The organism is Streptomyces griseicoloratus (genome assembly GCF_014534645.1).
Classification (GTDB): domain Bacteria; phylum Actinomycetota; class Actinomycetes; order Streptomycetales; family Streptomycetaceae; genus Streptomyces; species Streptomyces griseicoloratus.
Map to the genome: position 1 here is coordinate 1 of NZ_JACVQF010000219.1, position 57,671 is coordinate 57,671.

Below are 57,671 nucleotides of genomic sequence, written 5' to 3' on the forward strand. Positions count from 1 at the left end.
GTAGTGCTCCGGGTTCAGACCGACGATCTCCAGCAGCTCGCGGACGCGCTTCTCGCGTCCGCCCGCCGGGTCGATGCCGTTGATCTCCATCGGCCCGGAGATGATCTTGCCGACCGTCTGCCGCGGGTTCAGCGAGGAGTACGGGTCCTGGAAGATCATCTGGATCTCGGACCGGATGGGCGCCAGCTGCTTGCGGCTGGCGTGGGAGATGTCCTGGCCCTTGTACAGGATCTTCCCGGCCGTCGGCTCCAGCAGACGGGTGATCAGCCGGCCCGTGGTCGACTTGCCGCAGCCCGACTCACCGACCAGCCCGAAGCTCTCGCCGCCGTGCACGGTCAGGTCGATGCCGTCGACGGCCTGGACGTGGCCGACGGTCCGCCGGATGGGAAATCCGCCCTTGACCGGGAAGTACTTGGTCAGGCCCTCCGCCACCAGCAACGGCTCCCCCGACCCGCCGGTCGCGGCCTCGCGCGGGGCGGGGAGGACGAGGTCTTCTTTCATGACTCCTCTTTCATGCGGCAGGTCCTCCTTGTGGGCCTGGTGGGCCCTAGCCCAGTCGGGGCTTGATCTCGTCGATGAAGATGGTCCGCTTCTGCTCCGCCGTCAGGTGGCACGCCGAGGAGCGGTCCGGTGCGAGCAGGGGGCGTTCGGTGGCGCAGCGGTTGCCGCCGACGCGGTCCTGGAAGGTGCAGCGGGGGTGGAAGCGGCAGCCCGTGGGCGGGTTGAGCAGCGAGGGCGGGGTGCCGGGGATCGGCGACAGCTGGGCGCTGAGGTCGGAGTCCAGGCGCGGCATCGAGTTGAGCAGGCCCCAGGTGTACGGGTGCCGGGGCGCCCTGAGCACCTCGTCGACGCTGCCCCGCTCCACCGCGCTGCCCGCGTACATGACCAGGATGTCGTCGGCCATGTCGGCGATGACCCCGAGGTCGTGCGTGATGAAGACGATCGCCGAGCCGAACTCCTGCTGGAGGTCCTTGAGCAGGTCGAGGATCTGCGCCTGGACCGTCACGTCGAGGGCGGTGGTCGGCTCGTCGGCGATCAGCAGGTCGGGGTCGCAGACCAGGGCCATCGCGATCATCGCGCGCTGGCGCATACCGCCGGAGAACTGGTGCGGGTAGTCCTTGGCCCGCTGTTCCGGGTTGGGGATGCCGACCTTGCCGAGCATCTCCACCGCCCGCGCCCAGCCCTCCTTCTTGGAGGCGCCGGTGTGCTTGATGAACGGCTCGGCGATCTGCCGGCCCACCGTGTAGTAGGGGGACAGGGCGGTCAGCGGGTCCTGGAAGATCATGGCGACCTTGTTGCCCCGCAGCTGCTCCATCTCCCGTTCGGTGGCGGTGACGAGTTCCTTGCCGTCGAGCACGATCTCGCCGTCGATCGTGGTGGTGCGCGGGTTGTGCAGGCCCAGGATGGTCAGGTTGGTCACGGACTTGCCGGAGCCGGACTCGCCGACGATGCCCAGGGTCCGGCCGCGCTCGACGTCGAAGGAGAGGCCGTCGACCGCCTTGACGACGCCGTCCTCCGTGGCGAACCGCACGCTCAGATCGCGGACCGACAGAAAGCCCTCCGGCCCGGTGGGGGCCGGCGCGTCCTCGGTCTTGGTCACTGTGGTCACGGTGGTGCCCTCTTCCTAGGAAAGCCGGACGCGCGGGTCGATCCAGGCGTACGCGATGTCGACGAGGATGTTGAGCAGCAGGATCATGAAGGCGCCGACCAGCATGACGCCCATGGTCAGCGGCAGGTCCTTGTTGACCGCGCCGTCCACGGCGAGGCGGCCGATGCCCTGCAGGGAGAAGGTCAGCTCGGTGACGACGGCTCCGCCGAGCAGGCTGCTGAGGTCGATGCCGAGGATGGTGACGATGGGGATGAGGGAGCCGCGCCAGGCGTAGCGGAAGAAGACGTACTTCTGCGACATGCCCTTGGCGCGGGCGGTGCGCACATGGTCCTCGGCGAGCTGCTCGATGAGCGAGGAGCGTGACATACGCGTGTACTGGGCGGTGAAGATGGTGGCCATCACGACCATCGGGATGGACAGTCCGACCAGCCAGCCGATCGGGTCCTCGGTGATGGGGACGTACTTGGGGTCCTCCATCCAGCCCGTGCTGTAGACGAAGATCGCGAGCGCGATCGGGCCGAGGAAGTAGATCTGGAAGGAGCTGAGCACCATGGAGGCGCCGGTGGCCACCTTGTCGACGGACGAGCCGCGCCGGAAGGCGGCCAGCATGCCGGTGCCGAGGCCGACGATCAGGAAGACGAGCGCGGCGCCGACGGTCAGCGACAGGGTCAGCGGGAAGCGGTCCTTGATGGTGGACCAGACGAGATCGCCCGAGTAGAACGACTGCCCGAGGCACGGGGCCGGGCAGTGGCCGGTGGGGAAGTCACGTCCCATGACGATGCCGGACATGAAGTCCCAGAACTGCTGGGCGATGGGCAGGTTGAGGCCGAGCACCTCACGGATCTCCTCCAGCCGGGCGGCCGAGCAGTCCTTGCCACAGGCCAGGGACGCGTAGTCGGAGGGCGCGGCGACGAAGAGGAAGAACGTGGCGGCACCGATCAGGAACAGGGTGACGACGGCACCGACCGTACGCCGGATGATGAACTGAAGCATGGCGGGTGGGCTGCTCTCTGCGGGGTGGTCGGGAGATGTCACGGAACCCTGGGGGTGCGCTCCGCCTGGTGCGCACCCCCGCCAGTCAGCCGTAGAGAGTTACGACTTCAGGAACAGCTGGGTGACGTCGATGTAGCTGGACTCGGTGCTGTAGCGCGCGCCGCCGATGTTCGAGCCGTAGAGCTGGAACTGCTTCGTGTACCACAGCGGGGCCGCCGGGTTGACCTTCTCCAGGATGTAGCGGTGCGCTTCCTTCCAGGTCGCGTCCGCCTCGGAGGGCGTCTGGGTGAGCGCCTTCTTGATCAGTTCCTGGACCTTGGGATCGTTGATGTGCGAGTAGTTCGACGAGCCGTCGGCGACCTGGTCGCCGTCGTAGATCGGCGTGACGACCGTGCCGGGGGACGGCCAGTCCTGGCCCCAGCCCGTGATGTACATGTCGTACGGGTTCTTCAGCTTGCCGATCTGCTCGTAGTGGCTGGCGGCGTCGACCTCCTTGGAGACGACTTCGATGCCGACCTTGCCGAGCGCGTCCTCGACGGCCACCTTGTGCTTCTGGCCGGCCTCGTTGTTGCGGTAGGCGAAGACGAGCTTCTTCTCGGCGGCCGGGACGTCCTTGAGGAGTTCCTTGGCCTTCTCGATGTTGCCGGACGGCATCTTCAGCCTGCCGTACGGGTCGTAGTCCGCCTCGTAGCCCGGCAGGGTCGGGGCGAACAGGTTCGGGGCGACGTCACCGCCGTACGCGCCGCCCTCGCCGGCGATGAGCGACTTGGAGTTGATCGCGTAGGTGACGGCGTCGCGGACCTTCTTGTTCTTCACCCGGTCCAGGTTGAACGTCAGCGTCATGACGTAGGGCTGGTAGCCCTTGATGGTGCGCTTGCTGACGGCCGGGTCGCTGACGACGTCCTGGATCTGCGTGGACTCCACGGCGCCGGTGAGCTGGATGGCGTTCTTGGCATCGCCCTGGTCGGCGATCAGACGCTTGGTCTGGGTCGACTCGGTGACGCCGAAGTCGAAGTTCCAGCCGTCGACGTACTGGTGGCGCACGGCGTCGGTCTTCGGGTCCCAGTTCTCGTTCTTGACGAGCTTGAGGGACTTGCCGACCTTGTACTCCGCGATCTTGTAGGGGCCGAGGGAGACGGGACCCTTGTCGTACTTCTCCTTGGTGTCGGTCTCCTCCGGCACCACGGAGTACCCGGGCATGGCCAGCATCTGCGGCAGGTCGGGGCGCGGGGTGTCGAAGTGGAAGACGACGGTCTTGTCGTCCGGCGTCTCCAGGACGGTGTCGGGCAGGTGCTTGTCGCCGTAGCCGCCGTCGGGCAGCGCGTCGCGGTAGTCCGGGCCGCTCAGCCAGGTCTGGAGGTACGTCGGGCCGTCGAAGATGAACTTCGCGTACTGGCGCTCGACGGTGTGGCGGATGTCGGCGGACGTGATCGGGTTGCCGTTCTGGTCCTTGACGCCGTCCTTGAGGGTGAACGTCCAGGTCTTGCCGCCGTCCGAGGACTTGCCGGAGTCGGTGGCGAGGTCGCCGACGACCGAGACGTTGCCCTTGCCGTCCTCCTGGAAGTTGGTCAGACCGCGGAAGATCAGGTTGGCGACCTGGCCGGCGTCGGAGACGTAGATCTGGCCCGGGTCGAGGTGGGTCAGGCCCTGCTCCTGGTAGACGTTGATGGTGCCGCCGCTCCTGGCGCCGGGCACGTCCTTGGCGGGGCCGGTGGACGCGGCCGCGTCGGCGTACGTGACCGCCTTCGACTGGACGGCGGCCTCCTTCTGGTCCTTCTTGGAGTCCTTCCCGGAGCTCGAGTTGCCCTTGTTCTCCGAGCAACCGGTGAGGACGAGCGAGCCTGCCGCGAAGGCGACCACGATGGCGCGCGCAGTGCGGGAGTTGAGCGTCTTCATGTGGTGATGCACCTGCCTGTCGGGTTTGTTATCCACTGACCACTGCTGTGCACTGCCTGACGCGGCCGGTGAGCCGACGCAGGGGCGGCAGTCCCCCCACCAATGGACCCCTCTTACCGTCCTGACTTGGGATCGAGGGCGTCCCGTACGGCGTCTCCGAGGAGGTTGAAGCACAGGACGAAGACCACCAGTGCCACACCCGGGAAGAACATGAACGCCGGGTCCTGCTCGGCGACCCTGGCTCCGGTGGCGAACATGCGTCCCCAGTCGGGTGTCGGCTCGACGAAGCCGACGCCGGCGAAGGAGAGGAACGCGATGGTGAGAATCGTGCTGGGGAGCAGGTACGTGAACTGCACCAGGATCGGCGAGACCACGTTCGGGAGGATCTCCTTGCGGATGATCCGCCAGGGCGAGGCGCCGGCGACCTTGGCGGCTTCGACGAACTCCCGCTCCCGCAGGGACAGTACGGTGGACCGTACCAGTCGGGCCATGCCCATCCAGCCCAGCAGCCACAGCACGATCAGGATGGCCAGCGCCCGGAAGTACGTGGGCGTCTCGTCGCGCGGGTCCACGAAGAACGCGGTCACCACCGGCATGAAGGCGATGAAGAACAGCTGCTGCGGGAAGGACAGGAAGAAGTCGGTGACCCGGCCGAGGAAGTAGTCGGTCTTGCCGCCGAAGTAGCCTCCGACCAGGCCGATGAGGACACCGGTCAGCATCAGCAGCGTGGTCACGCCCAGCGCCATGTACAGCGAGGTGCGCATGCCGTAGAGCAGCATGGTGAAGACGTCACGCCCGAACTGCGGCTCGACGCCGAACCAGTGCTCGCCGGAGACTCCGCCGAAGTAGCCCAGCGGCAGCCCGAAGTCGTCGAGGACGGGGTTCTCGGCGATGTACTCGGGGTCCTGGCCGTACAGGATGTACGGGTCCTTGCCGTACAGCTTGGCGATCACCGGGGCCAGTGCGGCGATCACGAAGTAGCCGAGCACCACCCAGGCACAGATGACACCGGTCCGGTCGCGCTTGAAGCGCAGCCACATCAACTGCCCCGGAGAACGGCCCTCGTGTTTCCCGCCCTCGGTCTTCTCCTGCGGCTGAGGTGCGCCGTCGACGACGGCGGACGTTCCGCCGCCCTCAATGTCGATTGGACTTGTCACAGTTCGCCCATTTCACAGGTGTGGGTGTGCCGAACCGGCGACCGGCGCAGGGTGTGCGCCATCGCGGAACGGATCAAGAAGAAGCGTTTCGGGGTACCCCGAGGAAGTGCGGGAAACCCGCAGCCGGACGCGCGTAGCCGAATGACCCGGCGTCAGCGGCCGGCCGGCTCCTCAGAGACGATCGCCGTCCGCCGGGGCACAGTCGGCGGTGACGGATCGTGCGACCCACCTGGTGTTCGTGACACCGCGCATGGGGCTCCTCCTCATGACTCCACGTGTTCACCGACAGGAGGGGGCACGACATCTGCCTTCCGACACCCCTGACGGAAGTTCAGACACCCCCTGGTGCTCGTGAGTCGGGCGCTGTCCCCACAGCGCGAGACCCATTGACCCGAGCGCTACGCGGCTAACTATCTGCCATGACCTGAAGGACCGACCACCGTCTTTAAATCTCAATTCAGTCACGGCTGCCAGCTAGATCTTCCAAAATCTGGACAAACTGTTCGGGACGAGAAGGCCGCGAAACGGACGTGTTACATGGCTATCGGGCGCGGATCTCCGTATTCCGTACAGGAAGCGGGCCCGGGGCCCCGGAAAAGCGGTTGAAAAAAGCCCGGGTGCCCCCAAGATGGGGGCACCCGGGCTTCCCTGCGGGCCGGCCATACGCCGGCCGCCGGGACGGATCAGCCGTGCTTGGCGCGGCTCGCGGCGCGGGCGCGCTCGCGGGCGTCCAGGTTCACCTTGCGGATGCGAACGGCCTCCGGGGTGACCTCGACGCACTCGTCGTCGCGGCAGAACTCCAGCGACTGCTCCAGCGAGAGCTTGCGCGGCGGAACGATCGACTCGGCCACATCGGCCGTGGACGACCGCATGTTGGTGAGCTTCTTCTCCTTGGTGATGTTGACGTCCATGTCGTCGGAGCGGGAGTTCTCGCCGACGATCATGCCCTCGTACACCTCGGTGCCGGGCTCCACGAACAGCACGCCGCGCTCCTGGAGGTTCGTCATCGCGAACGCGGTGACGGCACCGGCGCGGTCGGCGACCAGCGAGCCGTTGTTCCGCGTGGTGAGCGTGCCGAACCAGGGCTCGTGGCCCTCGTGGATGGAGTGGGCGATGCCCGTGCCGCGGGTCTGGGTCAGGAACTCCGTACGGAAGCCGATCAGACCGCGGGAGGGGACGACGAACTCCATGCGGACCCAGCCGGAGCCGTGGTTGGACATGTTGTCCATGCGGCCCTTGCGCACGCCCATGAGCTGCGTGACCGCGCCCATGTGCTCCTCGGGCACGTCGATCGTCATGCGCTCGACGGGCTCGTAGACCTTGCCGTCGACGTCCTTGGTGACGACCTGCGGCTTGCCGACGGTCAGCTCGTAGCCCTCGCGGCGCATCTGCTCGACCAGGATGGCCAGCGCCAGCTCGCCGCGGCCCTGCACCTCCCAGGCGTCCGGCCGGTCGGTGTCCAGCACGCGCAGCGAGACGTTGCCGATCAGCTCGCGGTCGAGGCGGTCCTTGACCTGGCGGGCGGTGACCTTGCGGTCCTTGACGGCCGCCTTCGCGTCGGCGCCCTTGCCGGTGCCGCCGCGGCCGACCAGCGGCGAGGTGTTGGTGCCGATGGTCATGGAGATCGCGGGCTCGTCGACCGTGATCAGCGGCAGCGGGACCGGGTTCTCCTGGTCGGCCAGGGTCTCGCCGATCATGATGTCCGGGATGCCGGCGACCGCGCAGATGTCACCGGGGCCGGCCTTCTCGGCGGGCTTGCGGGTGAGCGCCTCGGTCATCATGAGCTCGGAGATCCGCACGTTCGCCGTGGACCCGTCGCGCTTGAGCCAGGCGACCGTCTGGCCCTTCTTCAGCTCGCCCTGGTGGACGCGCAGCAGCGCGATGCGGCCGAGGAAGTTGTCGGCGTCCAGGTTGGTGACGTGGGCCTGGAGCGGGGCGCCCTCCTCGTAGGTGGGGGCGGGGATGTGCTCCAGGATCGTGGAGAAGAACGGCTCCAGGCTGGTGGAGTCGGAGGGGACCGTGCCGTCCTCCGGCTTGGTCAGGGAGGCGATGCCGTCCCGGCCGCAGGCGTAGACGATCGGGAACTCGATCTGCTCCTCGTCGGCGTCCAGGTCGAGGAAGAGGTCGTACGTCTCGTTGACGACCTCGTCGATCCGGGCGTCCGGCCGGTCCGTCTTGTTGATGCACAGGATGATCGGCAGCCGGGCCTGGAGCGCCTTGCGCAGCACGAAGCGGGTCTGCGGCAGCGGGCCCTCGGAGGCGTCCACGAGCAGGACGACACCGTCGACCATCGACAGACCGCGCTCGACCTCGCCGCCGAAGTCGGCGTGACCGGGGGTGTCGATGATGTTGATGGTGATCGGGTCCCCGCCGTCCTTGGGGTGGTACTTCACCGCCGTGTTCTTGGCGAGGATCGTGATGCCCTTCTCACGCTCCAGGTCGTTCGAGTCCATCATGCGGTCGTCGACGGAGTCGAGCTGGTGGGCGGCGAAGGCACCGGCCTGCTTCAGCATTCCGTCGACGATGGTGGTCTTGCCGTGGTCGACGTGGGCGACGATGGCGACGTTACGGATGTCGTGACGTGTGGTGGACACGGCCATATTGCGGCGTACTCCCGGAGTGTGAGGACGGCCCTGCTGCGTACGTCTGTGTTACGCGGGCCCTGCCGGGCGGTACATGCCACGGCCTCACCCCATGGTACGGGGCGGCGGCGGCTGGGGCTTGCCGGGTGCACCGGCGCAGGTCGGGGGGCCGTCGGCGGCCCCGGGACCGGCAGCCGTCACGACGACGGGCTCACCGGTGGCCGTGCGCCCTGCGCCCCCTTCTTCAGGAAGCCCATGTCCTCGTAGACCGGGGTCTCGAAGGCGAAGGCGCCCGCGTTGGCGAGGTTCGTGCGCGCGGCGACCAGCTGGGGGCGCTGGTAGAGGGGGATCGAGCCGGCCTGCGCCCAGATCCGGGAGTCGGCCTTGCGCAGCAGGTCCCGGGCCTCCTCCTCGTCCAGCGTCGTCAGGGCCTGGTCGAAGAGCTGGTCCACCTGGTCGGTGCCGACCCGGGTGTAGTTCTGCGCGATGTTCAGGGAGCCGTCGGCGGCCGGGACCGGCTTGGCGTAGATGGGGCGGGCGTCGGTGGCGGGGAAGGCGGAGGCGGGCCAGGAGTACAGCGCCAGGTCGTACTGGCCGGAGGCGATGTGGTCCTTGAAGTAGCTCGCGTCGGAGACCTTGGTGATCTCGGTGCGGATGCCGACGGCGTCCAGCATGCCGGAGATGCGGTCGGCCACGGTGCGCAGCACCCCGGACCCGGGGCCGGAGGGGAGCACGAAGCGGAGCGTGAGCGCCTTGCCGTCCTTGGCCGGCGGTGCCACCGCCGAGCCCGCCGGGGCCGCGGTGCCCTTGGGGGCGTAGGCGCCGGGTGCGCTGCCGCCCTGTGCCGTGTTCTTGCCGCCGGCGCGCTTCTCGCCGCTCTCCTGGTCGCTGCGGCCCTGCTCGTCGTTCTTGCCGTCGTCGTTCTTGCCGTGGGTGTCCTTGTCGTGGGTGTCCTTGTCGTTCTTCCCCTGGTCGTCCTTGTCGTCCTCGCCGACGATGTACGTGCCGTCGTCGCCGCCCGGGGACTTCTCCCCGTCCTCGCCGTCCTTCCCGCCCTCGCGCTTGTCGCCCTCGGAGCCGGCCGCCTTCTCGCCCTTCTCCGGCTGCTCGACCGGCCCGCCGGGCACCCAGCCGGCGTCCGCGAGGAGGGCCCGGGCCTCCTTGGTGTCCGGGCCACCGAGCGCGCCGCTGCTGTCGGCGTAGACGGGCTGGCCGGCGAGCGCCAGGTGGCTGCCGACCGGCTCGGCGGGCAGGCCCAGCGGCTTCAGCACCAGCTCCGCCAGCTCCCTGCGGTCCAGGGTGCGGGCCACTGCCCTGCGGACCCGCTCGTCGGCGAGCGGACCGTCGGCGCCGTTGAGGGCGAGCTGGGTGTACGCGGGCTCCAGCGACCTGCGGACCTCGAAGCCGCGCAGGGCCTGCTCGCGCCGCTGGGCCCGGGCGACGGCCTTGCGCCGCTTCTCGCGGGCCTGGGCCTCCTTCTCGGCGGCCTCCTCGTCGGAGCCGTTGGCGACCGCCCAGGAGCGCAGGGCGTCGGCGGCGGACTGCCGGTCCTCCGGGCCCATGAGCGGGGCGCCGGAGGACGGGGCGGTGTCACGGGGGCCGGCGGCCAGCGCGACCTCCTCGGCCGTGTCCGGGTCGATCTCGGCCAGGTCGAGCCTGCCCGCCGCCAGCTCGGAGGCCCGTTTGTCGCGCGGTACGGCGCGCAGCACGATCTCGTTCAGCTTGGCGGGCCGGCCCCACCAGCGCGGGTTGCGGGCGAGGACGATCTCGTCCTTCTTCGTGTCCACCTTCTCCACGGCGAACGGGCCGGCGGTGACCTTCAGCCGGCGCCGCGCCCCGTCGTTGAAGGAGTCCGGGGTGCCCATGACGTCCTTGGGGTAGAGCGGTGTGAACAGCGACTTCCAGTCGGCGTAGCGGCGGCTGAAGGTCACCTTGACCTCCAGGTCGCCGGCACCGCGCTCGATCTTCTCGATGCGGTCGTACCCGGCGTTGCGGGCGGTCCAGTAGGCGCTGTCCCTGCCGGACAGGGCCCGCCACTGGGCGGCGAAGTCGGCGGCGCCGATCTCGCGGCCGTCGCTCCAGACGGCCTCCTGGTGGAGCCGGTAGACGACGACCTGCTTGGGCTCGGTGTCGACGACCTCGGCCGATTCCAGGTAGTCGGGGTTGCGCACCGGGCGGCCCCTGGCGTCCATCCGGTACATCGAGGGCAGCACGGCCTGGGCGACCCGGCTGCTGGTGGCGTCGGCGTCGGACTGGAAGGTGTTCAGGGTCTCCGGCACGGAGTCCACGGCCCAGCGCAGGGTGCCGCCGTCGGCGACCCGGGAGCGGGCGGCGGCGGCGATGTCCTGACCGGCGAGCGGCTTGCCGGAGTCGTCCTCGGAGGTGCAGCCGGCCAGCGCGGTGACCGCGAGCGCACCCGCGGTGAGGAAGGCGACCGCGCGCGTGATCGCGCGCGGTCCGACGCCGACGTGGGACATCTCTGCTACCTCCGGAAGGCCGCGAGCGTTATGGTCATATTTGGCGGTATATGGAGTTGATCATTTGTATCCAGATGTATGCGGCCACTGAAGAGGAAAGGGTTCGGCAACGCAGGGCGACACGTCGGCGACGGTTGGTAAGCCCACTCGTGCGGCGCAACGCACCCGGGAGTGCACCCACACGCCTCGGCCAATCGGTGCACGTCCCTTCCCACCGGCAGGTGTGACGCGCAACACTCGCAGGCGCATGAACGTCGCCGTCCAAGGCCGGCCGTGCGGCCGTGTCCGACGGAAGTGAGGTCACGTCATGTCCGTGCACGACGAACTGACAAGGATCCAGCGCCTGCTCGACGACCTGTCCCGGTCGGTGAGCCGGCTGGAACAGCAGGCCGGGTCCGGCGGCCTGGAAGTGCGGCGGGTCCGCACCGACGCCGGCCATCTGCGCGAGAGCGTCGCGCTGCTGCGGGAGGCCGTGGCATCGCCCGAGGCGCCGAAGCGGCCCGACCTGGTCACCATCTCCGACGCGCCGTACGACCTCTCGCTGTGGACGGACTCGGACGACGAGGGCCTCGGCGCCCGCGACCGACGCGCCCCCTGACCCGACCGGAGTCGACTAGTGGCCACTGGTACCGAACCCCCAGCCACCGAGCCCCACCCCCGCGGCGGCGTCCACACCCCGACGCGCGCCGCCATCGCCGCCCCGCACCTGCGGACCGACCGCTGGTGGCTGGCCCCGGCCGCCACCGCGGCCGGCCTGCTGGCCTTCGTCGTCTACTCGACGTGGCGGGCCTTCGCGAACGCCGACTACTACGCGGCCCCGTACGTCTCGCCGTTCTACTCCCCCTGCCTGGCCGAGAACTGCGAGCCGATGCGCGGCGGCCCCAACTGGGAGATCTTCGGACCCTGGTGGGGCATCTCCCCCGCGATCATCATCCTGATCTTCCCGCTGGGCTTCCGCCTGACCTGCTACTACTACCGCAAGGCGTACTACCGGGGCTTCTGGGCCTCGCCGCCGGCCTGCGCGGTGGCCGAGCCGCACAGGAAGTACACCGGCGAGACCCGGTTCCCGCTGGTCCTGCAGAACATCCACCGGTACTTCTTCTACGCCGCGCTGCTGGTGGCGGGCGTCCTGACCTACGACACCGCGCTGGCCTTCCGCGACGAGACCTACGACTGGGGCCACATGGGCCTGGGCACGCTGGTCTTCCTGGCCAACATCGTGCTGATCTGGGCGTACACCCTCTCCTGCCACTCCTGCCGGCACATCGTCGGCGGCAAGCTCCGGCACTTCTCCCGGCATCCCGTGCGGTACCGCATGTGGCAGCTGGTCGGGAAGCTCAACGCCCGGCACATGCTGCTGGCCTGGACGTCCCTGGCGAGCGTGGCCCTCGCCGACTTCTACGTGTACCTGGTCGCGTCCGGCGTCTTCGACGATCCGCGGTTCTTCTGACGAGTCCGACGAGTTCTGGTGAGTGAGGCCTTGTGATGTCCGTGGTCGACCGGCAGGAATGGGACGTCGTCGTGGTGGGCGCGGGCGGCGCCGGGCTGCGCGCCGCCATCGAGGCCCGTGAGCGGGGCGCCCGTACGGCCGTGATCTGCAAGTCGCTGTTCGGCAAGGCGCACACGGTGATGGCCGAGGGCGGCATCGCGGCCGCCATGGGCAACGTCAACGCCGGGGACAACTGGCAGGTCCACTTCCGCGACACCATGCGCGGCGGCAAGTTCCTCAACCAGTGGCGGATGGCCGAGCTGCACGCCCAGGAGGCCCCGCAGCGGGTGTGGGAACTGGAGACCTGGGGCGCGCTGTTCGACCGCACGAAGGACGGCCGGATCTCGCAGCGCAACTTCGGCGGCCACGAGTACCCGCGCCTCGCGCACGTCGGGGACCGTACGGGCCTGGAGCTGATCCGCACCCTGCAGCAGAAGATCGTCTCGCTCCAGCAGGAGGACCACCGCGAGACGGGCGACTACGAGTCCCGGCTCAAGGTGTTCCAGGAGTGCACGGTCACGCGCGTGCTGAAGGACGGCGCACGGGTCTCCGGGGTCTTCGGCTACGAACGCGAGTCCGGACGCTTCTTCGTGCTGCAGGCGCCCGCCGTCGTGATCGCGACGGGCGGCATCGGCAAGTCGTTCAAGGTGACGTCCAACTCGTGGGAGTACACCGGCGACGGGCACGCGCTGGCGCTGCTGGCGGGCGCGCCCCTGCTGAACATGGAGTTCGTGCAGTTCCACCCGACGGGGATGGTCTGGCCGCCGTCGGTGAAGGGCATCCTCGTCACCGAGTCGGTGCGCGGCGACGGCGGGGTGCTGCGCAACAGCGACGGCAAGCGGTTCATGTTCGACTACGTCCCCGACGTCTTCAAGGAGAAGTACGCCGAGACGGAGGAGGAGGCCGACCGCTGGTACGACGACCCGGACCACAACCGGCGTCCCCCCGAACTGCTCCCGAGGGACGAGGTCGCGCGGGCGATCAACGCCGAGGTGAAGGAGGGCCGGGGCTCACCGCACGGCGGCGTCTTCCTCGACGTGTCGACCCGTATGCCCGCCGAGGTCGTCCAGCGGCGGCTGCCGTCGATGTACCACCAGTTCAAGGAGCTGGCCGACGTCGACATCACGGCGGAGCCGATGGAGGTCGGGCCGACCTGTCACTACGTGATGGGCGGCATCGCCGTCGACTCCGACACGGCGGCGGCGCGCGAGGTGCCGGGGCTGTACGCGGCCGGTGAGGTGGCCGGCGGCATGCACGGCTCCAACCGGCTCGGCGGCAACTCGCTGTCCGACCTGCTGGTGTTCGGCCGCCGGGCGGGCTGGCACGCGGCCGAGTACGCGTCGGAGCGGGCCGGGCAGCGGCCCCGGGTGGACGACCTCCAGGTCGACTCCGCCGCCGCCGAGGCGCTGCGGCCCTTCTCCGCCGAGGCGGAGGCCGGGGAGAGCGCGGGCGGTCCGCCGGAGAACCCGTACACCCTCCACCAGGAACTCCAGCAGACGATGAACGACCTGGTCGGCATCATCCGCCGCGAGCCGGAGATGAAGCAGGCCCTGGAGAAGCTGGCGGAGCTGCGGGTACGGGCCCGCCGGGCCGGCGTCGAGGGGCACCGGCAGTTCAATCCGGGCTGGCACCTCGCCCTGGACCTGCGCAACATGCTGCTGGTCAGCGAGTGCGTGGCCCGGGCCGCGCTGGAGCGCACGGAGTCGCGCGGCGGGCACACCCGCGAGGACCACCCGACGATGGACTCCAAGTGGCGCCCGGTCAATCTGCTGTGCACGCTGGCCGACCCGACGGGCGGCCTCGCGGCGACCGATCCGGCGCGTGGCCAGATCGCCCTGGAGCGGCAGACCACCGAGCCCATCCGCCCCGACCTGCTCGCCCTCTTCGAGAAGGAGGAGCTGGTCAAGTACCTCTCCGAGGAGGAGCTGTCCGAATGAGCGGCTACGTGGCCCGCCTCAAGGTGTGGCGGGGCGACGCGGAGGGCGGCGGCCTGGAGGACTTCCGGGTCGAGGTGAACGACGGCGAGGTGGTGCTCGACATCATCCACCGCCTCCAGGCCACCCAGGCCCCCGACCTCGCGGTGCGCTGGAACTGCAAGGCGGGCAAGTGCGGTTCCTGCTCGGCGGAGATCAACGGGCGGCCCCGGCTGATGTGCATGACGCGCATGTCGGTGTTCGACCGGGAGGAGACGATCACCGTCACGCCGCTGCGCGCCTTCCCGGTGATCCGCGACCTGGTGACGGACGTCGGCTTCAACTACACCAAGGCCCGCGAGGTCCCGGCGTTCGTGCCGCCCGCCGGTCTGGGCCCCGGTGAGTACCGGATGATGCAGGAGGACGTGGACCGCTCGCAGGAGTTCCGCAAGTGCATCGAGTGCTTCCTGTGCCAGGACACCTGCCATGTGGTCCGCGACCACGAGGAGAACAAGCAGGCGTTCGCCGGTCCCCGCTTCCTCATGCGCGTCGCCGAACTGGACATGCACCCGCTGGACGCGGCACCGGAGACGGGCCTGGACCGGGGGCGCACCGCCCAGGACGAGCACGGGCTCGGCTACTGCAACATCACCAAGTGCTGCACCGAGGTCTGCCCCGAGGGCATCAAGATCACGGACAATGCGCTGATCCCCCTGAAGGAGCGGGCCGTCGACCGCAAGTACGACCCGCTGGTGTGGCTCGGGTCGAAGATCGGCCGCCGCAGGCCCTAGGGGGCTGTGCGCACCGTCGCACCTGACGGCTCAGCGCACCCAGCCCTCCCGGTACGCCTTCCAGTCCGCCTCCGTCGCCGCGAAGTCGATGTACAGGGCGACGCCGAAGCGGGCGCGGTCCGCGTCCGTGCGGGACAGGCCGAGGCGGACACCGCGGACGGCGGCGGACACGGTCTCGGCGTGGTTCCAGTGGCCGAAGCGGTTCTCGTGGAAGAAGGGCAGGCCCATCAGCAGGTCGGTGGTGGGCGGGGTGACCTCCAGGGCCAGGGAGGTCTGCTGGGCGACGTAGCCGCCGTAGGTGCTCTCCAGGGGCTGCATGGTGTCGTACGACATGACGGCGATCTGGTCGACGCGGCGGGCGACCTGGCCGAAGAACTCCTGCGACCACCACTTGGGGTGGCCGGTCAGCGTGCCCCAGACGGAGTGGAAGGCCGGGAGCGGGTCGATCTGGTGGGCGGCCACCGACAGCTGCGCGTCCCGGGCGCGGGTGAGGCCGCGCAGGTCGTCCAGGAGGGACAGGTAGTCGCGGTCGCCGGAGTGCAGGGGCTCCAGGTCGAGGTGAACGCCGTCGTAGCCCACGTCCAGGACCTGGCCGGCGGAGCGGACGACGGCGGCCCGGGTGGCGGCCCTCTCCAGCCGCATGCCGTCGGGGCCCTCGGTGGCGAGGACGTCGCCGAGGAACGCCTGGACGCGGACGCCGGGCAGTTCCCGGTGCACGGCCTCGGTCAGCCGGCGGGCCCTCGGGTACAGCGACGTCGGCAGGGTGCCGTCGTGCTCCAGCGGGCCGGTGTGGACGTACAGGTCGCGGATGCCGGTGTTCTTCAGGCGGCGGGCGAGGGCGGTGACGTCCGCGTCGTCCTTCCGGCCGTCGACCCAGGCGTGGCCGAGCCAGAACGCGTCGCGGTTCCTGGTGTGGGTGCCGTCGGCGGGGTCGCCGGTGTAGTTGATGCGGAGGGCGGTCTCGGCGGCGAGGAGGGGCAGGAGCAGGGCCAGGACGAGAGCGAGGGCGGTGCGGCGGATCCGGCGGAGCCGGCGGCCCCGGCGACTGGGTACGGGCTTCTCTCCGGCCTCGGTGGTACCGGTCCGGCCTTCGGTCTCGGTGGTACCGGTCCGGCCTTCGGTCTCGGTGGTACCGGTCCGGCCTTCGGTCTCGGTGGTACCGGTCCGGCCTTCGGTCTCGGTGGTACCGGTCCGATCTTCGGGTGCGGGTGGTCCCTCCACCTGGTCCGTGTGCTCCGCGCGTTCCCCGCGTTCCGCGTCTTCCGTCCGCTCCACAGCGTTCCCCTCCCTGTCGCCCGCCCCGGTCGCGGTGCCGCATTCCCGCTCATACGCTCCGAATGTGACGCCATCCTTGATCCGGGGTCGGCCGCGGAGTGCCACGTCGCACATATGCGTGCGGGTGGCGCACGCCCTGCTGGGCGCTGCCGCCGGGGTGGTGTGGCTGGTGTTGTCACTGTTGACGACTCGAACCGATGTTCCGGTTGCGGTCGACACGGGCGAGGTGCCGGTCGCGGCCGCGCCGGCGCCGGGCGAGGGCGACGGCGAGGCGTCGACCGCCGACCTCGTGCTGCCGCTGATCGCCGTGGGTACGGCCGCCGTGCTGGCCGGATACGGCTACCTGCGCCGCACCCGGCGCGCCCGGACCCGTACGACACCGGGCGGGGCTCCCGTACGGCCGGCCGGGCCGCCTCCGGCGGCGCTCGACGAACGGGCCCGGGAGGCCCTCGTCGAGGCGGACGGCTGGGTGCGCACCAGCCGCGAGGAGCTCGCCTTCGCCGAGGCGCTGCACGGCACGGCGGCCGTGGCGCCCTGGGCGCGGGCCCTGCGAGAGGCGGAGGCGGAACTGTCGGCCGCGTTCCGGATACGGCAGCGGTACGACGACGGCGACCCCGAGGACCCGGCCGGCCGGCGGCAAGCGCTGGCGGCGATCATCGACCGGTGCCGGGAGGCGGGCCGCCGGCTGGACGCGGAGGCCGCCGGGTTCGACCGGCTGCGTGGCCTGGAGCGGGACGCCCGGGAGGCGCTGGAGGCCGCGGAGGCCCGGGTCCGGGAGCTGACCGCCCGCGCGGAGGCCGCGCGGGTCACGCTCGGCGGCCTCGGTCGGCGGTACGCGCCGTCCGCGACCGCGCCCGTCACCGGGTACGCCGGGCAGGCCGCGGAAGGTCTGGCGTTCGCCGCGGACCGCCTCGACCGGGCGCGCGGGGCCGCCGACGGCGGCGACCGTGCCCGCGCGGCCGGGCGGTTACGGGCGGCGGAGGGCGCCCTCGCGCGGGTCGGCGTCCTCGTGGAGGGCGTCGAACGGCTCGCCGCCGAGCTGCCGGCCGCGGCGGAGCTGGTGCCGGCCGCCCTCACGGGCGCGGAGGCGCTGCTCGCCGGAGTACGGCGGCGGTCGGCCGAACGGGGCACGGCGAGCTCGGCGGCCGTCGGCGAACTGCGGGTGCGGCTGCGGTACGCGGACGGTGTGCTGGCCGTCGTACGGGAGGAGCTGACCGGCGGGCCGTACGATCCGCTCGACGTCCTGCGGCGGGTCCTGCGGGCGGTCGGGGCGTCGGACGCCGAGCGGGCGGGCGTGCTGTCCGTGGCCGCCCTGCTGGTCGCCCGCAGTGCCACGGCCGCCGCGGCCGACGTGGTCGCGACGCACCTGCGCGCGGTCGGCGCCGAGGCGCGTACGCGGCTCGCGGAGGCGCAGCGGCTGCTCGCCGCGGACCCGCCCGACCCGAGGACCGCGGACGCCCTGGCCCGGCGGGCCCGGGACCTCGCCGAGCAGGACATACGCCGGTACGGCCGTCCGGACGCCGGGGCGGGCGGGGCCGGCTGGGCCGTGCCGGCCGGCGTCCTGCTGGGCGGGGAACCGGACGGCGGACCGCCCCCGAGCTTCGGCGGACCGCATACCCGTGCCCGCCGCTCGGCCGGATAGGACACGTCCACCGGACCGCATCACGGAGTCACGGACCCACCGACGGCGGACCGACAGCACCCCGGCCGGAACCCGGCCCCCACCACCGCCGCATCAGAACAGGCTCAGCAGTGCCTCCGCCGGATCCGTGAGACCGGTGTCCCCGCCCGGCAGGGGCAGCGCTCGCCACCACACCCGTCGTGCCGCGCAGGGGTGCGCCGCATCAGAACAGGCTCAGCAGTGCCTCCGCCGGGTCGGTGAGGGTGGTGTCGCCGCCCGGCAGGGGGAGTTCGAACCACACCGTCTTGCCGCGCGGGGTGCGGCGGGAGCCCCAGACCGCGCTGAGCAGGCCGACGAGTTGCAGGCCGCGTCCGCCCTCGTCGGTGTCGCGGGCGCGGCGGCGGCGCGGCTGGACCAGGCCGGAGTCCCAGACCTCGCAGACCAGGGTGCGGTCCAGCAGGAGGCGGAGCCTGATCTCGCCCTCGCCGTACCGGAGGGCGTTGGTGACCAGTTCGCTGACGAGCAGCTCGGTGGTGTCGACGAGCGGTTCCATGTCCCAGCCGAGCAACTGGGCGCGCGCGTACTCGCGGGCCCGGCCCACGCTGCGCGGCTCGCGCGGCAGGGTCCAGTCGCCGACGGATTCGGCGGGCAGTCCCTGCACCCGGGCCATCAGCAGGGCGATGTCGTCCTCGCCGTGGTGGGAGCCGAGGGTGTTGAGGACGTGGTCGCAGACGTCCTCCAGGGGGCGGCTCGGATCGGTGAGCGCGCCCACGAAAGCCTGGAGGCCCTCGTCGAGGGGGTGGTCGCGGCTCTCGACCAGCCCGTCCGTGTACAGCGCGAGCAGGGCGCCCTCGGGCAGTTCGACCTCCACCTCCTCGAACGGCTCCCCGCCGACGCCGAGCGGCATGCCCGGCGGCACGTCCAGCATCAGGGCCGGCTCGCCCGGTTCGACCAGGACGGGCGGCAGATGGCCGGCGTTGGCGAAGGTGCACCGCCGGGTGACCGAGTCGTAGACGGCGTAGACGCAGGTCGCCAGGTACACCTCGGACAGGTCGGCCTCGCGGGGGCGGCGTGCCGCGCGGGTCGCCTGCTGGACGCCTCCCGGGGCGCCGAGCCCCCGTGCGATCTCGTCGAGCTGGGAGAGCACTTCGGCCGGTTCGAGGTCGAGCTGGGCCAGCGTCCGTACCGCGGTGCGGAGTTCGCCCATCGCCACGGCGGCCCGCAGTCCGCGGCCCATGACGTCGCCGACGACCAGCGCGGTGCGGTGTCCGGGCAGTTCGATGACGTCGAACCAGTCGCCGCCGACCTCGCTCGGCCGGCCGGTGGCCGCGTTGCCGGGCAGATAGCGGCAGGCGATGTCGAGGCCGGACGCCTCCGGGTCGCCGGGCGGCAGCAGGGACCGCTGCAGTATCAGCGCGCGTTCGTGCTCGCGCCGGTACAGCCGGGCGTTGTCGATGCAGACGGCGGCCCGCGCGGCCAGTTCCACCGCGAGGTCCCGGTCGCGGTCGCCGAACGGCTCGCTGCCCTTGGTCCGGGCGAACTGCGCGAGTCCGACGACCGTGTCGTGGGCGACCATCGGCACGGCGAGCGTGGACTGCACGAGTCCGCCGTCCTCGGCGGGGACGTTGCGGGGGCGGGCCGTGCGCAGGGCGTCCGCGCAGGGCGAGTTGAACGGGTAGTGGTGGACCGCACCGAGCTTGACCCGCTCGCCGGTGCCGTGGAAGGGCGCGTCGGACACGGCGCTGGAGAAGGCGACGCGGCGCAGTTCGGCGCTGCCGTCGGCGAGGCCGGGCGGGGTCTCCTCGCCCACGAGCAGGGCCTGGTAGAGGTCGACGGTGGCCAGGTCGCAGAAGCCGGGGACGACCACGTCGAGGAGTTCGCGCGCGGTGGTCTCCAGGTCGAGGGAGTTGCCGATGCGCGCCCCGGCCTCGTTGAGGAGGGCGAGGTTGCGGCGGGCGGCGGCGGCCTCGCGGGCGGCGGCGCGGCGGGCGGTGATGTCGGTTCCGAGCCAGGCGATGCCGATGGGCCGGCCGGAACCGCTGTGCACGCGGTAGAGGTTGACGGACCAGTGCCGTCGCTCCTCGGAGCCGGGCAGGAAGCCGGTGACGTGCATGTCGGTGATGGAGTCGCCGGTCTCCAGCACCCGGCGCAGGGTGGCGGTGACCCGCTCGGACTCCGCGCGCGGCAGGTAGTCGTGGACGCCCTTGCCGCGGTGGTCGTCGGGTGTGCCGCCGAAGACGGAGGCGAACCGCTGGTTGGCGCGGCGCACCCGCAGGTCGGGGTCGATCAGCAGGAAACCGAACGGAGATTGACCGAAAATGGCCTGCGAGGCGGCGAGATCGGTCTCGATACTGCGCAGGGTGCGCACATCCACGACGATGCAGACGGCGGCCTTCTCGCCGTCCTCCGTCCGCGTCGGCATGACGTAGACCTCGGCGAGCCCGCGCTGTCCGCGCTCGGTGCCGGTGCCCGGCGTCCGGAAGGGGACGACTCCGGTCCACTCCCGCCCGTCGAGGATCTCGGCCATCTTGCGCTGGCCGCGCTCGCGCAGGTCGGGGTCGATGAACGCCTCGATGGGGTCGGTGCCGACGGCGCGGTCGGCGGGGATGCCGAGCAACTGCTCGGCGCGCAGGCTCCACTGGTCGACGAGCCCGTCGGGGCCGATGGAGAAGGACGCGACCTTGATGTAGTCGTAGATGGAGCCGGGCGGACTGCTCTGCCACGTGGCGTCACCGGGCAGCGCACCGCCGGAGCCGGTGTCCGCCGTCGCTGTGCCCGCGGCATCGGCCCTCGCGCCGTCCGACGGGTCCTCGGACTCCGTGGCCCTCGCTGGTATCTCGCTCACGCGAACCGTCCCCTCCAGCTCACCGCGTCCGGCACCGGTCACCGGGGGCGGCTGCCCGCAGTATCCAGCACTACGGCCCCACACAACACGGTGTTCACGATCACAGCACGGTCCCGATGGTTTTCGGTCCGGACCGTGACAACACTTCCAGACTTCTAACCAGCGGACACGTCATCGAATCACGCGGCCCGGCACCGGCAGGACGTTCACCGTCCCTCATTCCGGCATCGCGAGTTCGAACCAGACCGTCTTGCCGGCCTCTCCCGGCCGGGTACCCCAGCGCCGCGTCGCCGAGGCGACGAGTTGGAGACCCCGCCCGCCCTCGTCGTCGGGGCCGGCGACGCGTTCGCGGGGCGGCTCCGGGAGCGAGTCGGAGACCTCCACGCGCAGGACACCGTCCACCGAGGAGCGCACCAGGCGGACGCCGATGGGCCCGGTGGCGTGCCGCAGGGCGTTGGTGACCAGTTCGCTGACGAGCAGGGCGGCGAGGTCGCCGACGCTGTCGAGGCCCCAGCCGTGCAGCCGCCCCCGGACGAGGGAGCGGGCCGCCCGTACCGCGTCCGGTTCTGCGGGAAAGGTCCACTCGACGCAGTCGCCTTCGGTGTCGATCACACCGATCACTTCCCCGGCCAGCAATCCCACCCATGTCCGGCTTCGTGGGCTTAATGGGCACATACCCGATATTCAGAGGCGGGTACCGTCCGGAACGGCGCACTGTGGCGCGACCGGCGCGCGGGACTCTCACTCCGGTCCGCGTCGCACCGCGGGCCGCCGCTACAGGCCGCTACAGGCCGAGCCGTTCCAGCGTCCGGCGGACGGCCGGCACGTCCTGGTCGAGCCAGGGCACTTCCCAGATCTCGGCGGGGGCGAGCCAGCGCAGGACGTCGTGGTCCTGGAGGGGTTCGGGGGCGGCCGAGCCGGGGAGCAGACGCGCGGTCCACACCTGAAGGACGTACGGGGGTTTCAGGGGCCACTGCCCCGGGACGCGATCACCGGGCTCGGCGGCCACGCCGAGTTCCTCGCGCAGTTCACGCACCAGCGCCGCCTGCGGCGTCTCGCCCGCCTCGACCTTGCCCCCGGGCAGCTCCCAGCGTCCGGCCAGCTCGGCCGGCGCGCTGCGGCGCGCGGCCAGCAGACGTCCGCCGTCGACCAGGGCGGCGCCCACCACGATCCGTTCCGTCATGCGCGGGAGCTTAAGGCCCGGCCGGCCGGACACGCGGGCCGGGCCGCAGGCCGCGTCAGTCGGCCGGGCCCCTGCCGTTCTGGCCGATCTTCTCGACCCAGTAGAGCTGCTTGTGGCCGCGACCGTCGAGGGTGTCCGCGATCTTCTGGGCCTCGGCCCGGGTCGCGTACCTCCCCACGCGGTAGCGGTTGCCGTTGTCGTCCTGCCGGACGACGAGCCAGGGAAGAGCGATCGTGCCGTCGTTCATCGTCGCGCCCCTCCACTTCCCGTCCACGGTCCGCGCCGCGCCCCGCCCGCTGAGGAAACCCCGATCCGCATATGCCCGAGCCTACGCCTTACCTTTACGCAGCGAATACGGCTTTTCACAAAGAGGTACGCAACCAGCCAGAACCCGGGGGGCGCACGTTGCCGAGTGCGCCGTCCGCGCGCGCCGTCGCCCACGGTCGGGGGCATGGCGGACACGCCCGGGGCGACCTGCGAGAACGGCCGGATTCACGCACCCGGGGGACGGCGGCGCGAGGGGCGGTTCCGCGGTGACGACATGAAGGGGGAGTGAGATGGCGCGCGGGAGGCGTGCGCCATCTCACATATGGCGGGCGCTACTTGACAGGCAGGTGATACGCCACCCGGTACCGGTCGGCCGGGACGACCACGTCGGCGGTCTCCACCGGGCGGCCCGAGGCGTAGAACGTGCGCTGGACGACGAGCACCACGTGCCCGGGGACGCCTCCGAGGGCGAGCAGTTCCTCCGCGAGGCCGGGGCGGGCGCCGACCTCCTCGGTGACGTTGTCGACGACGATGTCGAGGGCGGCCATCCGCTCGACGACGCCCATGCCGCCCAGCGGACCCTCCTCGGGCAGCATCACGGGCGTGCGGCCGGTGAGGGCCAGCGGCTCCCAGGAGGTGGAGAGCATCATCGCCTCGCCGCCCTCCCGGAAGACGTACCTCGTGCACATCACGCGGTCGCCGGGCTCGATGCCGAGCCTCTCGGCGACGGCACCGCTCGCCCCGGTCTGCTCGCTGCGGGACTCCCAGGTGCCGCGCACCCCGGCGTCGGCCTGCTCCTGCCGGAAGGGCGTGGCGCCGCCCGCCGGCCGGTACCCCGAGCGGGCGATGCGCCGGGGCACGGGCCGCTCACGCACGTACGTCCCCGACCCGGAGCGGCCCTCGACGAGCCCCTCGGCCATGAGCACCTTGCGCGCCTCCAGGGCGACGGTGTCCGAGACGCCGTACTCCTCGCGGATCCTGGCCTGGGACGGGAGGCGGGTGTGGGGCGGCAGCAGGCCGTCGACGATCTTCTTGCGGAGATCACCCGCGACACGCAGGTACGCCGGCTGCTCACCGAATGTCACTGGCCGCTCCCATCAGGTTGTACAGACAGCAACAGCGTGGCAACCGTAGGTTGTGCCAGGCAAGCAAAGGCCAGAGAATCACTCGATGTGATGACTTGTGGCGCCGGCAGGCTTTACGCAGGCACTTTCTCCCCGCTATGAGGGTGCTCACACCTGCATGCCGGAGCCCTCTCCCCCGCTCTCCCCGCCGTCGCCGCCGGCGCCTGCGTCCTCCTCGTACACCGGCGGTGTCGTGGCCAGGCCCAGGGCCTCGCGGGCGGTGACCGTCTTGTCGGGGTCGATGAGCTCGTAGCCCTTGTCGTAGTGCTCGTAGAAGGTGTCGATGTCGGTGGACTCCGCCGCCAGCGCCCACTCCTTCTGCGCGGCGTCCAGGTCCTCGACCAGGTCGGCGACCGGCCGCTCGGCGTCGGCCGGCCAGGTGTGCTCGCGCAGCATCCCCGCCTGCTCGGTGAGCGCGTCCGCCACCCGGCCCGCCCACTCCTGATGGCCCGGCAGGTCGTCCTCGACGTACTCGGTGTCGGGTTCGGACTCCATGGCCGTGTTCAGGACACGGGCCGCCTTCAGATAGGTGAGCTGGTGCGCGTCGAGCGTCGTCTCGTCGTTGCGCAGCGACCCGGTCAGGGTGCCCGCCTCGGCCGTGCTGCCGAACAGGCAGGTGACCTCCCGGTCGCCCAGGCGCCAGCTCTGCGGGGTGGGCGTGAGGTAGTAGACGTCGACGTCTGCGGGCAGCGCCCAGCCGTCCATGGCGTAGTCGTCCTGGAGGGCGTAGCACTTGTCGTCGGCGACCCGGGTGATCTCGTCGTCGCCGGGGTAGCGCCCGCCCGGCAGGTCGAAGGCGGCGAAGACCTCGCCGTCGTGCTCCTGCGCGCAGGGCACCTCGTCGACGTCGTAGGTCACCCCCTCCAGGGAGCCGCTGGGCGTGTTGAAGCACTGGCCCTCGGCGAGGGCGAAGGCGGTGCCCTCGCCCCGTGCGGCGTCCCTGAAGCCCTGCCAGAAGTCGGCGGCCGCGCCCGTGGCGAGGGACACCACCCACAGGGCCAGCCCGACGGAGGACAGTATGGATCCGGCCACGGCCAGCCCCTTGCCCCGTTCGCCCTTCCGCTTGATCTGGCCCAGCGCGATCAGGCCCAGCACGAGTCCGACGGCGGGCAGGAAGCAGAGGATGCCGAGGACGAGGGCCGCGATCGCGACGCCGTTGACGGCCGGCTGCCGGGGATACGCCCCGTAGGGCGGCGGGCCCCAGGCGGGGTGGGGCTGCTGCGGGGCGTACGGCCCCGGGGGCTGCTGGGGCCCGGGGGGCGGCGGTATGGACACGGGTACCGTGCTCCTGATCCAGGCGGCGCTGCGGCGACGCGGCTGACGAACGGGCCTACGGCGTACGACCGTACGGCTGGGCGAATGGTAAGCGTGCGACGAGCGGGGGCGGTATGCGGGTCACCAGTGCGACGGTCCGGGCGGTGAACGGTCTCAGCGGACGCTGGGCGGCCACCGCGGAAGGCGGCACGGTGCTCTCGGCGCCCGGCGTGTGGCCCCTGCTCGCACTCCTCGCGGACGGGGCCGCCGGCCCGGCACGGGCGGAACTGGCCGAGGCGGTGGGCGTGCCCGCCGACCGGTCGGCCGCGGCGGCCCGGGAACTGATCGCCGCACTGGCCGGGGTGCGCGGGCTGGACACGGCCCTGGCACTGTGGACGAAGCGCACGCTGGAGCTGCGCGAGGAGTGGGAGGCGGGGCTTCCGGCCTGCTCGCACGGCGTCCTCACCGGCGACGAGACCGCCGACCGCCAGGCGCTGGACGCGTGGGCGGCCAAGCGCACGGACGGGCTGATCGAGCGGATGCCGGTGAAGGTGAGGCCGGACACCGAGATGGTCCTGGCGAGCGCGCTCGCGCTGCGCACGCGGTGGCTGCGGCCTTTCGAGGAGACGTACCGGGCGCCGGAGGCCGGCCCGTGGCAGGGCCGCGAACTGCTGGGCCTGTGGCGCCGGAGCACGCAGCTGGACCGGGTCGGCGTGGCGCAGACCCCCGACGGACACGTCACCGAGCTGAAGGTGCTGGGCGACACCGCGGTCGACGTCCATCTGCTGCTGGGCGAGGAGGGCATGACGCCGGGCCAGGTGCTGGGGGCGGGGATCGGCATCCTCGCGCGCACGTACCCCGTGGTGCCGGGCTCCCGCCTGCCCTACGGGGAGGTGGGCCCCGGCCTCGATGTCGTGAAGGCGCAGTCCAGGACGCCCGAGCCGCCGAGGCTGGACGTCACGACCATGGCGTTCGGTGTGTCGGCCGGCCACGATCTCCTGAAGCGGCCGGACCTGTTCGGGCTTCGCACCGCGCGGGACGCCCGGCAGGGCCATTTCCCCGGCATCAGCGCCTTCCCGCTGGCGATCGGATCGGCCGGGCAGTCCGCCATGGCGAGGTTCGGCGCGCTGGGCTTCCGGGCCGCCGCGGTGACCGCCGTCGCCGCCGCCCCCGGCGGGGCTCCGCCGCCGGTGCGCTACGCCGTCACCGAGGTCCGGTCCGTCTTCGACCGCCCCTTCGGCTTCCTCGCCCTGCACCGCCACTCACGCCTCGTCCTCGCGGCGGGCTGGGTCACCGACCCGGAGCCGTACCGCGAGGACGAGGAGGTTCACTGAGGTTCACTGAGCCGGGGTCCGAGCCGGGGTCAGAACTGCAGGGCCCAGGCGTCGATCCGGCCGGTGTCGAACGTCGCGTTGTCGGAGACCCGCAGCTTCCACGTGCCGTTCGCGGTCTCCGAGGAGGCGTTCACGCTGTAGGTGGTGTTGATGTCGTTGGCGCTGCCGCCGGTGCCGTACGACTTCAGCGTGTACGCCGTACCGTCGGGCGCGATCAGCTGGACCTGGAGGTCACCGATGTAGCTGTGCACGATGTGCACCTCGACGGCCAGGGACGAGGGCGCGTTGCCCGCGACGCCGGAGACGGTCACCGGGGACTCGACGGTGGCGTTGTCGCCGATGGCGTAGTCGCCGGTGTTCTCGAAGCGGTCGCCGGGCGGGGTCGTCGTGCCGCCGCCGACGTACAGCAGCCGGTTGGGCGAGCCGGTGCCCGGGTTCGACACGACGCCGCTGGTGGCGGCGGTGGTCAGCGCGGAGGAGACCTGGGCGGGGGTGGCCGTGGGGTTGTCGGCCAGGTAGAGCGCGGCGGCCCCGGCGACGTGCGGGCTCGCCATGGACGTGCCGGAGATGGTGTTCGTGGCCGAGTCGCCGGTGTTCCACGCCGAGGTGATGGACGAGCCCGGCGCGAACAGGTCGAGCACCGAACCGTAGTTGGAGTAGCTCGCGCGGGCGTCGCTCGACGTGGTGGCGCCGACCGTGATCGCCTCCGTCACCCGGGCGGGGGACTTCGTGGAGGCGTTGGTCGACTCGTTGCCGGCGGCGACGGCGAAGGTGACGCCGGAGGCGATGGCGTTGCGGACGGCCGTGTCGAGGGCGGAGTCGGCGCCGCCGCCGAGGGACATGTTGGCGACGGCCGGCTTGACCGCGTTGCGGGCGACCCAGTCGATGCCGGCGACGACCTGGGCGGTGGTGCCGGAGCCGGAGTTGTTCAGCACCCGGACGCCGACGATCTTCGCCTTCTTGGCCACGCCGTGCGCGGTCCCGGCGACCGTGCCGGCGACGTGGGTGCCGTGGCCGTGGCCGTCCTGGGCGGTGTTGTCGTTGTCGATGGCGTCGTAGCCGTAGGAGGCGCGGCCGCCGAAGTCGCTGTGGGTGATGCGGACGCCGGTGTCGATGACGTACGCCGTCACGCCCTCGCCCGCGGAGTCCGGGTAGGTGTACGAGCTGTTCAGCGGCAGGTTCTTCTGGTCGATGCGGTCCAGGCCCCAGGAGGGCGGGCTGGGCTGGGTCGTGCTGATGTGGAAGGTGCGGTTCTGCACGACGGAGGCGACGGCCGGGTCGGCGGCGAGACGTTTCGCCTCGGTCTCGGAGGCCTCGACCTCGTAGCCGTTGAGGGCCTTGGTGTACGTGCGCTCGATGTCGGCGCCGTGGCGTGCGGCCACGGCGCGGCCCTCGGCGGTGCCGGCCTTCGCCTCGTCCGCCCTGAGGGTCACGATGTAGCTGCCGGGGACGGCGTTCGCCGCGTCCTCGTACTGGATGCGGCCTTCGGCGGCCGTGGCGGGGAAGGCGGAGACGAGGCTCGCGGCGAGTACCGCGGAGGCCGCCGCGCCGATCGCGGCCAGTCTTCGCCGGGTGGTGCCGTGGGGGTGGTGACGCAGCGCTGCCATGTGAGGGGTCCTCCTCAGTCGGTGGTGCGTGGTGGGGTTCGTGCACGCCGAGCAGGCCGCCCTAAGGCATGGTCATGTCAATCAGCGGGCGGCATTGGTGCGTCAGCCGAAAGATTGAGGCTTCCAGAGGAATTGCACAAGGGCCCTGCACGGGTGTGCAGGACCCTGCGCCGGATGAGCGCCGGTCGTTTTCGGCCTCAGTCGTCGAAGGCGGTGGCCCGGGTGCGCTTCTCCCATGCCTCGACGTCCGCGCGGACCCGGTCGAGGTGGCCGAGAACCGCTCCGACGCCGTCGTCGCCGAGCGGCAGCCGCAGCGGGGTGTGCTCGGCCGCCAGCGCCTCCAGGATGACCGCGGCCGCCTTGGCCGGGTCGCCGGGCTGGGTGCCGTCGCCGCCGGTGACGAACCCGCGGGTCTCGCTGACCTTGGCGTACACGCCGCTGTCGGCGCTGAGCCCGGCGCGGCCGGCCTCGAACAGGCCGGTGCGGAACGCGCCGGGCTCGACGATCAGCACCTTGATGCCGAAGTCCCGCACCTCGTCCGCCAGCCCCTCGGACATGCCCTCCAACGCGAACTTCGTCGCGCTGTACGCCGAGAAGCCCGCGAAGGACATCTGCCCGCCCATGCTGCTCATCTGCACGATCGCGCCGGTCCGCCGCTCCCGCATGTGCGGCAGCACCGCCCGCGTCAGCGCGGCCGGCCCGAAGACGTGCACGTCGAACAGGGCACGCAGCTCCTCCTCGCCCGTCTCCTCCAAGGCGCCGACGTGTGTGCGGCCCGCGTTGTTGACCAGGACGTCGATCCGCCCGTGCCGCGCCACCACGTCCCGTACCGCGGCCTCGGCGGCGGCCGTGTCGGCGACGTCGAGGCGCAGGGCCTCCACCTGGTCCGGGTGAGCGGCCACCAGGTCCTCCAGCGCCTCGGGCCGCCGCGCCGCACCGACCACCACGTCGCCGTCGGCCAGCGCCGCCTCGGCGATCGCCCGCCCGAAACCGCTGCTCGCGCCCGTGACCAGCCACACCTTGTTCATTGCCGACTCCTCGTGTGCCGTTGGCTCCCTCTGCGCCAACCACCCTGCCGGGAAAGCGGGTTGCCGGTCCAAGACCCACGCTGATAACCATCGGTCATGACCACCGACGTCCATGTGCGGGACCTGCGCTACTTCGCCACCGTGGCCGAGGAACTGCACTTCACCCGGGCGGCCGAGCGGCTGTACGTCTCCCAGCCGGCGCTGAGCAAGCAGATCCGGGCGCTGGAGCGGCAGTTGGGCGTCGAGCTGTTCCGCCGCGAGCCACGGGGCGTGACGCTCACCGACGCGGGGGCGGCCCTGCTGCCGCACGCACGGCGCGTCCTGGCCGACTGGTCCGAGGGGGCGGCGGCCGTGGACGCGCTGCGGGCGGCTCGGCACGGCACACTGGTGGTCGGGATGAGCACCAGCCCCGGCCGCGGCGGACTGCTGCCCGCGATCCGCTCGCGCTTCACCGCGGCGCATCCGGAGGCGGTCCTGCGACTGCGCCAGGTGAGCTGGGACGACCCGACGGCGGGCCTGGCGGACGGTTCGACGGACGTGGCCTTCGTCTGGCTCCCGCTGCCCGACGCCGGCCGCTACGCGTGGACCGTGGTCGCCGAGGAGCCCCGCCTGATCGCCCTCCCCGACACCCACCCCCTCGCGGCCCACGCGGAACTCGACTTCACGGACCTGGCCGACGAGCCGTTCCTCGCCCTGCCGCCGGACGCGGGCGTGCTGCGCGACTTCTGGCTGGCCCTGGACGAACGGCTCGCCCTGGACGGAGGCGCCGGCCGCCCGCCCCGCATCGGCGCCGAGATCGCCGGCACCGAGGAGACCTACGAGGCGCTCGTCGCGGGCCTCGGCATCTGCTTCGTGGCCGAGGGCAACGCCCCGCTGATCACCCTGGGCGGCGTCACCACCCGCCCGGTGCGCGGCCTGGGCCCCAGCCGCTACGCCCTCGCCTGGCGCCGGGAGGACGCCGGGCGGCCGCTGGTGCGGGCGTACGCGCAGGCGTGCCGGCGGGTGGTGGCGTAAGGACGGGGGCCTCAGACACCTCGGGGGTGCTCACCGGACACCGGCGGCGGGCAGGGGAGTGCGCCGCCGCCGGGTCCTCTGCCGGGGTTCAGCAGGGTCCGAGATCCTGCCAGACGCCCCACTCGCCGGTGGTGCCGGGCTCCTCGCCCTGCGTCCACCACTTGGCCTTCCAGTTGTGGCCCTCCCAGGCGACGGTGTCGCCGCCGGAGTAGGCGGTGCCGGAGCCCCAGGTGGGCGAGGTGCACTCGCCCGGGTCGCCCGGGTCGCCCGGGTCACCGGGGTCGCCCGAGCCGCCGCCGATGTTCACGTCGATGCAGGCGTAGAACGCGTTGGCGGTGTCGGCGACGTTCCAGACGGCCAGGACCTTCTGCCGACCGGTGATGTCGCCGAAGTTCACCTGGTGGCTGACGGTCGCGGGGGGCCGGGCGCCGCCGTCGTTGAACTCCGCCACCTTGCGGCCGCCGACGAAGTACTGCCAGGTGCTGGTGGCGTGGCGTGCCGTCAGGTTCCAGGTGAAGGCGGTCGTGCTGCCGACCGCGGTGGCCCGCCAGGGCTTGCTGTCGTCGTCGAGCTCGGCGAACTGCGCGTTGCCGCCGCTGCAACTGCGCAGCCCCTTCGGCCCCTCGACGCTCTGCGGCTCGTACTTGATCTGACCGCAGTCGACGATTCCCGCGGCGCACTGGGCCTGCCTGCTCAGCGGTGCGGAGACATAGCCGTGCGCACTGGCCGTGCCGGCCGGAAGGCTCACCGCGAGGAGGGGGGCGATCCCCGCCCCGATCACGGCGGCCAGTCGTCTCTTCGCGCTCATGTCAACTCCTTCGCTGTCGAGGCCGTTGCCGGGCGGGTGGCGACCGCGGCCGGCGCGCCCGCACTCGCGCCACCCGTGGCCTCGTCGGTCGGGGGGCGGGTCAAGACCTCCGCGGCCCCTGGCGAGGGTCGCAGCCGCGCGTTTCCCGGCGTGCGCTCTCGGCCGTGGACCGGCGGCCAGGGCCGTGACTTAAGGTCTAGACCTTCTTGACTCTTGGTCTAGACCTTAGCCATCGACGGGGTTCCGTCAAGGGGTTGGGACGCAGTGGAGTGCCACGCCCGGCCTTCTCTCGATTGGTCTGGACATGACCGACCTCCCTCGCTAGCTTCGAGTGAGAGTTGGTCTAGACCTGCATCGCATGAGCGCCTCGCCCGGCCCGGCTCCATGAGCGCCGCATCGCGCGCTGCCGGCCGCGGCGCCCCTTCCCCACCTCGCACCCCACCGAGAATCCACGGGAGCACCCATGAGAAACGGCACGCCGGCCAGCCCGCTCGACGGCCTGCTGGGCAGAGGCACGGACCATGCCATCGGACTGTTCAGGATGGTGACGGGGTTCCTGTTCGCCTGCCACGGCGCCGCCACCCTCTTCGACGTCCTCGGTGGTGCGTACGGCGGCACACCGGCCTTCGGCGACTGGCCGAGCTGGTGGGCGGCGGTCATCCAACTGGCCGGCGGCGGCCTGGTGTTCGCCGGCGTCGGCACCCGTGCGGCCGCCGTGGTGTGCTCGGGGTCCATGGCCTACGCCTACTTCGTCGAGCACCAGCCCGAGGCACTGTTCCCGATCGAGAACGGCGGCGAGGCGGCCGCCATGTTCTGCTGGTCGTTCCTGCTCATCGCCGCCCTGGGCCCCGGCAGATGGGCGCTGGCACCCGTACTCGCCCGCTCCCGGCGCCCGGCGGACACGACCGCGCGGGGAGAGCAGGACGAGGCGACCACGTCCGCACGCTGACCTGTCGGGCGACCGCCGCCGACGACACCGAGGACGAGGCGGAGCCCCCCGGAAGTCCTGGTCCTGCCGGGGGGCCGGAGCGTCAGGAGCCCGGCCGGCCCACGGGAGCGCGCGACACGACACCTTCCTGCCATCCGCGTTGCTCCGCCGGACCGCGCGCCAGTACGACTTGTACGCGCCGGATGGATCCGGGTACGGCCGCTCCAGCGGGCGACGCCCTGTCCGTCGGTGTTTCGCGGCGACAGGCAGGGCGCATCATCAGGGGGCCGGGATGGCAGGGACGGACGTGAGCACGCTGCCCGTCAGGCAGGTGCGGCACGACAGCGGCGTGCTCTGCGCGCCCACCACGCCGCCGAGGAGACTGCCCGGGATCGGCGACCTCCTCAAGCTGCGGTCGAACCTGCTGAACGCCATCCAGTACGCCGCCCAGGACGGGAGCGAGCTCTCGTACTTCGCCGTCGGCCCCAAGCGCATGGTCTTCGTCAACCGGAGCACCGCGGCCGACGTCGTCCTCTCCGACATCCACACCTTCGGCAAGCCGAACGCCGAGAACCCGCTGCGGCTGGTACTCGGGGACGGGTTGATCAGCAATCCGTACCACGACCAGTGGCTACGGCGGCGCAGGGCCCTCCAGCCCATGTACAGCCGCCCCGGCCTGGCCGGGATGCGGCAGAAGATGGCCGACGTGATCGGCGAGCACACCGCGCGCTGGGAGGGCCGCGACCGCACGGAGCTGCGCGTCCACGAGGACATGCTGTCCTTCGCCCTGGACATCGTGGCCAGGTGCATGTTCAGCCGGTCCGGCGACACGGTGTCCGGCGTCCTCACGCCGGGAACGATCTCCTTCCTCCTGGAGTTCGTCGAGCGCCGCCTCCGGATGCCGCTGTCCTTGCCGGTCGGCGTGCCCAGCCGGCGGAACCGGGAGTTCACCGCGACCATGCGGGGCCTGGACGACCTCGTCCACCGGCTCATCAGGGAACGGCGCAGAACCGGTGAACGGCACGGCGACCTGCTGGACCTCCTCCTGGAGGCCAGGGTCGGCGACGCCGCGGAGCCGTTGACCGACGTGGAGGTCAGGGACGAGGTGCTGACCACGTTCGTCGCCGCGTACGAGACCACGGCCAGTGCGCTGACGTGGATCCTGTATCTGCTGGCCTGCTATCCGGACGTTCAGCGGAGCGTCCGGGAAGAGGTGCGCTCGGCCGCGCCGCCCACCACGGGGGAACGGCAGGGGAGCACGCTTCTGGAATGCGTCATCAATGAGGGGATGCGGCTCTTTCCTCCGTCCCCGACCATTCCCCGGCAGGTCGGCAAGGACGTGTTCATCGGCTCGTCCGAGATCCCCAAGGGGTCCTTCGTGATGCTCAACGTGGCCGCCATCCACCGGGACCCGGCCGTCTGGGAACGGCCCGACGCATTCCTGCCGGAGCGTTTCATGAACGGTGTCCCCGGAAAGGGACGGTTCCTTCCCTTCGGCGCCGGTGCCCACATGTGCATCGGCAAGGGGTTCGCCATGATGGAGATGAGCATGCTGCTGGCGAGCATTCTCGACAAGTTCGAGATATCACAGCGGGACTCCACCGGTCCCGCCCCCAGGGCGATGCTCACTCTGCGGCCTCGTGAAGGTTTCCGGCTGACTCTCACCCGTATCTGACCCCTTACCACTTCGGGTGCACATCCGCCGGAGGCGGCACCATTTCACGAGAGAGGCTTGGCCATGCGAGGCATGACCCGTTTCAACGCGGTGGTCAAAAACGTGCGTCCCCGTACGCTCCTGGTCAGCCCCCTGTCCTATTGCGTGGGCGTGGCCGTGGCCGGCCACCGCTTCGACCTCACGGTGCTGCTCGGTGTCCTCTTTCACGTGCTCGCCCCTCTGGCGGCCAACGCCCACAACGCCGTGACCGACCTCGTGGAGGACGGCAGGAACGTACCGGGCCGGTTGAAGCTGGTCGAAACGGCCGGCGTGGGACTTCTCCAGAGGGTTCTGTACGCAAGCCTGGGCATCATGCTGGTGCTCTCGCTGGTGATCTCGTTCGCGCAGACCCTCCTGTGGGTGTTCAGCGTTTTCCTCGTGCTCGGTTACTCGTCGCCGAGGTTCCGTCTGAAGGGCCGTCCGGTCACCGGTATGGCGGTCTTCTCGATGGCGGTCACGGAGCCCTACATCGCCGGTGCGCTGCTCGGTGACTCGTGGTGGGAGATCCCCCGGTACGACACCTATCAGCCGGTCGTTCTCGGGGTGTTCCTGTTCTGCTGGTACTTCGCCAAGGGCATCATGAAGAACGTCCCCGACTACGCGGGGGACAAGGCGGCCGGCCTGCGGACCATTCCGGTGCTCCTGCCGTCGCAGCTCGCGGGCGCCTGGGTCGCCGCCGCGGCGACCACCCTGGTGTACGCCGCTTTCCCGGTGCTCGTTCTCCTCACCGATACGCCTGACCGGCTGGTTTATGCGGGGGTCATGGTGATCCCGGCCGTGGCTAACATGATCTTCATGGTCCGGGCCCGGACGCCGGTCGAGTACAACCTGGTCGGCCAACGGGACATGTACGTGTCCGTGATCTTTCTCGGTCTTCTGCTCTTCGGGTTGCGGCCATCGGTCGGCACGGCGCTGATCGGGCTCCTCGCCGTCGCGGTCATGGCCGTGGTGGACCTGTCCGGTTCGGACTCCAGGGTGAGTCACCACATCGCCCGGGTTGATTCGGTTGATTCGGTAGTGGGCTCCAGTGGAGGAGGACGGAACAGGTGACGAGTGATCGCGCACGTCGTGGCAAGGGCTCCGAAGTACACGGGATCTTCCAGAAGATCGCCGGATACTACGACCGGATGAACTTCGTCATGACGCTGGGCCGCCATGAGAAGTGGTGCCGGGAAGTGGCCGCGCGTGTCGCACCCGTCCGGGGCGGACAGCTGCTCGACCTGGCCACGGGTACGGGTGTGATCGCTCTGGAGGCGGCCCGCAGACACCCCACCGTCACGGTGACCGGCGTCGACTTCTCGGAGGAGATGCTGCGCCGGGCCAAGGCCAAACCCGGGGCCGGCGCGGTGCGCTGGCAGCACGCGGACGCGGCCAGTCTGCCGTTCGAGGACGAGTTCTTCGACGGGATCACCGAGGGTTACCTCCTCAGGAACGTCGAGGACCTGGACCGGGTGCTCCGCGAACAACACCGGGTCCTCAAACCGGGCGGGCGCCTCGTGATCCTGGAGACGTGCCCCCCGAGCGGCCTGGTGGAGCCGGTCATGAAGTGGGGAATGCGCGTCGTCGTCCCGCTGCTGGGGCAGGTCGTGGCGCGCGACCGGTCGTCCTACAGCTATCTCGAATCCAGCACACGCGCCTTCGAATCACCGCAGAGCATCGCCGGGGCGCTGCGCGGACTCGGGTTCAAGGACATCGGGTGGCGCAAGAAGTTCTTCGGTACGAACGTCATTCTGTGGGCCACCAAGGGGGATTGACGGTGCCGGCGGCGGCAGCCCACCGACGCACCGGGCCTTCTCGGTGGACCTAGGGGGAGATCTCGTGAGCAGACCTGTTCCGGACAGCGACGCGGCTGTCCCTCACATAGCGCACGTCACAAAGGCCCTGGAGCGCTGGACGTCCGAACAGCCCGACCGCGTCGGATCGATCGGAACCGACGGCGAGGGGCTGACCTGGAGGGAGATCGCCGCTTCGACGCGGACCCTGGCCGGCCGCCTGGAGCGGGCCGGGGCCGGTGCGGGCGACCGGGTCGCCGTCATGGCGGGCCGGTCGCGCTACGCGCTCAGCAGCCTGCTGGCGATCTGGGCCAACGGATCGTCGGCGGTGCTGCTCGACGAACGGCACCCGGCCGAACGCCTGCGCTGGATCGTGGCGGACGCCGGGTGCAAGGTGGTCGTGTCGTCGGAGCCGGACGCCGCCGGACTGGGCCTCACGCTGGTCGGGACGCACGGCTCGCACAGCCACTGCGCCGACCTGCCGCCCGGTGCGTTCGCCTGGGACGAGTGGGCCGACGGCGAGCGCCGGTCCGAGGCGTACGTCGTCTACACCTCGGGCACCACCGGCCGCCCCAAGGGCGTGCGCGTCGGCTCCACCGCCCTGGGGAACCTCCTGGCCAACGCCGAATCGCTCGGGTACCGGCCGGGCAGCCGGGCGGTCTCGGTGGTCTCCCCGGGTTTCGACGGCTGGCTGTGGTCGGTCCTCACCCCCTTCGTCAACGGTGTCACCTGCGTCGCGCTCGACCCGGCGCGCGGGGACCTGGAACGGGACCTGGCCACATGGGAGATCGACTGCCTCTGCATGACCCCCTCGCTGTACGCCACGCTCACCGAGCTGCCGAAGGCAGAGGTCGCCGTGGTGGCCGGCGAGCGCTGTCCGGACTCCCTGGCCGACCGCCTCCGGACGACGGCCGGCCGCGTCATCAACGTGTACGGGCCGACCGAGACCACCATCGCCGCCACCATGGCCGACACCGCCCGCGGCGACGACCCCCGCACCATCGGCCGGCCGCTGTCCGGCTACACGGTCACCGTCGTCGACGCCGACCTCAACGAGGTCCCGCCCGGCGTGACCGGCGAGATCCTCATCGGCGGCGCCGGGGTCGCCCTCGGGTACGTCGATGCGAGGGGGCCGGGCGCGGACCGGTTCGTCGACCGCGACGGCGCCGGGCACTTCCGTACGGGAGACCTCGGAGTGCTCCATGCCGACGGGCAGTTGAACATCCTCGGCAGGGCCGACAACCAGGTCAAGGTGGGCGGCTTCCGGGTGGAGCTCGAAGAGCTGGAGAACATCGCCTGCGAAGTGCCCGGCGTGGAGGGCGCGGTGGCCTACACACGCGGTGAGCCGCCCGCACTCGCCATCGGCCTCCAGACCGCCGCCGGTCATCCCCTCGACGACGACCTGCGCAGGCGGCTCGCCTCCGCGTTCGCCGCACGGCTGCCGCGTCAGCTGCGCCCCACCCTGGTGCATCACATCGCCGGCATTCCGCTGGAGCCGACCGGCAAAGTCGCACGGCGCGAGGTGGCCGGGCTCGGCGACGCCGAACTGGCGGCGCGCGGTGACGCGGAACGGGCGGCGCACGGTGACGCCGAGGCGGACGGCGCCGGGTCCGCGGGTGACGACCACGTCCTCGGCGGCGTCCTGGAGGCGTGGAGCGGCGCCTTCGGGCATGCCGTCGCCCGGGACTCCGACTTCTTCGCCATCGGCGGACACTCCCTGCTCGCCGCCCAACTGGCCTCGCGGATCGAGACGGAGCTGGGAGTGACGGTCACGATCCTGGACGTCCTCACGGCCAGAACCCCCGGAGCACTGGCGAAAAGGATCGACGAAGCGAGGGCGGCGTGACGTACCTGCGCTCCTTCACCGCTGCCGGGGAGAGCGCCGCCGCCACCGTGGTGGTGTTCCCGCAGGCGGGCGCGGGCTGCCTGCGCCTGCGCGCGACCGCGGCGGTGCTGCCCCGCGGGACGCACCTGCTCGGCGTGCAACTGCCCGGACGCGAGGACCGGGTGGCGGATCCGGTGGCCACCAGCCTGGCCGAGGTGGTCGATCGCGTCAGCGGCGAACTGCGCGAACCCGCGCGGCGTCGCCCGCTGGTGCTGCTGGGCGTCAGTCTCGGCGCGCTCATCGCCTACGAGGTGGCGAGGCGGCTCGAATCCACCGGGACCGCGGCCCGCTCGCTGGTGGTCGCCGCCGCCCGCTCGCCGGAACACTGGAGGACCTTCCCCGCCGCGAACCCGCCCCGGGCGCATCTGACGGCCCTGCTCCACCCGTCGGTCCGCGAGTCCGGGCTCGCCGGGTACGCCGTCGCGTCCCTGCGCTCGGACCTGCGCCTCATGGCGGACTACCAGGTGCCGTCCGCGCCGCTGACCGGCACATCACTGCGATCGGTCTCGGGACGCCGCGACACGGTCGTCACCACGGCGCAGATGGCCCGGTGGCGCGAGAGCGCCGCCGACTACCGAGGACATCAGGTGATCGAAGCGGACCACCACGAGTTCATGGACCCGGACGCCCTCATCGGGATGATCTCCGATGCCGTGCCCGGCGCCGCTTTCCACCAGGCGGTGCGCGGATGACGCAGCGGATGACACAGCTGACAGCGCCGGACCTGTTCGAGCCGGGTCTCTTCGAGGGCACCGGTTTCTACGACGTCTTCGCCTGGTACCGGGCGAACGACCCCGTCTCCTGGCAGCGCCCCGCCGGGGATCCGGACGGGTTCTGGAGCGTCACCCGCTACCACGACGTGGTCTCCGTGCACCGCGACAGCACACGGATGAGCTCGGCGAAGGGCATGCGGCTCGGCTCGGCGGACCATGCGGTCGGCGCCGTGGCGAACAAGATGCTGATCGTCGCCGACCCGCCCGACCACACGCGGATGAAGCGCGTGCTCATCCAGCCGTTCTCGAACGAGGTGCTGTCCAGGGCCGAGGAGTACGTGGAGGAGGTCGTCGCCGGCGTCGTCGCGACGGCCGTACGGCACCCCGGCCCGGACCTCATCGAGCAGCTGGAACGGATCCCGACCGACGTCATCTGCGCCATCATGGGCCTGCCCCGCGCGGACTGGGAATGGATCGGCAGGAAGACCACCGAGGCGTTCGAATCTCCGTCCGAGGTACAGCGCATCACGGCGAACGGCGAGATCTTCAAGTACTTCAGCGACCTGGTGCGCGAGAACCGCAGGACCGGCACGAACGCGTTCATCAGCGGTCTCACCGCGCGGAACTCCGGCGGCACCCGGGTGACGGACGAGGAACTGGTCTTCAACCTGAGCGGAATCCTGGCCGGCGGGAACGAGACGACCCGGTTCACCCTGGCCGCGCTCACGCTCCAGCTGGCGCAACACCCCGACCAGTGGGACCGCGTACTCCGCGGGGACGTCGAGCCGGCCGTCGCCACCGAGGAGGCGCTGCGCTGGTCGGTGCCCGGCATGCACGTGCTGCGGACCGCCACGGAGGCGCTGCGCATCGGGGACGTCGAGGTCGAGCCGGGACAGCGCGTCGTGACCTGGATCGGCTCGGCCAACCGGGATCCGGAGGTGTTCGACGACCCGGACACCTTCGACGTCGGCCGGAGCGGCAACCGGCATCTGAGCTTCGGCGCGGGCCGCCACATGTGTCTGGGGAGCCGGCTCGCACGGCTGGAGATCACCGCGTATCTCCGCACGCTGCGGGTCCGGGTGCGATCGATGACGCTGGAGGGCGAGCCGCGCTACAACGGGTCGAACTTCACCTGGGGACTGAACAGACTGCCGGTGGTGCTGCACGCATGACAGGGACGACATCCGCTTCCCCGGTACGGGCGGTGACCCTGTGCCTCCCCGACGAGCTGTTCCATGGTGAACGGACCGACACCGCCGACACCGCCGGCATCGGCCGGTACGGCGAAAAGGCGATGGTGATCGGCGACGAGATCGCCGGTGCCGGGTACGAGGTGCAGACGGTGCGCCTCTCCAGCCCGGCGCTCGACCGGCCGATCGGCCACGACCGGCTCCGCGCGCGAGCCGCCGGTCTCGTCGAGGGCTGCCGGCGGTCGGGCGTGGGCAGCGCGTCACTGGGCGCGCTGCGGCCCTCCGCGCTCACGGGCTTGGAGCCCTCGGTCGTCGCGGACGTGCTGGTCGCTCACCCGTCCCTGTTCCTCGCCGTCGTCGTCGCCGACGGCGCCGAGGTGGACCACGCGGCCGTCGCCTTCAGCGGGGCCGTGGTCCGCGAGCTGGCGAGCCGCGACGCGGAGGCCAACTTCCGGTTCGCGGCGGTCGCCCACCTGGGCGCCAATGCGCCGCTGTTCCCCGGCTCGTACAGCGACGGAGGCGACGCGGGGGTGAGCGTGGGCCTCCAGTCGGCTGGCCCTCTGCTCGCCCGCGCCCGCGAGGCGGCGCCGGCCGGCCTCACCGGGGCGACGGAACTGACCAGGACCTGCCTGCACGAGCAGTTGGACCCCCTCGACGACCTCCTGCGACCGGCATGCGAGCGCCACGGCCTGCTGTTCCACGGCTTCGATCCGTCCCCGGCCTGCGCCCCCGACGCCGGCATCGGGGAGTTCCTGGAGACCGTGGGCGGCATCCGGTTCGGCACTCCCGGGACGATGGCGGCCTGCGCGGCGGTCACGGCGGGCATCCGCTCCGTCGGCCGGCCCACGGTCGGATACGCGGGACTGATGCTCCCGGTCCTTGAGGACAGGGTGCTCGCACTGGCCTGGCAGGAGGGCCGCATCGACACCGACTCGGTGCTCGCGTACTCGTCGGTCTGCGGCGCCGGGATGGACACGATCCCCTTGCCCGCATCCACCCCCGAGCACGAGGTCACCGCCATGATCGCGGACATGGCAGCCCTGTCGGCCCGCTGGAGGAAACCCCTGTCCGCCCGGCTGATGCCGGCACCACCCGACTCCGACCCACACCGAACACAGTTCCGAGCAGAACAGATAGTCAACATCGCCTACCCCACCAGATAGCGCCCGCCGCCATGGCCGGGGCAGCCCGCCATCTCCGCTGCGCGTGATCCGCACGTGCCGCCAAAACGGCCAGGGCCCGACTCGACGAGTCGGGCCCCTCTGGCGTGCGCATCGCCTAAACGTTGAAGCGGAACTCCACCACGTCCCCGTCCTGCATGACGTAGTCCTTGCCCTCCATGCGGGCCTTGCCCTTGGCTCGGGCCTCTGCCACCGAGCCCGTCTCGACCAGGTCCTCGAAGGAGATGACCTCGGCCTTGATGAAGCCCTTCTGGAAGTCGGTGTGGATGACGCCGGCGGCCTCGGGGGCGGTGGCGCCCTTCTTGATGGTCCAGGCGCGGGATTCCTTCGGGCCGGCCGTCAGGTAGGTCTGCAGGCCGAGGGTGCGGAAGCCGACGTGGGCGAGGGTGGCGAGGCCGGGCTCGTCCTGACCGACGGACTGGAGGAGTTCCAGCGCCTCGTCCTCCTCCAGCTCGGCGAGGTCCGCCTCGAGCTTGGCGTTGAGGAAGATCGCCTCGGCGGGGGCGACCAGGGCGCGCTGCTCGTTCTTGAAGTCCTCGTCGGTCAGCTCGTCCTCGTCGACGTTGAAGACGTAGAGGAAGGGCTTCGTCGTGAGGAGGTGCAGGTCGTGGAGGAGCTCGGCGCGCTCGGTGCCCTGGACGATGCCCTGGGAGAAGAGGGTGTCGCCCTTCTCCAGGATCTCCTTCGCCTCCTCGACCGCCTTCACCTTCGGCGCGACGTCCTTCTTGATCCGGGACTCCTTCTGGAGGCGCGGGAGGACCTTCTCGATGGTCTGGAGGTCGGCGAGGATCAGCTCGGTGTTGATCGTCTCGATGTCGTCCTTGGGCGAGACCTTGCCGTCGACGTGGACGACGTTCTCGTCCTTGAAGGCACGGATGACCTGGCAGATCGCGTCGGACTCGCGGATGTTCGCGAGGAACTTGTTGCCCAGGCCCTCGCCCTCGGACGCGCCGCGCACGATGCCCGCGATGTCGACGAAGTCGACCGTCGCCGGGAGGATCCGCTCCGAGGAGAAGATCTCGGCCAGCTTGGTCAGGCGGGGGTCGGGGACGCCGACCACGCCCACGTTCGGCTCGATCGTGGCGAACGGGTAGTTGGCCGCGAGCACGTCGTTCTTGGTCAGGGCGTTGAACAGGGTCGACTTGCCGACATTCGGCAGACCGACGATTCCGATCGTGAGCGACACGTTGCGACTTCCCGTACGTGAGGATGCGGAGAGGAGCCCGGCAGGGCCGATCCACCAGTCTACGGGGTGCGCTCCCCCGTACCGGCGCGGTGTCGAACGCTTGGCCAAGCTCCGTCCGACGGCGTGTCCGAGAGCCGATTCAGCACATAAAACGACCTAAGTTGGTCCAGTGGAGCAACACAGGACGCGATCCCCGCGGTACGGACCGCGACGTGGCGGGGTGCCGCTGCCCCCGCAGGGAAGGGGTACCGAGGCAGCGGCGGTACGGCCCCGGTACGGGCCCCCGTCGGCGCGGGCGCCGCGCCGCATGCCGAACCCGCGGCTGACCGGGCTGGGCTGCGGCCTGTTCTGCACGGCGGCGATGTCGGCGCTCGGGTTCCTCGACCACCTGCTGTTCGGCGGCTCGCCGGCGGTCTACGGCGTGCTCTTCCTGCCGGTGTGCGTGCTCACGGCGCTCTGGGTGCGCCGGGGGGACCTGCTCACCGCCCCGGTGGTCGTGCCCATCGCGTTCGCCGTGGGTCTGCTGCCCGTCGCCGACAGCGGCGACGGCACCGGCGGACGGCTGATGGGCCTCGTGACGGCGCTGGCCACCGAGGCCGGGTGGCTGTACGGGGGGACGCTGCTCGCGGGATCGCTCGTGATGGCGCGGAGGATCCGGCTGCTGCGGCGCAGGGCCGCCGCCCGCAGGCGTCCGGCCGGGTGACGGCTCAGCCGGCCGCGCGCATCGCCGCTCCCACGATCCCGGCGTTGTTCTGCAGCTGCGCGGGGACGATCTCCGCCTGGACGCCCTGGATGTGGTGCAGGAACTTGTGGGCCTTGCGGCTGACCCCGCCGCCGATGATGAACAGCTCGGGCGAGAAGAGCATCTCGACGTGGGCGAGGTACTTCTGCACCCGGCGGGCCCACTGCTCCCACGACAGGTCGTGGTCGTCCTTGGCCTTGCTGGAGGCCCGCTTCTCCGCGTCGTGCCCCTCCAGCTCCAGGTGGCCCAGCTCGGTGTTGGGGACGAGGGTGCCGTCGGTGAAGACGGCACTGCCGATGCCGGTCCCGAAGGTGAGCACGATGACCGTGCCCTTCCGCCCGCGCCCGGCGCCGAAGTGCATCTCGGCGACGCCCGCCGCGTCCGCGTCGTTGACCACGGTCACGTCCAGGCCGCCCAGCCGCTCGCTGAACAGGGCGCGGGCGTCCGTGTCGATCCAGCTCTTGTCGACGTTCGCCGCCGTGCGGATCATGGCGCCGCCCGTGACCACTCCGGGAAAGGTCAGGCCCACCGGACCCGTCCAGCCGAAGTGGTCGACGACCTGCTTCACTCCGTCGGCCACGCCGTCAGGGGTCGCCGGGTGCGGGGTGAGTACCTTGCAGCGCTCCTCCGCCAGGTCGCCCCTGTCGAGGTCCACAGGGGCGCCCTTGATCCCGGATCCGCCGATGTCCACGCCGAAGATCTGCATGGCTCCACGTTACGACGGACGACTGACGGTCACGCTCCGGCGGTACCCGAGCCGCCCCGCTCCGCCACCAGGGCCGCCGCCTCCTCGCGCAGGTCGCGGCGCAGCTCCTTGGGCAGCGAGAAGGTGATGGACTCCTCGGCGGCCTTGACGATCTCCACGTCCGCGTAACCGCGCTCGGCCAGCCACTCCAGGACCTGCTCGACCAGCACCTCCGGCACGGAGGCACCGGAGGTGACGCCGACGGTGGAGACGCCCTCCAGCCAGGACTCGTCGATCTCGTGGGCGAAGTCCACCAGGTACGCCTCGCGCGCGCCCGCCTGCTTGGCGACCTCGACGAGCCGCTTGGAGTTGGAGGAGTTGCGGGAGCCGACGACGATCACCAGGTCGGCCTCGGCGCCCATCTGCTTGACCGCGAGCTGGCGGTTCTGCGTGGCGTAGCAGATGTCGTCGCTGGGCGGGGAGATCATCTGCGGGAACTTGTCCTTGAGCGCGTCGACGGTCTCCATGGTCTCGTCGACGGACAGGGTGGTCTGGGAGAGCCAGACGACCTTGGACGGGTCGCGGACCTCGACCTTGGCGACGTCGTCCGGGCCGTCGACGAGCTGGATGTGGTCGGGGGCCTCGCCGGAGGTGCCGATGACCTCCTCGTGGCCCTCGTGGCCGATCAGGAGGATGTCGTAGTCCTCCTTGGCGAAGCGGACGGCCTCCTTGTGGACCTTGGTCACCAGGGGGCAGGTCGCGTCGATGGTGGCGAGGCGGCCGCGCTCGGCCTCCTCGTGGACGACGGGGGCCACGCCGTGCGCGGAGAACATGACGATGTTCCCCGGGGGGACCTCCTCGGTCCGCTCGACGAAGACGGCGCCCTTCTTCTCCAGGGTCTGGACGACGTACTTGTTGTGGACGATCTCGTGCCGGACGTAGACGGGGGCCCCGTACTGGTCCAGGGCCTTTTCGACGGCGATCACGGCGCGGTCCACACCCGCGCAGTAGCCACGGGGGGCGGCGAGCAGGACACGGCGGCCAGACGAAGCAGTCATGGGCACCATCGTAAGGCCGCGTTCGGCGGGTCGGAGATCGCGTGGGCGCGGCGTCGCCGGGAAACTGACGGGGAGGTTCCGAGGCACTCGCGGAGGCACCATGTCCGACGGCGGCACGAGGCCCCCCGGGGCCGGCGAGGAACACCGCCTGCGGCGCAGCCTGGGCTTCCGGGACCTGGTGGTCTACGGGCTGCTGTTCATCGCGCCCATGGCGCCGGTCGGGGTGTTCGGCACGCTGGACGCCAAGTCGCACGGCGCGGTGGCGCTGGTGTACGTCGTCGCCACGGTCGCGATGGCGTTCACCGCTTTCAGCTACGCGCAGATGGTGCGGGTGGTCCCGCAGGCGGGGTCGGTGTTCGCCTACGCGCGCGCGGGGCTCGGCAGAGGGGCCGGTTTCGTCGCCGGCTGGATGGCGATGCTGGACTACGTCCTCATCCCGGCGGTGGCGTACCTGTTCTCCGGCATCGCGATGGAGGCGCTGGTCCCGGCGGTGTCCCGCTGGGTGTGGACGGCGCTGGCGGTGGTCGTGACGACCCTGCTGAACCTGTGGGGCGTGCGCGCGGCGGCGCGGGTGGGCTTCCTGGTCCTCGCCATGGAGATCGTGGTCCTGCTGGTGTTCGTCGTGGCGGCGGTCGTGGTCCTCGCGCGCGACGGCGCCGAGCGGGGCTGGCTGTCGCCGCTGTCCGGGGACGGTACGCAGGGGGCGTTCGCGCTGTCGGCGGTGGTGGGCGCGGTGTCGGTGGCGGTGCTGTCGTATCTGGGCTTCGACGCGATCGCGACCTTCGCGGAGGAGGTCACCGGGGGGTCGGCGCAGGTGGCGCGGGCGCTGCTGTTCTGTCTGGCGCTGGCGGGTGTGCTGTTCGTGGCGCAGACGTATCTGGTGGCGCTGCTGGAGCCGGTGTCGTCGGCGCGGCTCGCGGCGGAGCCGGAGCGGCAGGGTTCGGCGTTCTACGACGCCGTGGACGTCGCCGTCGGGACCTGGCTGCACGACCTGGTGGCGGTGAGCAAGGCGATCGGTGCCGCGTTCGCCGCGCTGGCCGGGCAGGCGGCGGCCGGGCGGCTGCTGTTCGCGATGGGCCGCGACCGGCGGCTGCCGCGGGCGCTGTCCAGGACGGATTCCGGGGTGCCGCGGGTGGCGCTGCTGGTCGCGGCGGTGATCACGCTGGTGGCGGCGGTGTGGGCGGCGCAGCGGGACGACGGCCTCGACCATCTGGTGTCGGTGGTCGACATCGGCGCGCTGACCGCGTTCACGCTGCTGCACGCGAGCGTGGTGGGGTGGTTCGCCCTCCGGCGCGCCGGAGGGCCGGTGAGCTGGTGGCGGCATGTACTGGTGCCGGTGCTCGGCGCGGCGATCACGGTCGCGGTGATCGTGGAGGCTTCGGGGACGGCCCAGGTGGTGGGGGCGATCTGGCTGGCCCTCGGCCTGGCGGTCCTGGCGATCCAGACACGCCGGGGCGTCCCGCCGGGCACGTGAGGGCGGGGTGCACCGCCGGGGGCAGGCGAGCCGGGGCGTCCCGCCAGGCACGTGAGGGGCGGGGTGCACCGCCGGCAGGTGCGAGCGGGGCTGTCCCGCGGGGCAGGTGCGAGCGGGGCTGTCCCGCGGGGCAGGTGCGAGCGGGGCTGTCCCGCGGGGCGCAGGCGAGCCGGGGCCTACCGCCAGGGGGCGCGGGTGCCGTGGGAGGTGGCCGGGTCCGGTGCGGACGCGTTGTCGTAGGTGGCCGTTACGCTCGGGCGCATGGCTGTGAACACGTCTGCGGAAACGCCCCTGCCCGTCGGTGAGGTGTCGCGGCTGATCGGGGGGTGGATCGACCGGCTCGGCGCGGTGTGGGTCGAGGGGCAGATCACGCAGTTGTCGCGGCGGCCCGGCGCCGGGGTGGTGTTCCTGACGCTGCGCGACCCGTCGTACGACATCTCCGTGGGCGTCACCTGCTACCGGCAGGTGTTCGACGCGGTCGCCGACGTGATCGGTGAGGGCGCCCGTGTCGTCGTCCACGCCAAGCCGGAGTGGTACGCCCCCCGCGGCCAGCTGTCGCTGCGTGCCGCCGAGATCAGGCCCGTGGGGGTCGGCGAGCTGCTCGCGCGCCTGGAGCAGCTGAAGAAGAGCCTCGCCCGCGAGGGACTGTTCGCGCCGGAGCGGAAGAAGCCGCTGCCCTTCCTGCCGCAGCTCGTCGGCCTGGTGTGCGGGCGTGCCTCGGCCGCCGAGCGGGACGTCCTGGAGAACGCCCGGCACCGCTGGCCGGCGGTCCGCTTCGAGGTGCGCAACGTCGCCGTGCAGGGCGTGCACGCCGTGCCGCAGGTGGTGCAGGCCGTCAAGGAGCTGGACGCGATGGACGACGTGGACGTGATCGTCGTCGCGCGGGGCGGCGGCAGCGTGGAGGACCTGCTGCCGTTCTCCGACGAGCAGCTGGTGCGGGCGGTGGCCCAGTGCCGTACGCCCGTCGTCTCGGCGATCGGCCACGAGCCGGACAACCCGCTGCTGGACCACGTCGCCGACCTGCGCGCCTCCACGCCGACCGACGCCGCCAAGAAGGTGGTGCCGGACGTCGGCGAGGAGTACGAGCGGGTCCGGCTGCTGCGGGACCGGGCCCGGCGCTGCATGGCGGCGTTCGTCGACCGCGAGGAGCGAGGGCTGGCCCACGCGCTGGCCCGGCCCGCGATACAGGATCCGCACCGCATGATCGACGAGCGCGCCGAGCAGGTGACGGCCCTGCTGGAGCGCGGCCACCGCTCCCTGCGGCACCACCTGGACCGGGCCGACTCCGAGCTGACGCACACGCACGCGCGCGTGGTGGCCCTCTCCCCCGCCGCGACCCTGAAGCGCGGGTACGCCGTCCTGCAGCGGGCCGACGGCCACGCCGTGCGGGACCCCGGCGAGGTGACGCCCGGACAGACGCTGCGCGCCCGGGTCTCCGAGGGCGAGTTCTCCGTACGAGTCGACGCATAAGGTGGGTGGATGACCAGCGAGGTTGAGAAGCCGGCGGCCGTGTCCGAGGCGCTCGGGTACGAGCAGGCCCGGGACGAGCTGATCGAGGTCGTACGACGGCTGGAGGCCGGCGGTACGACGCTGGAGGAATCCCTCGCCCTGTGGGAGCGGGGCGAGGAACTGGCGAAGGTGTGCCGGCGCTGGCTGGAGGGTGCCCGGGCGCGTCTGGACGCGGCGCTGGCCGAGGAGGCCGAGGCGGAGAGCGAGGACTAGGGCCTGTCGGACAGGCCCCGGGGGGCCGCGGCGGGGCCTACTTCCCGCTGTCCTCGGCGAGCGTGTGCGCGACGAGCGCGTTGGCGTGCCCGTGGCCGAGTCCGTGCTCGGTCTTGAGCCAGGCGACGAGTTCCATGTGCTTGGCGAGCGGCGAGGAGCGGATCAGCTCCTTCCATTCCGCGACCGGGCGGCCGTACTTCTTCTCGATCGACGGAAAGTAGCTGGCCGGGCCCTTCACGGTGGCGGTCATGGCGATGCGGTCCCATCTGTTCGAGTGGCGGCTTGTCCGTCATGGAAGACCGCGGGGAGCCCGCGAAATGATCGCCGGAAGAGCGTGATCGACGTCACATTCACCATCAGCCGGAGCTGTGAAGCGGATCACCGCACTCCCCCTTTGGTTGAAGCTTGAACTTCCCTGCCGTAGCGTGATGCCCGTCAACGGATCCGTGCCGACGCGCACGGCCCCGACGCACCACCCGAGAAAGATCACGCATGTCTCTCGTTCTCGACCCCGCCGCACAGGACCTGCTGTTCCGCGAGGCCCGCACCGCGAACACCTTCACCGACGAGCCGGTGACCGACGAGCAGGTGCAGGCGATCTACGACCTGGTCAAGTACGGCCCGACCGCCTTCAACCAGTCGCCGCTGCGCATCACCCTGGTCCGCTCCGCCGAGGCCCGCGAGCGCCTGGTCCAGCACATGGCCGAGGGCAACCAGCCCAAGACGGCCGCCGCCCCGCTGGTCGCGATCCTGTCGGCCGACAACGAGTTCCACGAGGAGCTGCCCCAGCTCTTCCCGCACTTCCCGCAGGCCAAGGACGCCTTCTTCAGCGAGCGCCCGGTGCGCGAGGGTGCCGCCGCGCTGAACGCCTCCCTCCAGGCCGCCTACTTCATCATCGGCGTCCGCGCCGCGGGCCTGGCCGCCGGCCCGATGACCGGCCTGGACTTCGAGGGTGTCCGCAAGGAGTTCCTGGACGACGACCACACCCCGCTGATGGTCGTCAACATCGGCAAGCCGGGCCCGGACGCCTGGTTCCCGCGCTCCCCGCGCCTCGAGTACCACCAGGTCGTCACCACGGTCTGAGCGATCGGACCCGGCCCACGCACGAGCCCGGCATACGGAAGGGCCCCCGGCATCCCGCCGGGGGCCCTTCCTCGTCGCGTCCCGCGCACACAGTCGCGCTCAGCCGCACTCAGTCGCACTCAGTCGCACTCAGTCCATCTTCAGCGCCGCCGCCATGTCGGCCAGCTGCTCGAACGAGCCCGTGCCCGCCACCACGGTCGTCGCGCCCTTCATGCCGTCCACGTCCTGGAGCACCAGCGCGTCGTACCGCCCGCCCGTGTAGCGCGTCCACGTCCGGCCGCCGATCTCCTCGGCCCGCTCGGTCTTCGCGGCACCCTGGGTCGCGTCCTCTATGAACCTGGCCGGCTTCTGCGTCGACTGCTGGACCTGCACGTACTCGCCGTCCGGGGTGTGGAAGCCCAGGTGCCAGGTGTCGAAGTCGTCGCCCCGGTAGCGGACCGAGGTGGGCTTCCACTCCTTGGCCAGCCCCTCGGGCGCCGCCACCGGATACGGCGCCGCACGGCGCGCGGTCAGCAGCTCCACCCGGTAGTCCACACGCTTGATGTCGGGCTCCTTGTCGTCATGCGGGATGAAGACCCACATGACGAGCCCCGCCAGCACGATGACCCCCAGGGAGAGGACCATGTCCCGGGCCGTCTTCTGCTTGCCGTTCGTACCTGCCACGCCCCCTATCGTCGCAGGTGCCTGATCCGCTCATCCGTGGGGTCCCCTGCTCATTTTGTCGGACTGACGATAGAGTCGTGGCCAACACCCTCATCCGGCCGTCGTCGTATCAGAAAGGTGCGCTCCGATGACCGAGCATCATCATCTGCCGTCCGAGCTGGACGTTCCCTCAGAGGCCCCCGACCGCAACCTCGCCATGGAGCTCGTCCGGGTGACCGAGGCCGCGGCGATGGCCGCCGGCCGCTGGGTCGGCCGCGGCGACAAGAACGGCGCCGACGGTGCCGCGGTGCGCGCCATGCGGACCCTCGTCCAGACCGTCTCGATGAACGGCGTCGTCGTCATCGGCGAGGGCGAGAAGGACGAGGCCCCGATGCTCTTCAACGGAGAGCGGGTGGGTGACGGAACCGGCCCCGAGTGCGACATCGCGGTCGACCCCATCGACGGCACCACGCTGACCGCCAAGGGCATGACCAACGCGATCGCGGTGCTGGCCGCCGCCGAGCGCGGCTCCATGTTCGACCCGTCGGCCGTCTTCTACATGGACAAGCTGGTCACCGGGCCCGAGGCCGCCGACTTCGTCGACATCAACGCGCCCGTGTCCGTGAACATCCGCCGGGTCGCCAAGGCCAAGCGGGTCACGCCCGAGGACGTCACGGTCGTCATCCTCGACCGGCCCCGGCACGAGGGCATCATCAAGGAGGTGCGGGAGACCGGCGCCCGCATCAAGCTGATCTCCGACGGCGACGTGGCCGGCTCCATCCTGGCGCTGCGCGAGGGCACCGGCATCGACCTGCTGCTCGGCATCGGCGGCACCCCCGAGGGCATCATCTCGGCCTGCGCCGTGAAGTGCCTGGGCGGCACCATCCAGGGCAAGCTGTGGCCCAAGGACGACGAGGAGCGGCAGCGCGCGATCGACGCCGGGCACGACCTGGACCGCGTGCTGACCACCGACGACCTGGTCTCCGGGGACAACGTCTTCTTCGTCGCGACCGGTATCACCGACGGCGAGCTGCTGCGCGGCGTGCGCTACCGCTCCGAGACCGCCACGACCGACTCGATCGTGATGCGCTCCAAGTCCGGGACGGTGCGCCGGATCGACTCCGAGCACCGGCTGAGCAAGCTGCGGGCGTACAGCGCGATCGACTTCGACCGAGCGAAGTGACTCCGTCGGTGGTGCCGGGCGCCTTCCAGCTCGTGGCTGCTGTCGCACGGCGGGTGCGGGTCCGATGTGGTTGATCGCGCCCACGCGGCGGAGCCGCATGTCATGACAGCCCCGCGCCCCTGAGTGCCCCTACGGCAGTGGAAAGGGCACCCTCTGTGCGGGAGGGTGCCCTTTTCACGCAGGTGACCGGTCAGCCGGCCGCCGCTATGCGTCCTGCCGCCGCGCGGGCCGTCTTCTTCAGTTCCAGCTCGCGGCGGCGGCGACGGGCCAGGACCACGCGGCGCTCGGCGGCGGTGAGGCCGCCCCAGACGCCGTAGGGCTCGGGCTGCAGGAGCGCGTGCTCGCGACACTCGACCATGACCGGGCAGCGGGCGCAGACCCGCTTGGCCGCCTCCTCACGGGAGAGCCGGGCGGCGGTGGGCTCCTTGGAGGGAGCGAAGAACAGACCGGCCTCGTCGCGCCGGCACACCGCCTCGGTGTGCCAGGGAGCGTCCTGGTCCCTGTCACGCGAGGACACCCGCTGGGCCGGAACGACAGCTACCTGCAGGGACGAATGCGGCGGTTGCAGCACGGTCTACTCCTGACGACGGCTTCGCGAGCGAGAGACGATGCGTCAAGGCCTACCCGCTGTACGCGCGCCTATGCACTGAGTTCCGAACCGCCGCTTTCACCGCAGGATCCACGCGGATTTCACATCGGTCAGCGCTCCAGGTGCCTGCGCACACTCCGGTCGACCTTGCGCTGCACCCGGTCGAGGATGTCCGCGACGAGCTTGCCGCGCTTGGGCCGCGCCTCGACGTTGCCCAGGACGGCCCAGCCGTCGACGTAGACCACGGGGGCGTCGGCCTCGCCCGAATCGAGCGTGCGCACCTCGAAGTTGCCGAGCACGCCGCCGCCCGTGCCGCGCATCGAGACGTTCTCCGGGACGCGGACCTCGACGTTGCCGAAGACCGAGACCGCCTTGATCACGACCTGCCGGTACTCGAAGATCGCCTCGCTGAGGTCTATCTCGACGCTGCCGAAGACCGCGTACGCGTGGATACGGCGGCCCGCGCGCCAGCGGCCCTTGCGGACGGCGCTGCTGAAGACCGCCACCACGCTGTCGTCGGGGTCCGTGGGGATCAGGCCGGCGGCCGGACGGTTGGGCGCGGGAGCGGAGGCCGGGGCGGTGTGCCCGGCGTGCGCGGCGGGCAGGTCCCGCACGAACACGTCGAGCTCGCCGACCGTCTTGGCGGCCAGCACGCCCTCGACGCGCTCGGCGTGCTCCTCGGCGGTCAGGCGCCCCTCGGCGAGGGCTTCGCGCAGCATGTCGGCGATGCGGTCACGGTCGGCGTCCGAGGCGCGCAGCTCGGACACCGCCGGTGCCGTGCCCTGCCGTTCGGCGTGCTTCTGAAGGTCCACGACAGCAGCGTACCGAAACGCGATAGATCGCGACCAGGGCTGTGGACAACCTCGTGGCCCCCAACTGAGCCTTACCTCACAAGCTCGCCGTGAGTGTCAGGTTTTACGCTGGTGGACGCTGCCAATGGAGGCCAGCCGTCGTTGCTGAGGAATCCAGCCGCGCGTGATGCCGAGTGAGGAATGGGCGAGATGCCTGAGTTCGCGTACACCGATCTGCTCCCCCAGGGAGAGGACACCACTCCGTACCGGCTGGTGACCTCCGAGGGTGTCTCCACCTTCGAGGCCGACGGTCGGACGTTCCTCAAGGTGGAGCCGGAGGCGCTGCGCAAGCTGGCCGAGGAGGCCATCCACGACATCCAGCACTACCTGCGCCCCGCCCACCTGGCGCAGCTGCGCCGCATCATCGACGACCCCGAGGCGTCGGCCAACGACAAGTTCGTGGCGCTGGACCTGCTGAAGAACGCGAACATCGCGGCGGCGGGCGTGCTGCCGATGTGCCAGGACACGGGCACGGCGATCGTGATGGGCAAGCGCGGCCAGAACGTCCTGACGGCGGGCGGCGACGAGGAGGCGCTCAGCCGGGGCATCTACGACGCCTACACCAAGCTCAACCTGCGCTACTCGCAGATGGCCCCGCTCACGATGTGGGAGGAGAAGAACACCGGCTCCAACCTCCCGGCGCAGATCGAGCTGTATGCGACCGACGGCGGCGCCTACAAGTTCCTGTTCATGGCGAAGGGCGGCGGCTCGGCCAACAAGTCCTTCCTGTACCAGGAGACGAAGGCCGTCCTGAACGAGGCCTCCATGATGAAGTTCCTGGAGGAGAAGATCCGTTCGCTGGGCACGGCCGCCTGCCCGCCGTACCACCTGGCGATCGTCGTCGGCGGCACGTCCGCCGAGTACGCCCTGAAGACCGCGAAGTACGCCTCCGCGCACTACCTGGACAACCTGCCGGACGAGGGCTCGCCGCTCGGCCACGGCTTCCGGGACAAGGAGCTGGAGGAGAAGGTCTTTGAGCTGACGCAGAAGATCGGCATCGGCGCGCAGTTCGGCGGCAAGTACTTCTGCCACGACGTGCGCGTGGTGCGGCTGCCGCGGCACGGCGCGTCCTGCCCGGTCGCCATCGCCGTGTCCTGCTCGGCGGACCGGCAGGCGGTCGCCAAGATCACCGCCGAGGGCGTCTTCCTGGAGCAGCTGGAGACCGACCCGGCGCGGTTCCTGCCGGAGACCACGGACGAGCAGCTGGAGCAGGACGGGGACGTCGTCAAGATCGATCTGAACCAGCCGATGGACGACATCCTGGCCGAGCTGACGAAGTACCCGGTCAAGACCCGGCTGTCGCTGACCGGTCCGCTGGTCGTGGCCCGCGACATCGCGCACGCCAAGATCAAGGAGCGGCTGGACGCGGGCGAGGAGATGCCGCAGTACCTGAAGGACCACCCGGTGTACTACGCCGGCCCGGCGAAGACGCCCGAGGGCTACGCGTCCGGTTCCTTCGGGCCGACGACGGCCGGCCGCATGGACTCCTACGTGGAGCAGTTCCAGGCGGCGGGCGGCTCCAAGGTGATGCTGGCCAAGGGCAACCGGAGCAGGCAGGTCACGGACGCGTGCGGGACCCACGGCGGCTTCTACCTCGGCTCCATCGGCGGGCCCGCCGCGCGGCTCGCGCAGGACTGCATCAAGAAGGTCGAGGTCGTCGAGTACGAGGAGCTCGGCATGGAGGCCGTCTGGAAGATCGAGGTGGAGGACTTCCCGGCGTTCATCGTGGTGGACGACAAGGGCAACGACTTCTTCCAGGACCCGGCGCCGCAGCCGACGTTCACGTCGATTCCGGTGCGGTCTTCCTGAGCTGTGGGGCGGGGGTGGTTCGGCCCTCGGGTTTCGCCCCCGCCGCCCCTTCCGTCCCGTCCCCGGGGGCTCCGCCCCCGGGCCCCCCGCTCCTCAAACGCCGGAGGGGCTGAGTCCGAGACGCCGGGCGGCTGAAGGGCGGAACAACCGCCACTCCTCCCACGCTGTACCCGGTATGAGCGAATACCGCATCGAGCACGACTCCATGGGCGAGGTCCGGGTGCCCGCCGAGGCCAAGTGGCGGGCGCAGACGCAGCGGGCCGTCGAGAACTTCCCCGTCTCCGGGCAGCGGATCGAGCGGGCGCACATCGAGGCGCTGGCCCGCATCAAGGGGGCGGCGGCGAAGGTGAACGCGCGGCTGGGGGTGCTCGACAAGGACGTCGCGGAGGCGATCCAGGAGGCGGCGCAGGAGGTCGCCCAGGGGAAGTGGGACGAGCACTTCCCCGTGGACGTGTTCCAGACGGGGTCGGGGACCTCGTCCAACATGAACACCAACGAGGTCATCGCCACCCTCGCCACCGAGCGGCTCGGCCGGGACGTCCACCCCAACGACCACGTCAACGCCTCGCAGTCGTCCAACGACGTCTTCCCGTCGTCGATCCACATCGCGGCCACCGCCGCCGTCAGCCGGGATCTCGTTCCCGCGCTCGACCACCTCGCCGCCGCCCTGGAGCGCAAGGCCGAGGAGTTCGCCGACGTGGTGAAGTCCGGGCGGACCCACCTCATGGACGCCACGCCCGTCACCCTGGGGCAGGAGTTCGGCGGGTACGCGGCCCAGGTGCGGTACGGGATCGAGCGGCTGAACGCCTCCCTCCCCCGGCTCGCCGAGCTGCCGCTCGGCGGCACCGCCGTCGGCACCGGCATCAACACCCCGCCCGGCTTCTCCGCCGCCGTCATCGAGGAGGTCGCCCGCGCGACCGGCCTGCCGCTCACCGAGGCTCGCGACCACTTCGAGGCGCAGGGCGCCCGGGACGGCATCGTCGAGACCAGCGGGCAGCTGCGGACCATCGCCGTGGGGCTGACGAAGATCGCCAACGATCTGCGGTGGATGTCGTCCGGGCCGCGGACGGGCCTCGCGGAGATCTCCCTGCCCGACCTCCAGCCGGGGTCGTCCATCATGCCGGGCAAGGTCAACCCGGTCATCCCGGAGGCCGTGCTGATGGTCGCCGCCCAGGTCACCGGCAACGACGCCACCGTCGCCGCCGCGGGCGCCGCCGGCAACTTCGAGCTCAACGTCATGCTGCCGGTCATCGCCAAGAACGTCCTGGAGTCGATCCGGCTGCTCGCCAACGTCTCCCGGCTGCTCGCCGACCGGACCGTCGACGGCATCGTCGCCCACCGGGAGCGCGCCCGCGAGTACGCCGAGTCCTCCCCCTCCGTGGTCACCCCGCTCAACAAGTACATCGGGTACGAGGAGGCCGCCAAGGTCGCCAAGAAGGCGCTGGCGGAGCGGAAGACGATCCGTCAGGTCGTGCTGGAGGGCGGATACGTCGAGCGCGGCGACCTGACGACCCAGCAGCTGGACGAGGCCCTCGACGTGCTGCGGATGACCCGTCCCTGACCGCCCGTGCTTCCCCCGGCGCCCCGTGCCGTGTGCGCGGGGCACCTAATATCTCCGCATGACAGACGGTGAAGCGGTGAGCGCGGCGGCGGAAGCGGACGGGACGACGGCCTTCTGGGCACCGGGGAGTCACATCCTGTGGCGCTACCGGGAGAACGGCGGCCGGCGCGTCCACATCGCACGCCCCGTCACCGTCGTACGGGACGACGCCGACCTGCTCGCCGTGTGGCTGGCGCCCGGCACCGAGTGCGTCAAGCCGGTGCTCGCCGACGGCACGCCCGTACACATGGAACCGCTGGACTCCCGCTACACCAGGCCGCGGACCGTGCAGCGCGACCGGTGGTTCGGCACGGGCGTGCTGAAGCTCGCGCGGCCCGGCGACCCCTGGTCGGTGTGGCTGTTCTGGGAGCCGGGCTGGCGGTTCAAGAACTGGTACGTGAACCTGGAGGAGCCGCTCGCCCGCTGGGAGGGCGGGGTCGACTCCGAGGACCACTTCCTGGACCTCTCCGTCCACCCGGACCGCAGTTGGCACTGGCGGGACGAGGACGAGTTCGCCCAGGCGCAGCGGGACGGGCTGATGGGCGCCCGGCTCGCCGGGCGGGTGCGCGAGGCCGGGCAGGCCGCGGTGGAGGTGATCCGCGCCTGGGGGCCGCCCTTCTCGGACGGCTGGGAGGACTGGCGCCCGGATCCGTCCTGGCCGGTACCCGCACTGCCCGGTGACTGGGATCGTACGTCCGCGCGTGTGTCCTCGTGAGACCCTTGATACGACCCCCGGCAAGAAACGTAGGATCGTCCTCCGCAAGGACGCGCGGTGGCAATTGCCGGGGCACGCGCTGAGCTTGACCGATCGTCACCGAGGGGCGGCAGGACGTGAGCGAGGGGTACGAGGGCAACACCGGTACGGGCCGCGGCCGGTCTGCCGGTCGCACAGGAACAGCCTCTGACCACGTGGAAATTCCGTTCCTCGGGCACGTGTTCCGGGTATCGGGACTTCTGCGGGACGAACTGCACGCGCTGCGCGCAGTCGCGGACGGATGGATTCGACACGCGTGACGGAGCACCCGACCTCCTTCGAACGCCCCCAGGCGGGCGCCGACCCCGTGGAACCCCCCGGGGCGCTGCGTCGTACCCCCGGAGCCGCGTTACCGGCACAGGGGCGGGCCGCGGAGCCGCCGGGCACGAATCCCGTGGGCGTCTTCGAACACTCCCAGCCGGGCGCCGAGCAGGCCGCCGAGCCCGACACGCACCGGCCGCGGCCCACGCCCGAGGGCGTCCCCGCGCAGCCGGGCGGGGAGCCCGCCGCGGCCGGCGGGGGAGCCGCGGGGCAGGACCGCCGGACGGGCCAGGACCGCCGTACCGGGCAGAACCCGGCGCCGGGGCGGCCCACGCCCATGCGGCGGGACGGGGACCGGCTGCGGTTCGTGGGTGCCGCGACCCGGCGGATCGCCCGCGGCATGGACCTCGACGAGATCGTGATGGGGCTGTGCCGGGCCACGGTGCCGACCTTCGCGGACGCCATCCTCGTCTATCTGCGCGAGCCGCTGCCGGTCGGCGACGAGCGGCCCACCGGTCCCCTGGTGCTGCGGCTGCGCCGCACCGACCGGATACCGGCCGAGCGCGACACGGAGGGCGGGTTCATGCCCGCGGTCCAGCCGGAGCCCTCCGAGCTGGAGACGGTCGGCTCGGAACTGTGCGAGGTGCGGCCCGGCAGCGCGCTCGCCGAGGTGCTGCGCGGAGTGCGCCCGGTGTTCACCGACGCGCCCGCCGCCCGGGCCGCGCTGCCCGAGCTGATCGGCGAGGGCGGCGAGTTCGCCGTTCCCGGCGGTCAGCGGGCGATCCTCGCGCCGCTGCGCGGCCGGCGCCGGGTGATCGGGGCCGCCCTGTTCCTGCGCGGTCCCGAGCGCATCGCCTTCGAGGCCGACGACCTGCTCGTGGCCGCCCAGCTCGCCACGCACAGCGCGCTCGGCATCGACAAGGCGGTGCTGTACGGGCGTGAGGCGTACATCGCCGACGAGTTGCAGCGCACCATGCTGCCGGAGAACCTGCCGCGCTGCACCGGCGTGCGGCTGGCGTCCCGCTACCTGCCCGCCGCGGAGACCGCGCGGGTCGGCGGCGACTGGTACGACGCGATCCCGCTGCCCGGCAGCCGCGTCGCGCTGGTCGTCGGGGACGTCATGGGCCACTCCATGACCTCCGCGGCGATCATGGGTCAGTTGCGCACCACCGCGCAGACCCTCGCCGGGCTGGACCTGCCCCCGCAGGAGGTGCTGCACCACCTCGACGAACAGGCCCAGCGCCTCGGCACCGACCGCATGGCGACCTGTCTGTACGCCGTGTACGACCCGGTCTCGCACCGCATCACCATCGCCAACGCGGGCCATCCGCCGCCGGTCCTGCTGCACCTGGGCGGCCGGGCGGAGGTGCTGCGGGTGCCGGCGGGCGCCCCGATCGGCGTCGGCGGGGTGGACTTCGAGGCCGTGGAGCTGGACGCGCCGGCCGGCGGGACGCTGCTGCTCTACACCGACGGGCTGGTGGAGTCCCGGCTGCGGGACGTGTGGACCGGCATAGAGCAGCTGCGCGAGAAGCTGGCCGCGACCGCGCAGCTGACCGGGCCGGATCATCCGCCGCCGCTGGAGGCCCTGTGCGACGAGGTGCTGGACATGCTCGGGCCGGGCGACCGGGACGACGACATCGCGCTGCTCGCGGCCCGCTTCGACGGGATCGCGCCGAGTGACGTGGCGTACTGGTTCCTGGAGCCGGAGGACGCCGCTCCCGGCCGGGCCCGGCGGCTGGCCCGGCGCGCGCTGGCCCGCTGGGGCCTGGAGGAGCTGACCGACTCGGTGGAGCTGCTGGTCAGCGAGGTCGTGACCAACGCGGTGCGGTACGCCTCCCGGCCGGTCACCCTGCGGCTGCTGCGCACCGACGTACTGCGCTGCGAGGTCGGCGACGACGTGCCGCAGCTGCCGCGGCTGCGGCAGGCACGCGCGACGGACGAGGGCGGGCGCGGGCTGTACCTGGTGAACCGGCTGGCCCGGCGCTGGGGTGCGACGCGGCTGAGCACGGGCAAGGTGGTCTGGTTCGAGCTGAACCGGGGCTGAGCCGCGTACGCCGGAGGGGGCGCCCGGTGCTCACCGGGCGCCCCCTCCGGCGTTCCTGTCGGCTACTGCCGCTGCCGGTCGTCGTCATCGCCGCCCGGGAAGAGCGGGTCCTCCGGCTCCGTCGACGCCCCTCCCGTCGGCGGTGCGGTCGACGGGCTGTTGGACGGGGACATCGTCGGCGACTCGGGCGGTTCCTCGGTCGTCGCCTCGTCGGACGGGGACTCGTCGACCGTGGCCTCGTCGGACGGCGACTCCTCGGCCGTGGTCTCGTCCGACGGCGACTGGGACGGCGACTGCGTGACCGTCGGCGAGGTGCTGGGCTTGACCGCGGCGCCCTG

General features: G+C 71.4%; 50 protein-coding genes (1 of these 50 running past the window's edge). 25 read left to right on the plus strand and 25 right to left on the minus strand.

The window, feature by feature from the left end:
* The 7 genes from H0H10_RS27520 to H0H10_RS27550 form a co-directional block, all read right to left on the minus strand.
* The coding region (locus H0H10_RS27520; protein ID WP_188183834.1) for an ATP-binding cassette domain-containing protein at positions 1-501 on the minus strand (501 nt) is incomplete at its 3' end.
* A gap of 46 nt (positions 502-547) precedes the next feature.
* Entirely contained in the window at positions 548-1,609 is a 1,062-nt protein-coding gene (locus tag H0H10_RS27525; RefSeq protein ID WP_188183835.1) for an ABC transporter ATP-binding protein, read from the minus strand.
* Positions 1,610-1,624: 15 nt separating this feature from the next.
* On the minus strand, positions 1,625-2,602 hold the full coding sequence (locus H0H10_RS27530) for an ABC transporter permease (protein ID WP_188183836.1): 978 nt from the start codon (positions 2,600-2,602) through the stop codon (positions 1,625-1,627).
* A 99-nt stretch (positions 2,603-2,701) separates the two neighbouring features.
* Complete coding sequence (locus H0H10_RS27535; RefSeq protein WP_188183837.1) at positions 2,702-4,498, minus strand: ABC transporter substrate-binding protein; 1,797 nt, start codon at positions 4,496-4,498, stop codon at positions 2,702-2,704.
* A gap of 113 nt (positions 4,499-4,611) precedes the next feature.
* A complete protein-coding gene (locus H0H10_RS27540; protein ID WP_188183838.1) occupies positions 4,612-5,655 on the minus strand; it encodes an ABC transporter permease in 1,044 nt (347 codons plus the stop codon).
* Positions 5,656-6,338: 683 nt separating this feature from the next.
* Positions 6,339-8,255, minus strand: a complete 1,917-nt coding sequence (typA, locus tag H0H10_RS27545; protein WP_188183839.1) for a translational GTPase TypA — start codon at positions 8,253-8,255, stop codon at positions 6,339-6,341.
* A gap of 179 nt (positions 8,256-8,434) precedes the next feature.
* Complete coding sequence (locus H0H10_RS27550) at positions 8,435-10,714, minus strand: ABC transporter family substrate-binding protein (RefSeq protein WP_188183840.1); 2,280 nt, start codon at positions 10,712-10,714, stop codon at positions 8,435-8,437.
* Between the two features lie 307 nt (positions 10,715-11,021).
* Here H0H10_RS27550 and H0H10_RS27555 point away from each other — a divergent pair, with 307 nt between their 5' ends.
* The 4 genes from H0H10_RS27555 to H0H10_RS27570 are packed head-to-tail and all read left to right on the plus strand — an operon-like array spanning position 11,022 to position 14,907.
* Positions 11,022-11,312, plus strand: a complete 291-nt coding sequence (locus H0H10_RS27555) for an Rv0250c family protein (protein ID WP_188183841.1) — start codon at positions 11,022-11,024, stop codon at positions 11,310-11,312.
* 18 nt (positions 11,313-11,330) lie between these two features.
* The gene (sdhC, locus tag H0H10_RS27560) at positions 11,331-12,164 is read left to right on the plus strand and encodes a succinate dehydrogenase subunit SdhC (protein WP_188183842.1); all 834 of its coding nucleotides are present in this window, start codon (positions 11,331-11,333) and stop codon (positions 12,162-12,164) included.
* 35 nt (positions 12,165-12,199) lie between these two features.
* Entirely contained in the window at positions 12,200-14,140 is a 1,941-nt protein-coding gene (locus H0H10_RS27565; RefSeq protein ID WP_188183843.1) for a fumarate reductase/succinate dehydrogenase flavoprotein subunit, read from the plus strand.
* Positions 14,137-14,907 carry a succinate dehydrogenase/fumarate reductase iron-sulfur subunit gene (locus tag H0H10_RS27570; protein ID WP_188183844.1) on the plus strand — a complete coding sequence of 257 codons (771 nt, stop codon included), beginning with the start codon at positions 14,137-14,139 and terminating at the stop codon, positions 14,905-14,907. The genes H0H10_RS27565 and H0H10_RS27570 overlap by 4 nt, the downstream gene beginning before the upstream one ends.
* A gap of 30 nt (positions 14,908-14,937) precedes the next feature.
* On the opposite strand, the gene H0H10_RS27575 is transcribed toward H0H10_RS27570, so the two are convergent.
* Positions 14,938-16,182 carry a glycoside hydrolase family 18 protein gene (locus H0H10_RS27575; RefSeq protein ID WP_309141912.1) on the minus strand — a complete coding sequence of 415 codons (1,245 nt, stop codon included), beginning with the start codon at positions 16,180-16,182 and terminating at the stop codon, positions 14,938-14,940.
* 181 nt (positions 16,183-16,363) lie between these two features.
* On the opposite strand from H0H10_RS27575, the gene H0H10_RS27580 reads away from it, so the two are divergent.
* A complete protein-coding gene (locus H0H10_RS27580; protein WP_223180515.1) occupies positions 16,364-17,824 on the plus strand; it encodes an ATP-binding protein in 1,461 nt (486 codons plus the stop codon).
* Positions 17,825-18,026: 202 nt separating this feature from the next.
* Here H0H10_RS27580 and H0H10_RS27585 read toward each other — a convergent pair whose 3' ends face one another.
* The 6 genes from H0H10_RS27585 to H0H10_RS27610 form a co-directional block, all read right to left on the minus strand.
* Positions 18,027-20,648, minus strand: coding sequence for a SpoIIE family protein phosphatase (locus H0H10_RS27585; RefSeq protein WP_188183845.1), 2,622 nt, complete (start codon positions 20,646-20,648; stop codon positions 18,027-18,029).
* Positions 20,649-20,864: 216 nt separating this feature from the next.
* Complete coding sequence (locus H0H10_RS27590) at positions 20,865-21,290, minus strand: ATP-binding protein (RefSeq protein ID WP_188183846.1); 426 nt, start codon at positions 21,288-21,290, stop codon at positions 20,865-20,867.
* Positions 21,291-21,432: 142 nt separating this feature from the next.
* Entirely contained in the window at positions 21,433-21,831 is a 399-nt protein-coding gene (locus H0H10_RS27595; protein WP_188183847.1) for a (deoxy)nucleoside triphosphate pyrophosphohydrolase, read from the minus strand.
* A 55-nt stretch (positions 21,832-21,886) separates the two neighbouring features.
* The gene (locus H0H10_RS27600; protein ID WP_188183848.1) at positions 21,887-22,078 is read right to left on the minus strand and encodes an SPOR domain-containing protein; all 192 of its coding nucleotides are present in this window, start codon (positions 22,076-22,078) and stop codon (positions 21,887-21,889) included.
* 352 nt (positions 22,079-22,430) lie between these two features.
* Entirely contained in the window at positions 22,431-23,183 is a 753-nt protein-coding gene (locus H0H10_RS27605; protein ID WP_188183849.1) for a GntR family transcriptional regulator, read from the minus strand.
* A 147-nt stretch (positions 23,184-23,330) separates the two neighbouring features.
* Positions 23,331-24,497 carry a DUF4190 domain-containing protein gene (locus H0H10_RS27610; RefSeq protein WP_188183850.1) on the minus strand — a complete coding sequence of 389 codons (1,167 nt, stop codon included), beginning with the start codon at positions 24,495-24,497 and terminating at the stop codon, positions 23,331-23,333.
* A 113-nt stretch (positions 24,498-24,610) separates the two neighbouring features.
* On the opposite strand from H0H10_RS27610, the gene H0H10_RS27615 reads away from it, so the two are divergent.
* Positions 24,611-25,810, plus strand: a complete 1,200-nt coding sequence (locus H0H10_RS27615; RefSeq protein WP_188183851.1) for a serpin family protein — start codon at positions 24,611-24,613, stop codon at positions 25,808-25,810.
* A gap of 29 nt (positions 25,811-25,839) precedes the next feature.
* On the opposite strand, the gene H0H10_RS27620 is transcribed toward H0H10_RS27615, so the two are convergent.
* Complete coding sequence (locus H0H10_RS27620; protein WP_188183852.1) at positions 25,840-27,417, minus strand: S8 family peptidase; 1,578 nt, start codon at positions 27,415-27,417, stop codon at positions 25,840-25,842.
* 197 nt (positions 27,418-27,614) lie between these two features.
* Positions 27,615-28,445, minus strand: a complete 831-nt coding sequence (locus H0H10_RS27625) for an oxidoreductase (RefSeq protein WP_188183853.1) — start codon at positions 28,443-28,445, stop codon at positions 27,615-27,617.
* 96 nt (positions 28,446-28,541) lie between these two features.
* On the opposite strand from H0H10_RS27625, the gene H0H10_RS27630 reads away from it, so the two are divergent.
* Positions 28,542-29,459: a LysR family transcriptional regulator gene (locus H0H10_RS27630; protein ID WP_188183854.1), complete on the plus strand. Its 918-nt coding sequence runs from the start codon at positions 28,542-28,544 to the stop codon at positions 29,457-29,459.
* Positions 29,460-29,547: 88 nt separating this feature from the next.
* On the opposite strand, the gene H0H10_RS27635 is transcribed toward H0H10_RS27630, so the two are convergent.
* Complete coding sequence (locus H0H10_RS27635) at positions 29,548-30,267, minus strand: lytic polysaccharide monooxygenase (RefSeq protein WP_188183855.1); 720 nt, start codon at positions 30,265-30,267, stop codon at positions 29,548-29,550.
* Positions 30,268-30,730: 463 nt separating this feature from the next.
* Here H0H10_RS27635 and H0H10_RS27640 point away from each other — a divergent pair, with 463 nt between their 5' ends.
* The 8 genes from H0H10_RS27640 (at position 30,731) to H0H10_RS27675 (ending at position 39,632) form a co-directional block, all read left to right on the plus strand.
* The gene (locus tag H0H10_RS27640; RefSeq protein ID WP_188183856.1) at positions 30,731-31,216 is read left to right on the plus strand and encodes a DoxX family protein; all 486 of its coding nucleotides are present in this window, start codon (positions 30,731-30,733) and stop codon (positions 31,214-31,216) included.
* 271 nt (positions 31,217-31,487) lie between these two features.
* Positions 31,488-32,870: a cytochrome P450 gene (locus H0H10_RS27645; protein WP_223180517.1), complete on the plus strand. Its 1,383-nt coding sequence runs from the start codon at positions 31,488-31,490 to the stop codon at positions 32,868-32,870.
* A gap of 72 nt (positions 32,871-32,942) precedes the next feature.
* Positions 32,943-33,959: a UbiA family prenyltransferase gene (locus H0H10_RS27650; protein ID WP_188183858.1), complete on the plus strand. Its 1,017-nt coding sequence runs from the start codon at positions 32,943-32,945 to the stop codon at positions 33,957-33,959.
* Positions 33,956-34,663: a ubiquinone/menaquinone biosynthesis methyltransferase gene (locus H0H10_RS27655; protein ID WP_188183859.1), complete on the plus strand. Its 708-nt coding sequence runs from the start codon at positions 33,956-33,958 to the stop codon at positions 34,661-34,663. The genes H0H10_RS27650 and H0H10_RS27655 overlap by 4 nt, the downstream gene beginning before the upstream one ends.
* A gap of 64 nt (positions 34,664-34,727) precedes the next feature.
* On the plus strand, positions 34,728-36,527 hold the full coding sequence (locus H0H10_RS27660; RefSeq protein WP_188183860.1) for a non-ribosomal peptide synthetase: 1,800 nt from the start codon (positions 34,728-34,730) through the stop codon (positions 36,525-36,527).
* On the plus strand, positions 36,524-37,258 hold the full coding sequence (locus H0H10_RS27665; RefSeq protein ID WP_188183861.1) for a thioesterase II family protein: 735 nt from the start codon (positions 36,524-36,526) through the stop codon (positions 37,256-37,258). Before H0H10_RS27660 ends, H0H10_RS27665 begins: the two co-directional genes overlap by 4 nt.
* A gap of 8 nt (positions 37,259-37,266) precedes the next feature.
* Positions 37,267-38,451, plus strand: a complete 1,185-nt coding sequence (locus H0H10_RS27670; protein WP_188183862.1) for a cytochrome P450 — start codon at positions 37,267-37,269, stop codon at positions 38,449-38,451.
* Positions 38,448-39,632, plus strand: a complete 1,185-nt coding sequence (locus tag H0H10_RS27675; protein ID WP_188183863.1) for a DUF711 family protein — start codon at positions 38,448-38,450, stop codon at positions 39,630-39,632. The genes H0H10_RS27670 and H0H10_RS27675 overlap by 4 nt, the downstream gene beginning before the upstream one ends.
* A 115-nt stretch (positions 39,633-39,747) precedes the next feature.
* Here H0H10_RS27675 and ychF read toward each other — a convergent pair whose 3' ends face one another.
* A complete protein-coding gene (ychF, locus tag H0H10_RS27680) occupies positions 39,748-40,836 on the minus strand; it encodes a redox-regulated ATPase YchF (RefSeq protein WP_188183864.1) in 1,089 nt (362 codons plus the stop codon).
* A 169-nt stretch (positions 40,837-41,005) separates the two neighbouring features.
* On the opposite strand from ychF, the gene H0H10_RS27685 reads away from it, so the two are divergent.
* Positions 41,006-41,539: a DUF6542 domain-containing protein gene (locus H0H10_RS27685; protein WP_188183865.1), complete on the plus strand. Its 534-nt coding sequence runs from the start codon at positions 41,006-41,008 to the stop codon at positions 41,537-41,539.
* Positions 41,540-41,543: 4 nt separating this feature from the next.
* Here the strand turns inward: H0H10_RS27685 and ppgK are convergent, their stop codons facing one another.
* Both ppgK and H0H10_RS27695 read right to left on the minus strand, forming a co-directional pair.
* On the minus strand, positions 41,544-42,284 hold the full coding sequence (gene ppgK / locus H0H10_RS27690) for a polyphosphate--glucose phosphotransferase (protein ID WP_188183866.1): 741 nt from the start codon (positions 42,282-42,284) through the stop codon (positions 41,544-41,546).
* Positions 42,285-42,313: 29 nt separating this feature from the next.
* Positions 42,314-43,330 carry a 4-hydroxy-3-methylbut-2-enyl diphosphate reductase gene (locus tag H0H10_RS27695; protein ID WP_188183867.1) on the minus strand — a complete coding sequence of 339 codons (1,017 nt, stop codon included), beginning with the start codon at positions 43,328-43,330 and terminating at the stop codon, positions 42,314-42,316.
* 91 nt (positions 43,331-43,421) lie between these two features.
* On the opposite strand from H0H10_RS27695, the gene H0H10_RS27700 reads away from it, so the two are divergent.
* From H0H10_RS27700 to H0H10_RS27710, 3 genes are all read left to right on the plus strand, one after another.
* Positions 43,422-44,795: an APC family permease gene (locus H0H10_RS27700; protein ID WP_188183868.1), complete on the plus strand. Its 1,374-nt coding sequence runs from the start codon at positions 43,422-43,424 to the stop codon at positions 44,793-44,795.
* A gap of 261 nt (positions 44,796-45,056) precedes the next feature.
* A complete protein-coding gene (gene xseA, locus H0H10_RS27705; protein ID WP_188183869.1) occupies positions 45,057-46,265 on the plus strand; it encodes an exodeoxyribonuclease VII large subunit in 1,209 nt (402 codons plus the stop codon).
* Between the two features lie 9 nt (positions 46,266-46,274).
* Positions 46,275-46,517, plus strand: coding sequence for an exodeoxyribonuclease VII small subunit (locus H0H10_RS27710; RefSeq protein WP_188183870.1), 243 nt, complete (start codon positions 46,275-46,277; stop codon positions 46,515-46,517).
* 37 nt (positions 46,518-46,554) lie between these two features.
* On the opposite strand, the gene H0H10_RS27715 is transcribed toward H0H10_RS27710, so the two are convergent.
* Positions 46,555-46,767, minus strand: a complete 213-nt coding sequence (locus H0H10_RS27715) for a DUF4287 domain-containing protein (protein ID WP_188183871.1) — start codon at positions 46,765-46,767, stop codon at positions 46,555-46,557.
* A gap of 242 nt (positions 46,768-47,009) precedes the next feature.
* Here H0H10_RS27715 and H0H10_RS27720 point away from each other — a divergent pair, with 242 nt between their 5' ends.
* Complete coding sequence (locus H0H10_RS27720) at positions 47,010-47,600, plus strand: malonic semialdehyde reductase (RefSeq protein ID WP_188183872.1); 591 nt, start codon at positions 47,010-47,012, stop codon at positions 47,598-47,600.
* Positions 47,601-47,729: 129 nt separating this feature from the next.
* On the opposite strand, the gene H0H10_RS27725 is transcribed toward H0H10_RS27720, so the two are convergent.
* Positions 47,730-48,263, minus strand: coding sequence for a DUF4245 domain-containing protein (locus tag H0H10_RS27725; RefSeq protein WP_188183873.1), 534 nt, complete (start codon positions 48,261-48,263; stop codon positions 47,730-47,732).
* 127 nt (positions 48,264-48,390) lie between these two features.
* Between H0H10_RS27725 and glpX the strand changes: the two genes are divergently transcribed.
* On the plus strand, positions 48,391-49,425 hold the full coding sequence (glpX, locus tag H0H10_RS27730) for a class II fructose-bisphosphatase (RefSeq protein ID WP_188183874.1): 1,035 nt from the start codon (positions 48,391-48,393) through the stop codon (positions 49,423-49,425).
* 190 nt (positions 49,426-49,615) lie between these two features.
* Here the strand turns inward: glpX and H0H10_RS27735 are convergent, their stop codons facing one another.
* On the minus strand, positions 49,616-49,996 hold the full coding sequence (locus H0H10_RS27735) for a WhiB family transcriptional regulator (RefSeq protein WP_188183875.1): 381 nt from the start codon (positions 49,994-49,996) through the stop codon (positions 49,616-49,618).
* A 128-nt stretch (positions 49,997-50,124) separates the two neighbouring features.
* Positions 50,125-50,826, minus strand: a complete 702-nt coding sequence (locus H0H10_RS27740; protein WP_188183876.1) for a DUF1707 SHOCT-like domain-containing protein — start codon at positions 50,824-50,826, stop codon at positions 50,125-50,127.
* A 180-nt stretch (positions 50,827-51,006) separates the two neighbouring features.
* Between H0H10_RS27740 and H0H10_RS27745 the strand changes: the two genes are divergently transcribed.
* The 4 genes from H0H10_RS27745 to H0H10_RS27760 all read left to right on the plus strand — a co-directional run bounded on the left by H0H10_RS27745 (position 51,007) and on the right by H0H10_RS27760 (position 57,333).
* Positions 51,007-52,674, plus strand: a complete 1,668-nt coding sequence (locus H0H10_RS27745; RefSeq protein ID WP_188183877.1) for a fumarate hydratase — start codon at positions 51,007-51,009, stop codon at positions 52,672-52,674.
* A 175-nt stretch (positions 52,675-52,849) separates the two neighbouring features.
* On the plus strand, positions 52,850-54,235 hold the full coding sequence (locus H0H10_RS27750) for a class II fumarate hydratase (protein ID WP_188183878.1): 1,386 nt from the start codon (positions 52,850-52,852) through the stop codon (positions 54,233-54,235).
* A 58-nt stretch (positions 54,236-54,293) separates the two neighbouring features.
* Positions 54,294-54,989 carry a cytidylyl-2-hydroxypropylphosphonate hydrolase gene (gene fomD / locus H0H10_RS27755; RefSeq protein WP_188183879.1) on the plus strand — a complete coding sequence of 232 codons (696 nt, stop codon included), beginning with the start codon at positions 54,294-54,296 and terminating at the stop codon, positions 54,987-54,989.
* A 280-nt stretch (positions 54,990-55,269) separates the two neighbouring features.
* On the plus strand, positions 55,270-57,333 hold the full coding sequence (locus H0H10_RS27760; protein ID WP_188183880.1) for a SpoIIE family protein phosphatase: 2,064 nt from the start codon (positions 55,270-55,272) through the stop codon (positions 57,331-57,333).
* A gap of 62 nt (positions 57,334-57,395) precedes the next feature.
* Here the strand turns inward: H0H10_RS27760 and H0H10_RS27765 are convergent, their stop codons facing one another.
* Positions 57,396-57,671 carry the 3' end of a transglycosylase domain-containing protein gene (locus H0H10_RS27765; protein ID WP_188183881.1) on the minus strand. The gene runs 2,043 nt beyond the window's last position, so only the last 276 of its 2,319 coding nucleotides appear in the window; its start codon lies beyond the right edge, outside the window — the gene reads right to left on this strand; its stop codon occupies positions 57,396-57,398.

Coding starts and splice junctions, on each gene's coding strand:
- H0H10_RS27565 (WP_188183843.1), top strand. CDS start 12,200: ATGTCCGTGGTCGACCGGCAGGAATGGGACGTCGTCGTGGTGGGCGCG.
- H0H10_RS27760 (WP_188183880.1), top strand. CDS start 55,270: ATGGATTCGACACGCGTGACGGAGCACCCGACCTCCTTCGAACGCCCC.
- fomD (WP_188183879.1), top strand. CDS start 54,294: ATGACAGACGGTGAAGCGGTGAGCGCGGCGGCGGAAGCGGACGGGACG.
- glpX (WP_188183874.1), top strand. CDS start 48,391: ATGACCGAGCATCATCATCTGCCGTCCGAGCTGGACGTTCCCTCAGAG.
- H0H10_RS27640 (WP_188183856.1), top strand. CDS start 30,731: ATGAGAAACGGCACGCCGGCCAGCCCGCTCGACGGCCTGCTGGGCAGA.
- H0H10_RS27745 (WP_188183877.1), top strand. CDS start 51,007: ATGGGCGAGATGCCTGAGTTCGCGTACACCGATCTGCTCCCCCAGGGA.
- H0H10_RS27675 (WP_188183863.1), top strand. CDS start 38,448: ATGACAGGGACGACATCCGCTTCCCCGGTACGGGCGGTGACCCTGTGC.
- H0H10_RS27650 (WP_188183858.1), top strand. CDS start 32,943: ATGACCCGTTTCAACGCGGTGGTCAAAAACGTGCGTCCCCGTACGCTC.
- H0H10_RS27695 (WP_188183867.1), bottom strand. CDS start 43,330: ATGGTGCCCATGACTGCTTCGTCTGGCCGCCGTGTCCTGCTCGCCGCC.
- H0H10_RS27620 (WP_188183852.1), bottom strand. CDS start 27,417: ATGGCAGCGCTGCGTCACCACCCCCACGGCACCACCCGGCGAAGACTG.
- H0H10_RS27670 (WP_188183862.1), top strand. CDS start 37,267: ATGACACAGCTGACAGCGCCGGACCTGTTCGAGCCGGGTCTCTTCGAG.
- H0H10_RS27700 (WP_188183868.1), top strand. CDS start 43,422: ATGTCCGACGGCGGCACGAGGCCCCCCGGGGCCGGCGAGGAACACCGC.
- H0H10_RS27550 (WP_188183840.1), bottom strand. CDS start 10,714: ATGTCCCACGTCGGCGTCGGACCGCGCGCGATCACGCGCGCGGTCGCC.
- xseA (WP_188183869.1), top strand. CDS start 45,057: ATGGCTGTGAACACGTCTGCGGAAACGCCCCTGCCCGTCGGTGAGGTG.
- ppgK (WP_188183866.1), bottom strand. CDS start 42,284: ATGCAGATCTTCGGCGTGGACATCGGCGGATCCGGGATCAAGGGCGCC.
- H0H10_RS27595 (WP_188183847.1), bottom strand. CDS start 21,831: ATGACGGAACGGATCGTGGTGGGCGCCGCCCTGGTCGACGGCGGACGT.
- typA (WP_188183839.1), bottom strand. CDS start 8,255: ATGGCCGTGTCCACCACACGTCACGACATCCGTAACGTCGCCATCGTC.
- H0H10_RS27710 (WP_188183870.1), top strand. CDS start 46,275: ATGACCAGCGAGGTTGAGAAGCCGGCGGCCGTGTCCGAGGCGCTCGGG.
- H0H10_RS27530 (WP_188183836.1), bottom strand. CDS start 2,602: ATGCTTCAGTTCATCATCCGGCGTACGGTCGGTGCCGTCGTCACCCTG.
- H0H10_RS27615 (WP_188183851.1), top strand. CDS start 24,611: ATGCGGGTCACCAGTGCGACGGTCCGGGCGGTGAACGGTCTCAGCGGA.
- H0H10_RS27600 (WP_188183848.1), bottom strand. CDS start 22,078: ATGAACGACGGCACGATCGCTCTTCCCTGGCTCGTCGTCCGGCAGGAC.
- H0H10_RS27720 (WP_188183872.1), top strand. CDS start 47,010: ATGTCTCTCGTTCTCGACCCCGCCGCACAGGACCTGCTGTTCCGCGAG.
- H0H10_RS27635 (WP_188183855.1), bottom strand. CDS start 30,267: ATGAGCGCGAAGAGACGACTGGCCGCCGTGATCGGGGCGGGGATCGCC.
- H0H10_RS27630 (WP_188183854.1), top strand. CDS start 28,542: ATGACCACCGACGTCCATGTGCGGGACCTGCGCTACTTCGCCACCGTG.
- H0H10_RS27715 (WP_188183871.1), bottom strand. CDS start 46,767: ATGACCGCCACCGTGAAGGGCCCGGCCAGCTACTTTCCGTCGATCGAG.
- H0H10_RS27535 (WP_188183837.1), bottom strand. CDS start 4,498: ATGAAGACGCTCAACTCCCGCACTGCGCGCGCCATCGTGGTCGCCTTC.
- H0H10_RS27645 (WP_223180517.1), top strand. CDS start 31,488: ATGGCAGGGACGGACGTGAGCACGCTGCCCGTCAGGCAGGTGCGGCAC.
- H0H10_RS27555 (WP_188183841.1), top strand. CDS start 11,022: ATGTCCGTGCACGACGAACTGACAAGGATCCAGCGCCTGCTCGACGAC.
- H0H10_RS27570 (WP_188183844.1), top strand. CDS start 14,137: ATGAGCGGCTACGTGGCCCGCCTCAAGGTGTGGCGGGGCGACGCGGAG.
- H0H10_RS27625 (WP_188183853.1), bottom strand. CDS start 28,445: ATGAACAAGGTGTGGCTGGTCACGGGCGCGAGCAGCGGTTTCGGGCGG.
- H0H10_RS27750 (WP_188183878.1), top strand. CDS start 52,850: ATGAGCGAATACCGCATCGAGCACGACTCCATGGGCGAGGTCCGGGTG.